At 72.7% G+C, this 56,500-nt stretch carries 52 protein-coding genes and 1 tRNA gene (2 of these 53 only partly in view); 20 read left to right on the top strand and 33 right to left on the bottom strand.

Annotated features, from left to right (window positions below):
- Both pfkB and ACGFZW_RS09870 read left to right on the top strand, forming a co-directional pair.
- Positions 1–899: the 3' portion of a 1-phosphofructokinase gene (gene pfkB / locus ACGFZW_RS09875; RefSeq protein ID WP_393892556.1), read on the top strand. The gene continues 49 nt to the left of window position 1, outside the view; the window shows 899 of its 948 coding nt (coding positions 50–948); its start codon lies beyond the left edge, outside the window; its stop codon occupies positions 897–899.
- Positions 900–1,356: 457 nt separating this feature from the next.
- Positions 1,357–3,507 (top strand): fructose-specific PTS transporter subunit EIIC, encoded by a 2,151-nt coding sequence (locus ACGFZW_RS09870; RefSeq protein WP_393892555.1) that lies wholly within the window; start codon positions 1,357–1,359, stop codon positions 3,505–3,507.
- A 115-nt stretch (positions 3,508–3,622) separates the two neighbouring features.
- Here ACGFZW_RS09870 and ACGFZW_RS09865 read toward each other — a convergent pair whose 3' ends face one another.
- From ACGFZW_RS09865 to ACGFZW_RS09855, 3 genes are all read right to left on the bottom strand, one after another.
- A complete protein-coding gene (locus ACGFZW_RS09865; protein ID WP_393892554.1) occupies positions 3,623–3,883 on the bottom strand; it encodes a DUF397 domain-containing protein in 261 nt (86 codons plus the stop codon).
- Between the two features lie 200 nt (positions 3,884–4,083).
- Positions 4,084–5,427 (bottom strand): Ig-like domain-containing protein, encoded by a 1,344-nt coding sequence (locus tag ACGFZW_RS09860; protein WP_393892553.1) that lies wholly within the window; start codon positions 5,425–5,427, stop codon positions 4,084–4,086.
- 82 nt (positions 5,428–5,509) lie between these two features.
- Positions 5,510–6,751 (bottom strand): CaiB/BaiF CoA transferase family protein, encoded by a 1,242-nt coding sequence (locus ACGFZW_RS09855; RefSeq protein WP_393892552.1) that lies wholly within the window; start codon positions 6,749–6,751, stop codon positions 5,510–5,512.
- A gap of 314 nt (positions 6,752–7,065) precedes the next feature.
- Here ACGFZW_RS09855 and ACGFZW_RS09850 point away from each other — a divergent pair, with 314 nt between their 5' ends.
- The gene (locus ACGFZW_RS09850) at positions 7,066–7,326 is read left to right on the top strand and encodes a hypothetical protein (RefSeq protein ID WP_393892551.1); all 261 of its coding nucleotides are present in this window, start codon (positions 7,066–7,068) and stop codon (positions 7,324–7,326) included.
- A gap of 94 nt (positions 7,327–7,420) precedes the next feature.
- Here ACGFZW_RS09850 and ACGFZW_RS09845 read toward each other — a convergent pair whose 3' ends face one another.
- Positions 7,421–8,023 (bottom strand): YIP1 family protein, encoded by a 603-nt coding sequence (locus ACGFZW_RS09845; protein WP_393892550.1) that lies wholly within the window; start codon positions 8,021–8,023, stop codon positions 7,421–7,423.
- Positions 8,024–8,107: 84 nt separating this feature from the next.
- Here ACGFZW_RS09845 and ACGFZW_RS09840 point away from each other — a divergent pair, with 84 nt between their 5' ends.
- Positions 8,108–8,824, top strand: coding sequence for a VIT family protein (locus ACGFZW_RS09840; RefSeq protein WP_393892549.1), 717 nt, complete (start codon positions 8,108–8,110; stop codon positions 8,822–8,824).
- A 90-nt stretch (positions 8,825–8,914) separates the two neighbouring features.
- On the opposite strand, the gene ACGFZW_RS09835 is transcribed toward ACGFZW_RS09840, so the two are convergent.
- From ACGFZW_RS09835 to ACGFZW_RS09820, 4 genes are all read right to left on the bottom strand, one after another.
- Positions 8,915–10,090: a P1 family peptidase gene (locus ACGFZW_RS09835; protein WP_393892548.1), complete on the bottom strand. Its 1,176-nt coding sequence runs from the start codon at positions 10,088–10,090 to the stop codon at positions 8,915–8,917.
- 40 nt (positions 10,091–10,130) lie between these two features.
- Positions 10,131–10,946 carry a L,D-transpeptidase family protein gene (locus tag ACGFZW_RS09830; protein ID WP_393892547.1) on the bottom strand — a complete coding sequence of 272 codons (816 nt, stop codon included), beginning with the start codon at positions 10,944–10,946 and terminating at the stop codon, positions 10,131–10,133.
- Between the two features lie 460 nt (positions 10,947–11,406).
- Positions 11,407–12,567, bottom strand: coding sequence for a low temperature requirement protein A (locus ACGFZW_RS09825; RefSeq protein ID WP_393892546.1), 1,161 nt, complete (start codon positions 12,565–12,567; stop codon positions 11,407–11,409).
- A 39-nt stretch (positions 12,568–12,606) separates the two neighbouring features.
- Positions 12,607–12,942, bottom strand: coding sequence for a nuclear transport factor 2 family protein (locus ACGFZW_RS09820; RefSeq protein WP_393892545.1), 336 nt, complete (start codon positions 12,940–12,942; stop codon positions 12,607–12,609).
- A 188-nt stretch (positions 12,943–13,130) separates the two neighbouring features.
- Here ACGFZW_RS09820 and ACGFZW_RS09815 point away from each other — a divergent pair, with 188 nt between their 5' ends.
- Together ACGFZW_RS09815 and ACGFZW_RS09810 are read left to right on the top strand one after the other, a co-directional pair.
- Positions 13,131–14,390 carry an amidohydrolase gene (locus tag ACGFZW_RS09815; protein ID WP_393892544.1) on the top strand — a complete coding sequence of 420 codons (1,260 nt, stop codon included), beginning with the start codon at positions 13,131–13,133 and terminating at the stop codon, positions 14,388–14,390.
- 109 nt (positions 14,391–14,499) lie between these two features.
- A complete protein-coding gene (locus tag ACGFZW_RS09810) occupies positions 14,500–15,603 on the top strand; it encodes a MerR family transcriptional regulator (RefSeq protein WP_393892543.1) in 1,104 nt (367 codons plus the stop codon).
- 61 nt (positions 15,604–15,664) lie between these two features.
- Here the strand turns inward: ACGFZW_RS09810 and ACGFZW_RS09805 are convergent, their stop codons facing one another.
- The 3 genes from ACGFZW_RS09805 to ACGFZW_RS09795 are packed head-to-tail and all read right to left on the bottom strand — an operon-like array spanning position 15,665 to position 18,538.
- Positions 15,665–16,879: an FAD-dependent oxidoreductase gene (locus tag ACGFZW_RS09805; RefSeq protein WP_393892542.1), complete on the bottom strand. Its 1,215-nt coding sequence runs from the start codon at positions 16,877–16,879 to the stop codon at positions 15,665–15,667.
- 52 nt (positions 16,880–16,931) lie between these two features.
- On the bottom strand, positions 16,932–17,753 hold the full coding sequence (locus ACGFZW_RS09800; RefSeq protein ID WP_393892541.1) for a sulfite exporter TauE/SafE family protein: 822 nt from the start codon (positions 17,751–17,753) through the stop codon (positions 16,932–16,934).
- Positions 17,738–18,538 carry a GntR family transcriptional regulator gene (locus ACGFZW_RS09795; RefSeq protein WP_393892540.1) on the bottom strand — a complete coding sequence of 267 codons (801 nt, stop codon included), beginning with the start codon at positions 18,536–18,538 and terminating at the stop codon, positions 17,738–17,740. Before ACGFZW_RS09795 ends, ACGFZW_RS09800 begins: the two co-directional genes overlap by 16 nt.
- A gap of 205 nt (positions 18,539–18,743) precedes the next feature.
- Here ACGFZW_RS09795 and ACGFZW_RS09790 point away from each other — a divergent pair, with 205 nt between their 5' ends.
- Both ACGFZW_RS09790 and ACGFZW_RS09785 read left to right on the top strand, forming a co-directional pair.
- Positions 18,744–20,156, top strand: coding sequence for a rhodanese-like domain-containing protein (locus tag ACGFZW_RS09790; RefSeq protein ID WP_393892539.1), 1,413 nt, complete (start codon positions 18,744–18,746; stop codon positions 20,154–20,156).
- Positions 20,157–20,352: 196 nt separating this feature from the next.
- The gene (locus tag ACGFZW_RS09785; protein WP_393892538.1) at positions 20,353–20,865 is read left to right on the top strand and encodes an AMP-binding protein; all 513 of its coding nucleotides are present in this window, start codon (positions 20,353–20,355) and stop codon (positions 20,863–20,865) included.
- Positions 20,866–20,884: 19 nt separating this feature from the next.
- On the opposite strand, the gene ACGFZW_RS09780 is transcribed toward ACGFZW_RS09785, so the two are convergent.
- The 10 genes from ACGFZW_RS09780 to ACGFZW_RS09735 form a co-directional block, all read right to left on the bottom strand.
- Positions 20,885–22,561, bottom strand: a complete 1,677-nt coding sequence (locus tag ACGFZW_RS09780) for an ABC transporter ATP-binding protein (RefSeq protein ID WP_393892537.1) — start codon at positions 22,559–22,561, stop codon at positions 20,885–20,887.
- The gene (locus tag ACGFZW_RS09775) at positions 22,558–23,493 is read right to left on the bottom strand and encodes an ABC transporter permease (RefSeq protein ID WP_393892536.1); all 936 of its coding nucleotides are present in this window, start codon (positions 23,491–23,493) and stop codon (positions 22,558–22,560) included. Before ACGFZW_RS09775 ends, ACGFZW_RS09780 begins: the two co-directional genes overlap by 4 nt.
- Positions 23,490–24,443, bottom strand: a complete 954-nt coding sequence (locus tag ACGFZW_RS09770) for an ABC transporter permease (protein WP_393892535.1) — start codon at positions 24,441–24,443, stop codon at positions 23,490–23,492. Before ACGFZW_RS09770 ends, ACGFZW_RS09775 begins: the two co-directional genes overlap by 4 nt.
- Entirely contained in the window at positions 24,440–26,047 is a 1,608-nt protein-coding gene (locus ACGFZW_RS09765; protein WP_393892832.1) for an ABC transporter substrate-binding protein, read from the bottom strand. Before ACGFZW_RS09765 ends, ACGFZW_RS09770 begins: the two co-directional genes overlap by 4 nt.
- A gap of 177 nt (positions 26,048–26,224) precedes the next feature.
- Complete coding sequence (locus tag ACGFZW_RS09760; RefSeq protein ID WP_393892534.1) at positions 26,225–27,088, bottom strand: class I SAM-dependent DNA methyltransferase; 864 nt, start codon at positions 27,086–27,088, stop codon at positions 26,225–26,227.
- Complete coding sequence (locus tag ACGFZW_RS09755) at positions 27,089–28,411, bottom strand: MFS transporter (RefSeq protein WP_393892533.1); 1,323 nt, start codon at positions 28,409–28,411, stop codon at positions 27,089–27,091. It lies immediately after the preceding gene.
- Positions 28,395–29,492, bottom strand: coding sequence for a dipeptide epimerase (locus ACGFZW_RS09750; RefSeq protein ID WP_393892532.1), 1,098 nt, complete (start codon positions 29,490–29,492; stop codon positions 28,395–28,397). Before ACGFZW_RS09750 ends, ACGFZW_RS09755 begins: the two co-directional genes overlap by 17 nt.
- Positions 29,489–30,733, bottom strand: coding sequence for a PLP-dependent cysteine synthase family protein (locus tag ACGFZW_RS09745; RefSeq protein WP_393892531.1), 1,245 nt, complete (start codon positions 30,731–30,733; stop codon positions 29,489–29,491). The genes ACGFZW_RS09750 and ACGFZW_RS09745 overlap by 4 nt, the downstream gene beginning before the upstream one ends.
- Positions 30,730–31,671, bottom strand: a complete 942-nt coding sequence (locus ACGFZW_RS09740; protein WP_393892530.1) for a hypothetical protein — start codon at positions 31,669–31,671, stop codon at positions 30,730–30,732. Before ACGFZW_RS09740 ends, ACGFZW_RS09745 begins: the two co-directional genes overlap by 4 nt.
- The gene (locus ACGFZW_RS09735) at positions 31,668–33,155 is read right to left on the bottom strand and encodes an ATP-grasp domain-containing protein (protein ID WP_393892529.1); all 1,488 of its coding nucleotides are present in this window, start codon (positions 33,153–33,155) and stop codon (positions 31,668–31,670) included. The genes ACGFZW_RS09740 and ACGFZW_RS09735 overlap by 4 nt, the downstream gene beginning before the upstream one ends.
- A 234-nt stretch (positions 33,156–33,389) precedes the next feature.
- On the opposite strand from ACGFZW_RS09735, the gene ACGFZW_RS09730 reads away from it, so the two are divergent.
- A complete protein-coding gene (locus tag ACGFZW_RS09730) occupies positions 33,390–34,856 on the top strand; it encodes an alpha/beta fold hydrolase (protein ID WP_393892528.1) in 1,467 nt (488 codons plus the stop codon).
- Between the two features lie 455 nt (positions 34,857–35,311).
- On the top strand, positions 35,312–35,620 hold the full coding sequence (locus tag ACGFZW_RS09725; protein WP_393892527.1) for a hypothetical protein: 309 nt from the start codon (positions 35,312–35,314) through the stop codon (positions 35,618–35,620).
- A 40-nt stretch (positions 35,621–35,660) separates the two neighbouring features.
- On the opposite strand, the gene mscL is transcribed toward ACGFZW_RS09725, so the two are convergent.
- From mscL to ACGFZW_RS09700, 5 genes are all read right to left on the bottom strand, one after another.
- On the bottom strand, positions 35,661–36,158 hold the full coding sequence (gene mscL / locus ACGFZW_RS09720; protein ID WP_393892526.1) for a large conductance mechanosensitive channel protein MscL: 498 nt from the start codon (positions 36,156–36,158) through the stop codon (positions 35,661–35,663).
- 893 nt (positions 36,159–37,051) lie between these two features.
- The gene (locus ACGFZW_RS09715; protein ID WP_393892525.1) at positions 37,052–37,885 is read right to left on the bottom strand and encodes an S-methyl-5'-thioadenosine phosphorylase; all 834 of its coding nucleotides are present in this window, start codon (positions 37,883–37,885) and stop codon (positions 37,052–37,054) included.
- Positions 37,886–37,996: 111 nt separating this feature from the next.
- On the bottom strand, positions 37,997–38,359 hold the full coding sequence (locus ACGFZW_RS09710; protein WP_393892524.1) for an FmdB family zinc ribbon protein: 363 nt from the start codon (positions 38,357–38,359) through the stop codon (positions 37,997–37,999).
- Positions 38,360–38,428: 69 nt separating this feature from the next.
- Positions 38,429–39,820, bottom strand: coding sequence for an MFS transporter (locus ACGFZW_RS09705; RefSeq protein WP_393892523.1), 1,392 nt, complete (start codon positions 39,818–39,820; stop codon positions 38,429–38,431).
- A gap of 340 nt (positions 39,821–40,160) precedes the next feature.
- On the bottom strand, positions 40,161–41,780 hold the full coding sequence (locus ACGFZW_RS09700) for a potassium/proton antiporter (RefSeq protein WP_393892831.1): 1,620 nt from the start codon (positions 41,778–41,780) through the stop codon (positions 40,161–40,163).
- A 184-nt stretch (positions 41,781–41,964) separates the two neighbouring features.
- Here ACGFZW_RS09700 and ACGFZW_RS09695 point away from each other — a divergent pair, with 184 nt between their 5' ends.
- On the top strand, positions 41,965–44,682 hold the full coding sequence (locus ACGFZW_RS09695; RefSeq protein ID WP_393892522.1) for a penicillin acylase family protein: 2,718 nt from the start codon (positions 41,965–41,967) through the stop codon (positions 44,680–44,682).
- Between the two features lie 293 nt (positions 44,683–44,975).
- Here the strand turns inward: ACGFZW_RS09695 and ACGFZW_RS09690 are convergent, their stop codons facing one another.
- A complete protein-coding gene (locus ACGFZW_RS09690; RefSeq protein WP_393892830.1) occupies positions 44,976–45,599 on the bottom strand; it encodes a 5-formyltetrahydrofolate cyclo-ligase in 624 nt (207 codons plus the stop codon).
- 132 nt (positions 45,600–45,731) lie between these two features.
- On the opposite strand from ACGFZW_RS09690, the gene galU reads away from it, so the two are divergent.
- The 7 genes from galU to ACGFZW_RS09655 all read left to right on the top strand — a co-directional run bounded on the left by galU (position 45,732) and on the right by ACGFZW_RS09655 (position 50,951).
- A complete protein-coding gene (gene galU, locus ACGFZW_RS09685) occupies positions 45,732–46,634 on the top strand; it encodes a UTP--glucose-1-phosphate uridylyltransferase GalU (RefSeq protein ID WP_393892521.1) in 903 nt (300 codons plus the stop codon).
- A 4-nt stretch (positions 46,635–46,638) separates the two neighbouring features.
- Positions 46,639–47,955, top strand: a complete 1,317-nt coding sequence (glp, locus tag ACGFZW_RS09680; protein ID WP_393892520.1) for a gephyrin-like molybdotransferase Glp — start codon at positions 46,639–46,641, stop codon at positions 47,953–47,955.
- 59 nt (positions 47,956–48,014) lie between these two features.
- Positions 48,015–48,497, top strand: coding sequence for a cyclic pyranopterin monophosphate synthase MoaC (gene moaC / locus ACGFZW_RS09675; RefSeq protein WP_393892519.1), 483 nt, complete (start codon positions 48,015–48,017; stop codon positions 48,495–48,497).
- The gene (locus tag ACGFZW_RS09670) at positions 48,494–48,994 is read left to right on the top strand and encodes a molybdenum cofactor biosynthesis protein B (protein WP_393892518.1); all 501 of its coding nucleotides are present in this window, start codon (positions 48,494–48,496) and stop codon (positions 48,992–48,994) included. The genes moaC and ACGFZW_RS09670 overlap by 4 nt, the downstream gene beginning before the upstream one ends.
- Before the next feature lie 14 nt (positions 48,995–49,008).
- Complete coding sequence (locus ACGFZW_RS09665) at positions 49,009–49,614, top strand: GNAT family N-acetyltransferase (protein ID WP_393892517.1); 606 nt, start codon at positions 49,009–49,011, stop codon at positions 49,612–49,614.
- 151 nt (positions 49,615–49,765) lie between these two features.
- Positions 49,766–50,803 (top strand): hypothetical protein, encoded by a 1,038-nt coding sequence (locus ACGFZW_RS09660; RefSeq protein WP_393892516.1) that lies wholly within the window; start codon positions 49,766–49,768, stop codon positions 50,801–50,803.
- A 75-nt stretch (positions 50,804–50,878) separates the two neighbouring features.
- Positions 50,879–50,951, top strand: a tRNA-Ala gene (locus ACGFZW_RS09655).
- Between the two features lie 102 nt (positions 50,952–51,053).
- On the opposite strand, the gene ACGFZW_RS09650 is transcribed toward ACGFZW_RS09655, so the two are convergent.
- The 5 genes from ACGFZW_RS09650 to ACGFZW_RS09630 form a co-directional block, all read right to left on the bottom strand.
- Positions 51,054–51,239 (bottom strand): hypothetical protein, encoded by a 186-nt coding sequence (locus ACGFZW_RS09650; RefSeq protein ID WP_393892515.1) that lies wholly within the window; start codon positions 51,237–51,239, stop codon positions 51,054–51,056.
- A gap of 151 nt (positions 51,240–51,390) precedes the next feature.
- Positions 51,391–51,786, bottom strand: coding sequence for a GntR family transcriptional regulator (locus tag ACGFZW_RS09645; protein WP_393892514.1), 396 nt, complete (start codon positions 51,784–51,786; stop codon positions 51,391–51,393).
- 112 nt (positions 51,787–51,898) lie between these two features.
- A complete protein-coding gene (locus tag ACGFZW_RS09640) occupies positions 51,899–52,939 on the bottom strand; it encodes an ABC transporter permease subunit (protein WP_393892513.1) in 1,041 nt (346 codons plus the stop codon).
- Positions 52,936–53,862, bottom strand: a complete 927-nt coding sequence (locus ACGFZW_RS09635; protein WP_393892512.1) for an ABC transporter ATP-binding protein — start codon at positions 53,860–53,862, stop codon at positions 52,936–52,938. The genes ACGFZW_RS09640 and ACGFZW_RS09635 overlap by 4 nt, the downstream gene beginning before the upstream one ends.
- Positions 53,863–53,960: 98 nt before the next feature.
- On the bottom strand, positions 53,961–54,440 hold the full coding sequence (locus ACGFZW_RS09630) for a GNAT family N-acetyltransferase (protein ID WP_393892511.1): 480 nt from the start codon (positions 54,438–54,440) through the stop codon (positions 53,961–53,963).
- 67 nt (positions 54,441–54,507) lie between these two features.
- Here ACGFZW_RS09630 and ACGFZW_RS09625 point away from each other — a divergent pair, with 67 nt between their 5' ends.
- On the top strand, positions 54,508–55,311 hold the full coding sequence (locus ACGFZW_RS09625) for an exodeoxyribonuclease III (RefSeq protein WP_393892510.1): 804 nt from the start codon (positions 54,508–54,510) through the stop codon (positions 55,309–55,311).
- A gap of 35 nt (positions 55,312–55,346) precedes the next feature.
- Here ACGFZW_RS09625 and ACGFZW_RS09620 read toward each other — a convergent pair whose 3' ends face one another.
- On the bottom strand, positions 55,347–56,174 hold the full coding sequence (locus ACGFZW_RS09620) for a MerR family transcriptional regulator (protein ID WP_393892829.1): 828 nt from the start codon (positions 56,172–56,174) through the stop codon (positions 55,347–55,349).
- Positions 56,175–56,381: 207 nt separating this feature from the next.
- Here ACGFZW_RS09620 and ACGFZW_RS09615 point away from each other — a divergent pair, with 207 nt between their 5' ends.
- Positions 56,382–56,500: the 5' portion of a flavin-containing monooxygenase gene (locus ACGFZW_RS09615; RefSeq protein ID WP_393892828.1), read on the top strand. Its footprint extends 1,411 nt past the window's final position; 119 of the gene's 1,530 nt are visible here — the first part of the coding sequence; the start codon lies at positions 56,382–56,384; the stop codon falls past the right edge of the window.

Here is a 56,500-nt window from a genome sequence, read left to right as displayed (position 1 = left end):
TCCCGGCGCTGGAGCGTGGAGCCGTGCTCCGGGCCACAGCCGACCGGATCGACCCGGGCGGCAAGGGTGTCAACGTCTCGCGGGCGGTCGCCGCGGCCGGCCACCGCACCCTCGCGGTGCTGCCATTGGGCGGCCCCGCGGGCGCGGCGCTCGCCGGGCTGCTGAGCGCCGAGGGCATCGAGGTGGCCGGTGTGCCGGTGGCGGGCCAGACCCGCTCCAACATCTCCGTCGCCGAACCGGACGGCTCCCTCACGAAGATCAACGCGACCGGACCCGAGCTGACCGCCGAGGAGTCCGAGGCCCTGCTGACGACGGTCGGTGAGCGTTCCGTGGGCGCCGACTGGATCGCCTGCTGCGGCAGCCTGCCGCGCGGACTCGCGCCCGAGTGGTACGCCGACCTGGTCGCGCGGGCCCACCGCGCCGGTGCGCGGATCGCCCTGGACACCTCAGGACCGTCGCTGACCGCCGCGCTGCGCGAGCGCCCCGACATCGTCAAGCCGAACGCCGAGGAGCTCTCCCAGGCCGTCGGCCGCCCGCTCGCCACCATCGGTGACGCGGTCAAGGCCGCGGAGGAGTTGCGCACCTCGGGCGCGCGCGCCGTACTCGCCTCGCTGGGCGCTGACGGTCAGCTGCTGGTCGACGACGACGGCGCCCACTTCGGAAGCGCCCGCGTCGCCGCCGTGCGCAGCAACGTCGGTGCGGGCGACGCCTCACTCGCCGGCTTCCTCGCCGCGGGCGGCACCGGGGTCCGCGCCCTTGCCGCGGCGGTGGCGCACGGCGCGGCCGCCGTCCAGCTCCCCGGCAGCGCGATGCCGACGCCGGTCGATCTGGCTCCGGAGGCCGTCACGACGACCGACGACGTCCCCCTCGACCGCCCGCTCACGGAGCCGGTGTCATGACCCGGCACGGCGCTGGCATCGGGCGCGGGCCACGAAACGCCCGGCGGGACGTTCCGGCGCCGGTCGTCGACGCGCCGCGCATCCTGCCGCCCCCGCCCTCCGCACGGCCCGGCTTGCGGCCGGCCGCCGGCGGATCCGCCCTCGTGGCGACAAACAGACCGGCCGATACCGCTCCGGGCCACCCCCGCCCGGCCCTCGGCCTCGACCCGGTGCTCGGCCGCCACCCGGCCGATCCGGCATCCCGGCGCCGCCCCCGCGGCCACCGAGCGAGCGACCGGCACCACTGCCGGCCTCGCTGCCGGGGCCTCCGCTCCACCCCGCCCGTCCCCATACCACCGCACCGCGCACCGCCCCCATACGAACTCGCGGCGCACCCCCGTCCCCATGTGCACGACCCCTCCCATTCCCCGTCCCGTCCCCACCGCCCCCTCGGCGGATACGCGCAAGGGAGCCCGCGATGAGTGAGCTGATCACCGCGGAACTGGTCGATCTCGACCTGTCCGCCGAAACGAAGGATGCCGCGGCCCGATCGTTGGCCGAGCGGATGGTCGCCTCCGGTCGCGTCACCGACCTGGAGGGCTTCCTGGCGGATGTGGCCGCCCGTGAGGCCCAGATGCCGACCGGCCTCGACGGAGGCATCGGCATCCCGCACTGCCGCAGTGCACACGTCTCGGCGCCGACGCTGGCCTTCGGGCGCTGTCCCGCCGGCATCGACTTCGGCGCGCCGGACGGCCCGGCGGACCTGATCTTCCTGATCGCGGCCCCCGCGGGCGGCGACGCGGATCATCTGTCGATCCTGTCCACCCTCGCCCGCCACCTGATGGACGAGGAGTTCACCGGCGCGCTGCGGTCGGTCACGGATCCGGCGCGAGCGGCCTCTCTCATCCGCGGCGAGGAGCCGGAGGCGGAGACCGGGAAGGCGGGGCCCGAGCAGACCGAGCCCGAGGCCGCCCCGGCGTCCGAAGCGGAGGCCGAAGCCGCGGCCGAAGCGGAGTCCGCCGACGCCTCCACCGATACCCCGGCCCTAGCATCGGCCCAGGCCGCGGCCCCGCGGCCGTCCGCCGGGGAACCCGCCCCGGATGCCCTGGAATCCGAGTCCCCCGCCCCGGACGCCCCGGTGTCCGAGACCCCCTTCCGCATCGTCGCCGTCACCTCCTGCCCCACCGGTATCGCGCACACCTACATGGCGGCCGAGTCGCTGGAGAAGGCCGGTAAGGCCGCCGGCGTCGAGGTGGTCGTCGAGACACAGGGCTCGGCGGGCTTCGAGCGGCTCGACCCGCAGGTCGTCGCGGACGCGGACGGCGTGATCTTCGCGCATGACGTCGAGGTCCGGGACAAGGACAGGTTCGCCGGGAAGCCGACCGTGGACGTCGGGGTGAAGGCGGGCATCAACCGCCCCGCCGAACTCATCGCCGAGGTGCGCGGGAAGGCCGAACGCGGCGAAGCGAGCGCCCCGGCGCGGGACGCCGCGCCCATGGACAAGGGCGGCGACGCGGCCGACGGCTTCGGCACCCGGCTGCGCAAGTGGCTGATGACCGGCGTCAGTTACATGGTGCCGTTCGTCGCGGCGGGCGGCCTGCTCATCGCCCTCGCCTTCGCCATCGGCGGCTACACGATCGACAAGGCGCCTTCCGTCGCCGACCACTTCATCTGGACCGAGGCCACCAGCTGGGCGGCCCTGCTCTTCCAGATCGGCGGGGTCGCCTTCGGCTTCCTCGTGCCGATCCTGGCGGGCTACATCGCCTACGGCATGGCCGACCGGCCGGGCCTCGTCCCGGGCTTCGTCGGCGGTTCCATCGCCCTCACCATCAACGCGGGCTTCCTCGGCGGCCTGATCGCCGGTCTGCTCGCGGGCGGGGTGGTGATGGCGATCCAGCGGGTCAGGATTCCCCCGGTCCTGCGCGGCATCATGCCGGTCGTGGTGATCCCGCTGATCTCCTCGGCGATCGTCGGGTTCCTCATGTTCCTGGTGATCGGCAAGCCGATCGCCGCCCTGCAGAAGGCACTCACCGACTGGCTGTCCGGGCTCTCCGGCGCCAACGCGATCATCCTCGGCGTCATCCTGGGCCTGATGATGTGCTTCGACCTCGGCGGCCCGCTGAACAAGGTCGCTTACGCCTTCGCCGTCGGCGGTCTCGCCAACCCCAACGAGGGCAGCCTGAAGGTCATGGCCGCGGTGATGGCGGCCGGCATGGTCCCGCCGCTGGCGATGGCGCTGGCCACGACCGTCCGCAGCCGGCTCTTCACCAAGACCGAACGAGACAACGGCAAGGCGGCCTGGGTGCTCGGCGCGTCCTTCATCACCGAGGGCGCCATCCCGTTCGCCGCGGCCGACCCGCTGCGGGTCATCCCCTCCGCGATGGCGGGCGGTGCGGTCACCGGCGCCCTGTCGATGGCGTTCGGCTGCACCCTCCGTGCCCCGCACGGCGGCATCTTCGTCGTCCCGCTGATCGGCCAGCCGCTCCTCTATCTGGTCGCCATCGCCGCCGGTACGTGCGTCACCACGGGCCTGGTGATCCTCCTCAAGGGGATGCACAGGTCGCGCGACGCGCGGCAGGAGGCAGCGGCGGACACCGCAGAGGAAGGCAAGGTGACGGTCGCCGCCTGACCGGTCCGCGCACCAAGAGCAGTTCCTGAACGCTGGGGCCCCCACGGAGCGATGACGTGGGGGCCCCGGCGTGTGCGCAGCGTCGGCAGACCGGTCACCGCGCCACGGTGAGCCGTCAGTCGGCGGTGGTGTACGCGATGAAGAGGGACCAGGCGGGAGCGGAGAAGGTGAGCTGCGAGCCGCAGCCGGCCCGTGTGGAGTCCCGGACGTACACCAGGGCGCCGGGCTTCGGCCCGGCTGCCATTTCGAGGCAGGCGCTTTCCCAGTCGTTGCTGTGGCTGGACTTCCGCCACAGCAGGGCCTCTTCGGGACGGCTGCCCTCGCCGCCCGCACCGCGTCCGGACGTATCGCGGGCCGGTATCGCCTTGTCACTCATCGCTCGTCCCCCATCCGTTCGCTCCCCCTGCCCCGTACGGGATGCATTCCCCTCGCCGGGGGCGCGTTACCGTCGCCTGCCCTCTGGGCGCGCGCTGCCATCGAGGCGGCGGGCCGGGGAGGCTCCTGCGGGTACCACGAAGGACGGTGGCCGGCCCCTCCAGGGGACCGGCCACCGTCGTGTCTGTCAGCAGGCGCCGGTCAGGACGCGCTGCCCGCCTGCCAGTCGGCCCAGGAGAGGTTCCAGCCGTTGAGGCCGTTGTCCGGCTTGATGGTCTTGTCCTTCGAGTTCTTCACGATGACGACATCGCCCACCAGCGAGTTCTCGAAGAACCACTTGCCCGGGGTGTTGCCGCCGCCGCCCTTGGCGTCACGCAGGCCGACGCAGCCGTGGCTGGTGCCCGCGCGGCCGAAGATCGACGGGTCGCCCCAGTAGTTGCCGTGGATGAAGGTGCCGGAGGACGACAGGCGCATGGCGTGCGGGACATCCTTGATGTCGTACTCGCCCTTGCCGTCGCCCTTCGTGAACCCGACGGTGGAGCCGTCCATCCGGGTCTGCTCGAACTTCTCCGAGATGACCATCTGGCCGTTGTAGGTGGGGTTCTCGGGGCTGCCGCCGGAGATCGGGATGGACTTGACGGTCTTGCCGTCCCTCTTGACCGTCATGGTCTGGGTGTTCATGTCGACGGTGGAGACCTGCGAGCGCCCGATGGTGAAGGACACCGTCTTGGACTGCACACCGGTGATGCCCTCGCCGCCCTGCACACCGTCCAGGTCGATCTTCATCGTGACCTTGGAGCCGGCCTTCCAGTACTCCTCCGGCCGGAAGTCCAGGCGCTGCGCACCGAACCAGTGGCCGACGACCGGCTGGCCGCTGCTGGACGTCACCTTGATGTGGGACTGGACGTCCTTCTTGTTGGTGATCATCTTGTCGAAGTTGAACGACACCGGCATGCCGACGCCGACGGTCTTGCCGTCGTCGGGGGTGTAGGTGCCGATGAAGCTGTTGGCCGACGAGACGGTGGTGAACGTCGCGTTCTCGGTGGCGGAACGGCCCTTGGCGTCCTTGGCGTTCGCCACCAGCTGGTACTTGGTGCCGCGCTCCAGCTGGGCCGAGGGCTTCCAGGTGGAGCCGTCGGACGATATGGCGCCTTCCACGACGGTGCCGGAGTCGGCCGCGGTGAGCTTCACATCCGTCAACTTGCCGCCGGTGACCTTCACCCGGGTGTCGTTGATGCTGGCGTCCGTGGCGCCGTCCTTCGAGGAGACCTTGATCTTCGCGTCGGAGGCGTCCTTGGCGGCCGCGGCGTCCGCACCCGCCTGGCCGTTCTTGCCGTCGTCGTGACCGCCGGCCTCGGCGTTCCCCCCGCAGGCGGACAGGGCCAGCGCTCCGGCGGCCAGCAGTGCGGTCGCGGCCAGCGTGCGTCGCATCCGGCGGGAGCGCGGCGTGCCCGTCCCCTGCTGCTCGGCAGGCTGGCGCAGCTGGTGCGGGGTGCGGGACCGAGCGGGCACAGGGTTGTCCGGCGATGTCACGAGCTGCTCCATACGAGGGTGTGGTGTTTTCCGTGCTGGTAAACAGCACCTACGGACGATTTTGGTTGCGGGTCGGACTGCGTTGTGACCAACATCACACCCGTGGGGGCAGGGGCTGATCACGCGGCCCGGACAGCCAGGTTCGCAGCGGTGCCCCGTGTTCGTCCAGGCGGGGTGGGGCGGCAGGTTGGGAAATCGGGGTCCCCGAGAGGCGTAGCGGGCTGGTGACTTGGGGAATCCGGCCTTCGCCCACAGGGGTGACAGGGTCGAGTCCGAGCCGCTGCGCCAACTCCAGGGCCTCGGACAGCGTGTTGACCGGGCCGCACGGCACGGACACCGTGGCAAGCCGCTCGGTCCACCCCTGCGGGGTGTCGGCCACCAGCAGGTCCTCCAGGGCATGGATGAGATCCGTGCGGTTTTGTACGCGATCCTGATTGCGGGCGAACCGGGGGTCGTCCGCCAACCGGGGGCTGCCCAGGGCCGTCACGAGCGCCCGGAACTGCCGGTCGTTGCCGGCCGCCACCGCGAGCAGCCCACCGCGGCAGGCCAGCGTCTCGTAGGGGGCGATGCTCGGGTGCCGGTTGCCCATCGGTCCCGGGTCGCGGCCGGTGGCCAGATACCCGGAGGTCTGGTTGACCAGCGAGCCGAGGAGGGAGGAGAGCAGGTTGACCTCGACCAGCTGTCCCTCGCCGGTGCGGTCGCGGTGCCGGAGCGCCGCCAGGATGCCGGTGGTGGCGTCCTTGGCGGTCAGTACGTCCACCAGCGCGACGCCCGCCTTCAGGGGTGTGCCGCCTGGCTCGCCGGTGATGCTCATGAGGCCGCCGACGGCCTGCACGACGAAGTCGTAGCCGGGCAGACGGGCGCCCTCGCCGGAGCCGAACCCGGTGATCGTGCAGTGCACCAGACCTGGGTGGGCGGCGCGGGTACTGGCCTGGTCCAGGCCGTACTTGGCGAGCGACCCGGGGCGGAAGTTCTCGATCAGCACGTCGGCCCGGCGCGCCAACTCGCGGGCCGCGGCCGCGTCGTCCGGGTCACCGAGGTCCAGGGTGAGGCCGCGCTTGGAGCGGTTGGCGGCGTCGAAGTACGCGGCGGTGCCGTCCGCGGCGAACGGCGGTCCCCATGCCCGGGTGTCGTCGCCGGCGCCGGGTCGTTCCACCTTGATCACCTCGGCGCCGAGGTCGGCGAGCGTCGCGGCGGCCAGCGGCCCGGCCAGCACCCGGCTGAAGTCGGCCACGAGGATGCCGTCCAGCGCGCGGGCGGGCGGCCCGGCAGGGGCGGCGTGCCCGGTGCCGGCGCCGGCGGGTGGCAAGGGCTGCGGCTCGGGCGGCTGCGGCACGTGCGTACTCCTCACGTCGCGGACGGTGTGCGGCCATCGTCAAGGGTGATCTTCGCCCGGGGGAAGCCTCCGGGGTGTCCAAGGGGGTGGCAGGCACCCTGCCGCGCCGGAGGGGTGAGGGGCGGATGGGAGTGCGCTCCGGTGCACTCCGGTGTACTTCGGAGCGCGCTTCGTGTGGCATGCCGGGAAAGCGATGAAATGTCATAGGACGTGCGTCACTTCGGGACGTAAGTCCCCTAATCCTCCTGTCGAAAGGCCCGAAGTGTGGTGTCTACTGGGATCTGATCCGTGCCCCGCCCGTCCTGGAGGCCCGTATGCACCCCTCCGTTGCGCTTCTGCAGCAGATCGGCTTCGCCGTCCTGCTCGTCGCCCTCGTCGTCTGGGTCGCCGGCCTGCTCAGACTGATGCGGCGGGAGCGGGACGAGGCGCCGGCCGGGGGTGGCGCCAAGGAGCTGCTGGATTCCGTGCCGCGCCAGACCGGCCCGGCCGGGCCGCCGTCGGAGAGCGTGCAGCTGAGCGAGGCGGAGCGGGAGGCGTTCGCCGGTCTCGTACGGCAGTTGACGAGCCGCAGCTGACGCACGTCCGCTGACGTGCGGCAGGCGAGCGCGCGAATACCGGCGGCACGGTGTGTGCTCGGCCCGGGGCCCGACGGCCGGGCCCCAGCGGGATTCAGCGCACCGGCCCGAGTTTGAGCAGGGCCAGCGCGGCCAGCATCTGCACCGACACCGCGGCCGCCGCCTTCCTGGTCGGCAGATGGTGCTGCCCCCGGATGAGGAGTACGGCGAGGACGTAGCCGAACCCCCAGGTCGTCCAGGTCGCCGCCTGCACGAACGTGGTGCCGGCCGGCAGGAGTGCGGCGAGCGCGAGACGCGGCAGGTCCGTGACCCAGAACAGCACGATGAACAGGCTCGCGGTCGGCGCGAAGCGGCCGTTGCCGCCGAGCGTGCGGGCGATGGCATGGGTCACGGCGCCCAGGGCGAAGCTCGCCGCCAGCACGCCCGCCTCGGCGAGCCCGGCGAGCTGCAACGCCATCGTGCGGTTGGCGGACCACTGTTGACGGAACGCCTCCACCGTCAACACCCCTATGCCGCCGCTGATCAAGCACATCAGCACCGCCGCGCTCCACGCGCTGCGGTCCCGTGCCTCGTCCATGACCTCCACCGGCCGGTACCAGAGCCCGAGGATCAGCCGGTGCCACCACAGGCGGCGGCGCGGAGCGGGCTTGCGGGGGGCGGGCTGGACAAGCGTGGGCGGAGGCGGAGGTACGGACATACGGCCGTTCTACCACCGGCGAATTCAGGACGATGCGGGGGCGTCGGGGCGGGGTACGAAGGCCCTGGGTGAGACGCTCGGCCGGTGACTGTTGAGACACCCGAGCACGACGAGGCGCACGGCGGCGGGCTCGGCAGCCGCCTCAACTGGCTGCGGGCCGCCGTCCTCGGCGCCAATGACGGCGTGGTCTCCACGGCCGGCCTCGTCGTCGGTGTCGCCGGCGCCACCGACGCGCGCAGCGCCCTGCTGACGGCGGGGCTGGCCGGGCTGCTGGCCGGTTCGATGTCGATGGCCGCGGGCGAGTATGTGTCCGTCTCCACCCAGCGCGACTCCGAAAAGGCGGCGCTGGCCCAGGAGAAGCGCGAGCTCGCCCGCGAACCCCAGGCCGAACTCGTGGAGTTGACCGGACTCCTGGAGGACAAGGGGCTGAGCCAGGAGCTGGCCCGCGAAGTCGCGGAGCAGCTCACCGAGAAGGACGCACTGCGTGCGCACGCCGAGGTCGAGCTGGGCATCGACCCCGATGAACTCACCAACCCCTGGCACGCGGCCGGCGCCAGCTTCCTCGCCTTCACCGCAGGTGCGCTGCTGCCGCTGCTGGCCATCGTGCTGCCGCCCGTGGCGCTGCGGCTGCCGGTCACCGTCGCCGCGGTGCTCGCCGCGCTCGCCCTGTGCGGCTGGACCAGCGCCCGGCTGGGCGCGGCGCCGGTGGCCCGGGCCGTGGTGCGCAACGTGGCCGGGGGCGCGCTGGCGATGGCGGTGACGTACGGGGCGGGTGCGCTGCTGGGGGCTGCGGGGGTCTGACGGGGCAGTCATGAGCCCGGAGGCTGCCAGTGGTGCGTCGGCTCACCCGGACACGGCGTCAGCAGCCCGCGCGCGGCGGCGCGCTGCCCGTCAGTCGCCGTAGAGCTCCCGGTAGGAGGGGAACAGCCCGCCGGGACCGTCCACCGTCTCCGCCGCGATGGCGGCCTTGACCACCGCGCGCGTCACCGCGTCCGCCCCCGCGGCCAGGATCTCGTTCAGGGCGCCGGCCTGCGCGTGGACCCCGAACGCCGGATCGGCGAGGACCTCGTCGGGGGCCAGGGGGCGGGTGCCCGTGGACAGGGCGAAGACCGTGTCGCCGTCGGAGAGCAGATGGACCGGGCGGACGGCGCGGGCCAGGCCGTCGTGCGCGGTTCCGGCGAGCTTGTGTGCCTGGGCGCGGGTGAGGGCGGCGTCCGTGGCGACGACCGCGAGCGTGGTGTTGAGGGGCGGCCGGACCGAGGCCGCGGAGCGGTCCTGCGAGATCCGCACGGCCTCGGCCAGCCGGCGCCGGGCGGTGGCGTGCACCGAGGCGGCCGGGAAGGCCGCGGGACCCTCGGCCTGCCGGCCGTAGAGGGCGCCGGTCCGCGGATCGGCGAATGAGCCCGCCGCGTTGACGGCGGCGAGGGCGGCGACGGTGGCACCCGACGGCAGCACCACACTCGCCGTCCCGATACCGCCCTTGAGTCCGCCGGCCACCGCGCCCGTTCCCGCGCCCGTGTTGCCCTGCGCCACCACAGCGCCCGGGGAACTGGCCGCGGCGGCGTCCGCCGCCGCACGGCCCAGCGCGGCGTCCGGGCGGGCCCGCCAGTCGCCGCCGCGCCCCAGGTCGAACAGGGCGGCGGCCGGGACCACCGGCACGACCTGGGCGGGATCCGGCCCGACGCGGAAGCCCCGGCCCTGCTCCTCCAGCCAGCGGGCCACCCCCGAGGCGGCGTCCAGGCCGAAGGCGCTGCCGCCGGTCAGCACGATCGCTTCGACGTGCTGCACGAGATTGCGCGGATCCAGCGCATCTGTCTCGCGGGTTCCGGGGCCGCCCCCGCGGACGTCGACGGCCGCGATCGCACCGCCCTCGGGGGCGAGGACGACGGTGGTGCCGGTCAGGTGTCCGCCGCCGATCCGCTGGGCGTGGCCCACCCGGATGCCGGCGACATCGGTCAAGGCGTCGAGCGGGCCCGGAGGGCGGGGCGCGTCCGCCGTCCGGTCCTCCTGCTCGCTCCGCTCGTCGTGTGCGTTCCGTCCGTCCGGTCCCCGCTCCGCGTCCGCCATGACCCATGCGTACCACGCGGCCGTGCGGCCCGACGGGCGGTCAGTGGCCCGCCGGACCCATCACGATGACCGGGTGCAGGGCCGGGTCGAGGGTGCGCAGGAGTTCCCGCATGGCCCCCGGCTTGAGGGACACACACCCCTGGGTGGGTCCGTCGTGGTCGACGTGCAGCCAGACGCCGCCGCCCTTCCCCGGGCCCTGCGGGCGCTGCTGGTCCAGCGGGGACGTGCCGGCGACACGGTTGTAGTTGATGGCGATGACGTAATCGAACGCGCCGGCCAGCGGCTCGCCCTCCACACCGGTGCCGCTGGCGACGAAGCTCCCATTGCGGTCGTAGGGCAGCTTGGTGCCCTCCGGCGGGGCAAGTCGGCCGCCCGCGTCGGTGAGCGTGTAGACGCCCTCGGGGGAGCGCAGGTCGCCGTAGCGGTGATCGTCGGTCCAGCCGCGGGCCGCGTTGTGCGCGGGCCAGGAGGGGCCCGGCCGCCAGTCGCCGGAACGCTGCGCGCGGGTGTAGAGGACGACACGGGAGTCGTAGGAGTCGTTGCTCTTGCCCGTGACGATCAGTGCCTGACGGGAGTTGGCCGGTATCTGCTTCCGGGTGGCTTCGCTGAGGCCGGGGATCGACCGGGGGGCCGGGGCGGCGTTCGGCGCGGTCCGCGGGGAGGCGGGAGTCTCCGGGCCGGCGGCGCTCTTGGGGGTGCCGTTCCTGGCGTCCGTCAGGCTGTCGTGGTCGTCGCCCGAGGCCGGCCAGGCCCACAGGGCGGTGCCGACGAGTGTGGTGAGGGCGAATGAACTGACGGCTTTGCTGCGCCGGGACAGCCTTCTGCGCGCGCGGGACTGAGCGTGGCGGGCGGCCATGGCGGGCGTCTCCTCAGGTGCGGACGGGTGGACGGCCCGTGTTCCCGTGGGGGACACGCCGGGCATAAAAAGGGCAATATGCACCCTACCGTGTCTCCGTGAAGGCGCACGCGGTGCAGGGGGTCAAGGGTGAGGGGTGAGGGGGTGACGTCCCCGGAAGTGTGGCTTTTTGACGGGTAATTGATGGGTGGACGGGTGATCGGGTGAGGGGATGGCCGCGCTGTCCTGGGGTGGAAAGATGGCCGGGAATGGGGGCAACTGCGTCTGGAATTACAAGAGTTGCAGCCATCGCGGATCGGGTCGGTGGGTGGCCCGGGAGGTGGGGTGTGAAGCGGATGGGGGACCTGTCCGGCGGACGGGTGTATGGCAGCGGCCAGGGGCCGCGGACGGCCGTTCGGCACGCTAACGGGGGAACTCCCACCGGAGGCCGTGACCGACTCGGGTGACCGGGGCCGTGCCGTTACTGCTCCACCAGGGCGGTGCCCTGCCGGGCCGTCAGAGTGGCGCCGACGGCTACGGTGACGGAGGCCACCAGGCCGGCCGCCAGGACCGCCCAGTGCCCGGCGAAGGTGCAGGCGAGGATCAGCACCGAGGACACCGGCAGGACCAGCTGCTGGGCGGTGCCGCGCTTCTGGTGCCGGGAGTGGATCAGCCACACCGTGAACAGGAACAGGGCGGCGGGCACCGTGACGCAGGCGGACGCGGCGAGGACCGACAGATGCGCCGCCCCGCTCGACTCCTCGACCGCGATCTCGATCCCCGCGCCGACCGCGGCCGCCGAGCCGTACACGGCGTAGTGGCCGTAGCCCCACACGAACGCCTGGCGGTTGGAGCGCAGGTGGAGGTGGATGGGCACAGCGAAGTAGATCCAGTACGCGGCGAAGACCAGCAGGAGGCCGCCGCCCGCGATGGGCAGCAGGGTGCCCAGCTCGTCGTTCTCGTCCAGGGCGGTCTGTACGGCGACGGTGGCCGCCGCGATCGTCTCGCCGAGCACGATGATGGTGAACAGGCCGTAGCGCTCGGAGATGTGATGCGGATGCCAGGTCGTCTGGCGCTCCCGCTCGGCCAGGGTCGGCACCGACAGCTCCGCCAGAGCCATGATCAGAAAGGCCCAGGGCGCGGCGGCGGACGGCAGGAACAGCAGCGTCAGCCACCCGACCTGGCAGAGCGACACGCCCAGCGCGTAGCGCAGCGCGGTGCGCCGCTCGGCACCCTCCGCGCCGTACGCGGCCCGCAGCCACTGGGTGACCATCGCCAGCCGCATCACCAGGTAGCCGAGCCAGGTCACCAGGAAGTCGCTGTCGTCGAAGGCGCGCGGCACGCCCGCGGCCAGGATCAGCACGCCCGCCATCTGTACGAGGGTCACCACGCGGTAGAGCGCGTCGTCGGTGTCGTACGCCGAGGAGAACCAGGAGAAGTTCATCCAGGCCCACCAGATGGCGAAGAAGAGCATCAGGTAGGCGGTGATGCCGTGCCCCGGGTGGCCTTCGGCCAGGCCGTGCACCAGCTGCCGGCCGGCCTGGGCGATGGCGACGACGAAGCACAGGTCGAAGAAGAGCTCCAGCGGGGTGGCGGAGCGGTGCGCCTCGTGGCGGCTGCGCGCCCGCATGGAGACCGGCATGTCAGCTCCTGTCGTCCGGTGTCACAACGCCGTCGCCGGTCAGCCCGTGATCCGCATCAGCGCGATCCGGTCGCCCTCGACGGTGAAGGCGAAGTCGGACGGACCGTTGAAGCCCTTCCCGCCGACCTGGGTGCTGACCGTTGTGGTGGGCCCCTGCGACCGTGCGCCGGTCACCTCCAAGGTCACCTGCTTGCCGATGAACTCGGCGTCGCTCCAGCCGCGGATCGCGGCGGGGCCGCGGAACTCCCGCCCCCAGTCGTCCACCGCGCCGTGCTCGGCGAACGCGGCGAGGAAGCCGTCGGTGTCGCCGTCGTTGGCGGCCCGCAGGGCGCGCTCGACGGGGGCCGGGAGGGGCGGGCCGGACGCGCTGGTCATGGCGGCTCCTTGCACTGCTCGTGGTCCTCGGACGGACCGGGCCCCTCAGTACAGCGCGGGTGGGCGACACCTCCTACGAGGGGCGCGGGGGAAGCGGCGTGTCGTGTCGCCGGAAGAGGCCCGGCCGGGTGAAGCCGGTCGCGCGGACCGCCGCCCGGGGGCGGCCCGCTCCGTGGTCGAATGCGCGTATGAGCGACAGCGACCACACTCTCCCCGCTTCCGTCCTGGCCCCGCTCGATGCCCGCCTCGCGGACCTCGTGGCGCTCTACGAAGACCTGCACCGCCATCCGGAGCTCGGCTTCCACGAGACCCGCACCGCCGCCGAGGCGGCCCGCCGGCTGACCGAGTGCGGCTACGAGGTCACCACCGGCATCGGCGGCACGGGTGTCACCGGCGTACTGCGCAACGGCCCGGGACCCGTCGTCCTGCTGCGCGCCGACATGGACGCACTGCCCGTCACCGAGCGCACCGGCCTGCCGTACGCCTCCACGGCCGAGGGCCGGATGCACGCCTGCGGCCACGACGTCCATGTCACCTGCCTGCTGGGTGCCGCCGATCTGCTGGCGGCCGGCCGGGAGCAGTGGTCCGGCACCCTGATCGCGCTCTTCCAGCCGGCCGAGGAGGTCGGCAACGGGGCGCGCGCCATGCTCGACGACGGCCTCTACAGCAAGCAGCTGGTGCCCGTCCCCGACGTGGTGCTCGCCCAGCACGTCGCCCCCTTCGGCGCCGGGTTGATCGCGTACTGCCCCGGTGCCTGCATGGCCGCCGCCGACAGTCTGGAGATCACCTTCCACGGCAGCGGCGGGCACGGCTCGCGGCCGGAGACCACCGTCGACCCGATCGTGATGGCGGCGTCGTTCGTGCAGCGGGTGCAGTCCGTGGTGGCCCGGGAGGTCGCGCCCAAGGACCAGGCCGTGGTCACCGTCGGCTCCTTCCACGCCGGGGACAGCGCGAACGTCATCCCGGACCTGGCCGTCGTCCGGCTCAGTGTGCGCAGCTTCGACGAGACGGTGCGGTCGAGGGTCCTGGCCGCCATCGACCGCATCGCGCGTGCCGAGGCCGCGGCCTCCGGCGCGGAGCGGGCACCGGAGACGGAGATCCTGGACTCCTTCCCCGTCACCGTCAACGACCCGGTCACGCTGCGGAAGGTCAACGAGACCTTCACCGGCCTCTTCGGGGAGCAGCGGCTGTTCGCCTACGACCCGGCGTCCGGCAGCGAGGACGTCGGACTGCTGGCGACGGCCGCCGAGGCGCCCCTCTACTACTGGTGGCTCGGCGGCTGGGACCCGGAGGAGTTCCGCACGGCACTGGCGGCGGGACGCCTGGCCCAGGACATCCCCTCCAACCATTCGCCGCGCTTCGTGCCGGTCGTCCGGCCGACCCTGACCATGGGCGTGCAGGCGCTGACGACGGCGGCGCTCAGCCGGCTGGACCCGGCGCGGGACTGACGAACCGGCACGCCCGAGCGGCGCCGGCGGACGGCTTGACCTTGTCCTTGGGGGAAGCCCCAGCATCGGCCGGGCCGGGCGACGCGCCCGGTACGAGGAGGGCGGACAGGTGGACGGCAACGGGCAGGGCGGCAGCGAACGGCGAGGCGAGCACGCAGGGCTGCTGACCATCGGAGCCTTCGCACGCGCGTCCCGGCTCTCGCCGAAGGCACTGCGCCTCTACGACGAGCTCGGTCTGCTGGCGCCGGCCCGCGTCGACCCGTTCACCGGCTACCGCCACTACGCCCCGGCCCAGCTGGAGCGTGCCCGGCTGGTCGCCTGGCTGCGCCGGCTCGGCATGCCGCTGGCCCGCATTGGCGAGGTGTGCGAGCGGGCACCGGGCCCGGCGGCCGAACTGGTCGCCGCGTACTGGGCGCAGGTCGAGGCCGACACCGCGGCCCGCCGCGACCTGGCCGCCTTCCTCGTCGACCAGCTGTCCAGGAAGGACACCGCCATGACCGAACCTCACACCCCCGTGACGATGCGCAGCGCCGCTCTGACCGACCGGGGCCTGGTCCGTCCGGCCAACCAGGACGCGGCCCACGCGGGACCGCGGCTGCTCGCCGTGGCCGACGGCTACGGCGAGGGCGGGGGCCGGGCCGCGACTGCCGCCCTTCAGGAACTCCGACCCCTGGAAGGACGGGATCTGACGGCCACGGACCTGCTCACCGCCCTGGAGGAAGCGGCCCACCGGGCGCACCGAGCCGCCCCCTCGGAGGACGCGGCGACGGGCAGCACCCTGACGGCGCTGCTGCGCTCCGGCTCCCAACTGGCGCTGCTGCACGTCGGGGACTCCCGTGCGTACGTCCTGCGGGCTTCCGGGCTGGTGCGGCTCAGCCACGACCACAGCCTGGTGCAGTCGCTAATCGACGAGGGCCGGCTCACCCCTGAGGAGGCGCCGTCGCATCCGCAGCGCGCCCTGCTGCTGCGCTCGCTGCACGGCGGCGCGGAGTTCACGCCCGACCTGGAGCTGCTGGACGCCCGGCCGGGCGAGCGCTATCTGCTGTGCACCGACGGGCTGTCGGCGGTGGTACCGGCCGAGGAGATACGGCGGACGCTGAGCGCGGCGGCCGATCCGGAGGAGGCCGTCCGGGACCTCGTCGCGCTCGCCCACGCGGCCGGGGCGCCGGACAACATCGGGTGCGTGGTGGCGGACATCGTCGCGGTGGACTGAGAAGGGGGACCGGGACGCCCCGGGGGCGGAGCCGGGCGACCGGCCCCGGCCCCCGGTGGCCTCAGGCGCGGCCCTTGAGCATGCCGTTGAAGTAGAGCCGCGGCAGCCCGTAGCGCTTGAGGAACCACATGTCGGTACGTTCGCGGGTGGTGTCGAGGAGCGGGATCGACGGAGCGGGCCGCAGGTCGTAGTCGAACTCGGCGAGCAGCATCTTGTGCCGGGCGGTGACCAGGGGGCAGGAGGTGTAGCCGTCGTAGCGGGCGGCCGCCGGGCGTCCGCGGAGTCCGGCGAGCAGGTTGGCGACGACGACCGGGGCCTGCTTGCGGATCGCCGCACCGGTCTTGGAGGTGGGCAGATTGGCGACGTCGCCGAGCACGAACACCTGCGGGAAGTCCGGGTGCTGGAGGGTCTCCCGGTCGGCCTTGACGTATCCGTAGGGGGACTCGGGGTCGGCGAGCGGGCCGTCGGCGAGCCATTCGGGGGCACGCTGGGGTGGTACGGCGTGCAGCAGGTCGTAGCGGAGGGTCTCGGTCGAGCCGTCCGTGTGGTCGGTGATCACCGCCTCGCGGGCCGCGCCGTCGAGGTGGGTCAGCTCCGACCGCAGCCGCACCTCGATGCCGTACCGCCGGGCGGTCTCCTCCAGTGCCCGGGAGAAGACCGGCACCTTGAAAAGGACGGGCTCCGGGATCACCAGGACGGTGCGGATGGCGTCCAGAACGCCGCGCTTGCGCCAGTAATCGGCTGCCAGATAGGCGATCTTCTGCGGGGCGCCACCGCATTTCACCGGCCCGGACGGCATGGTGAACACCGCCGTGCCGCGCCGCATCCGCCGGATCATCTCCCAGGTGAGCGGGGCGAGATCGGCCCGGTAGTTGCTGGTCACGCCGCCGTGCCCGAGGGCTTTCGCCAGGCCGGGCACGCCGTCCCAGTCGAGCTGGAGTCCGGGCGCCAGGACCAGGCGCCCGTAGGACAGGACCCGGCCGGACGCGGTGGTGACGGTGCGGGCGACCGGATCGACGGCGGCGGCACGCTCGCGCAGCCAGCGCACGCCGGGCGGTATGACGTCCGCCTCGGTGCGCAGCGCGGCCCGCAGCGGGGCCTGGCCGCCGCCGACGAGGGTCCACAGCGGCTGGTACCAGTGTGTCTCGGACGGCTCGAGCAGGGTGATCTCCCGGATGCCGGCCCGGCGTAACCGGGCGGCGACCGTGATGCCCGCTGTGCCACCTCCGACGATGAGGACCTGGTGGTGGGGCGGGGTGGCGGTGGCGGGCGTCATGCGAACCTCCTGGGCGGATGGGCGGGTGGGGGATGAGGCGGGTGCGCCGGTGTCAGAGACGTGGGACGGCGGTGGCCGCCAGGGCGACGGCGAGGACGGCGACCAGCGAGGCGAAGGCGGTGCTCAGCACCTGCGACGGCAGACGGGCGGCGAGCCGGTTGCCGGCGTAGCTGCCGATCGCCGTGCAGGCCGCGACGCCGGCCAGCAGCGGCCAGTCCAGGACGCCGCTGCCCGCCCGAGTGGCCAGCGCGGTCGCGGAGTTGACGACGATGACGAGCAGGGACGTGCCGACGGCCAGGGGCATCTCCATGCCCAGCACCAGCGTCAGGGCGGGCACGACGACAAAACCGCCCCCGACGCCGAAGAAGCCGGTGAGCAGGCCGACGGCGGAGGCGGTCGCGGTGACACGCACGGGACGGGAGCGGAGGGAGACTGCGCCCCCGGTGAGCGGCGGGAGAGGCGCCTGGACCACGCCTCCGCGCGCCGCTTGAGCGGCCCGCCGCTCCCGCAGGCCCCGTAACAGCAGAGCCACCGCCACCGCGCACATCAATCCCGCGAACGCCGCCATCAGGACGGCCGGTTGCACCGCCGCGCTCCAGCGCGAGCCGAGGTAGGTGCCGGCGGTGCCCAGCGTGCCGAAGGCCGCGCCGGTCGCCCAGCGGACCCGGCCCGCGGCCGCGTGGCAGGCCAGACCGGTGACCGCGCCGACCGCGACCACCACCAGGGCGCCGGCGGTCGCGGAGTGCGGCGACTGGCCCGCCACATACACCAGGGCTGGCACGGCGAGGATCGAACCGCCCCCGCCGAGGGCCCCCAGCAGCAGACCGATCAACAGTCCGCACGGGAGCGCCGTGACGGCTATGAGGACGGACACGAGGCCCGCGGGGCGAGGGCGACGGACCGGCTGTCACCGGACCACTCGGCGACGAACGTGAACCGGTCCCCGCGCACCACCGTCTCGCGCCACTCCACCGGCCGTTCACCGGCCCGGCCCAGCCGTTCGATGGCGAACGCCGCCTCCCGGTCGGCCAGGCCCAGCAGCCATGCCTGCCGGATGTCGGGCAGGAACGGCTGGATGCGCTCCCGGCCGCCGCTGACCTTCACCCCGCACCGCCGCGACAGTTCGCCGTAGAGCGAGGTGTGCCCGAAGTCGGCGTCCAGCAGCGGCTCGGCGAGGGCGGCGGGCAGATAGGCGGTGTCGTGGGCGAGCGGCTCGCCGTCCGCCAGCCGCAGGCGCTCCAGCACGATCAGGGGTGCGTCGGGGACCAGCCCCAGCTGCTCCGCGATCGTCCCGTCGGCGGTCCGCTCCAGCCGCAGCACCTCGCTGCGCTGGTCCACCCCCTGGCCCTCCAACTCCCGGAAGAGACTGTAGAGCGAGCCCAGGGGCTGCTGGATGCGCCGGGTGTCCAGCCGGCTGGCGCGGCCGCGCTCGGCGATGACCAGACCGTCGTCGCGCAGTTTGCGCAGCGCCTCGCGGACGGTGTGCCTGCTGACCTCGTACTCGTCGGTCAGCCGGTGCTCGGCCGGGAACTCCTCGGTGAACGCGCCGGCATCCATGCGGCGGCGCAGGTCGGCGAAGAGCTGGGCCCACAGGGGCAGCGGTGAGCGGCGGTCCAGTGGCCGGGGGCCGTGGGCGCCCTCCGGCGGCTCGGTCGTCATGTCGTCCTCCGGGAGCAGGTGGCGCTGTCCACTACGAGCAGGCGCCGGGTCGAAGTGGCGTGCACGCACGTGGGTTGGCGCCGAGCGGGCTTGTCGTCGCCCACTCGCCTCCTTAATGTACGTACATCCGTGCATCCGCACAACGCACCGTTTCCGTCGGCGCCCGTAGGACTCGCGCGGGTCGCCGCGTCCCTGGAGGCCGACCGTGTATTTCGCGCAGTACTACCTCGACTGCCTCTCCCAGGCGTCGTATCTGATCGGGGACGAGAGCACCGGACGGGCCGTTCTCGTCGACCCGCGCCGCGACATCGACGACTATCTGAGCGACGCGGAGGCGGCCGGTCTGCGCATCGAACTCGTCATCGAGACGCACATTCACGCCGACTTCCTCTCCGGGCACCTCGAACTGGCCCGCGCGACCGGCGCCACCATCGCCTTCGGGGAGGCCGCGGCGACAGGCTTCCCGATACGGCGGTTACGCGACGGCGAATGCCTCGACCTCGGAACCGGCGCCGTCGGCGCCGCGGTCGCGGGGACGGATCCGGCTGCCGGGGGCGGGGGCGTGACCCTCACCGTGCTGGCGACCCCCGGGCACACCCCGGAGTCCATCTGCCTGGTGGTACGCGAACACGCCGCGGACGAGGTGCCGTTCGGTGTGCTGACCGGTGACACCCTCTTCGTCGGCGACGTCGGCCGCCCCGACCTGCTCTCGGCCGCAGGACACAGCCCGCACGACATGGCCCTCCGGCTCCGCCGTTCCCTGCACACCAAACTCCTCACCCTCCCGGACGCGACCCGGGTCTTTCCCGCGCACGGCTCCGGCTCGGCCTGCGGCCGCAACCTCTCCACCGAGACCAGCTCCACCATCGGCGACCAGCGCCGCCTCAACTACGCGTTGCAGCCGATGCCCGAGGACGAGTTCGTCCGCCTGGTCACCGCGGGCCAGCCCGCCACACCGGGCTACTTCGCCCATGACTCGGCCCTCAACCGTGACGGCCACCCTCTGCTGGAGCCCACGCCGTTGGCCGCCCTCACCCTGGAAGAGGCGCTGACGGCCCGGGACGAGCACGGCGCCGCGCTCCTCGACTGCCGCCCCCTGGACGTCTACACCCGGGCCCATCTCACCGGCTCCCTGCACACGAGCCTGGACACCCGCTTCGCGGAGTACGCCGGCAGCGTCGTGGCACCGGGGACGCCGATCGTGCTGCTCGCCGACGCGGGCACGGAGGACGAAGCACGCCTCCGCCTCGCCCGGATCGGCTACGACCGTGTCCTCGGGTACATCCCCGACCCGGCCGGGGCCCTGGCCCGCGAGCCCGCCCTGACCTCCGTGAGCCACCGCATCGGCATGGACGAACTTCCCGACTCATGCGCTCAGTTGATCGATGTGCGCAACCCGTCCGAGTTCGGCGCGGGAGCCCTTCCCGGTGCGCGCAACCTCCCCCTGGCCACGCTCTGCGACCACCTCACGCAGCTGGACAGGCGCCGCCCCGTCGTCCTGTACTGCCGCAGCGGGAACCGGTCGGTGATCGCGGCGGCGCTGCTGGAGGCCCGTGGGTTCGCCGATGTGTGTGATGTGGCGGGGGGCTACGAGGCGTTGGGGGCGCGCGTGGGGTGACGGGCCACAGGCCGTCGCCGTCCGGCACGCCACCTCCCGCCTCGACCTGTGCAAAAAAGGTGGCGGCCGGGGGAATGGGAGTGCCGGAGGGCGGGCAGGAAGGCGCGGGGCGCCGCGGTATGCGGCACGGGCCCGTACAGCGGACGTTCAGCGATCGTTGATCGCCGCTCTCCATGCTGAGCGCATGTTGCGCAGTGTGATCTCAGAGCACGCAGGAAACGCCCGGGAGGCTCACGACCCGCAGGCGTCGCGGATCGCCCTCACCTGGTCCGGGGAGCCGGGCCGTATGGAGGAGCTGACACACGGCATGCTCCTCGATCAGGCCGAGCGGGCCGCCGCCGCGCTCACCCGGCTCGGGGTGCGGGCCGGCGACCGGGTGGCGGTGCATCTGCCGCTGGTGCCCGAATCGGTGATCGCCACGCTCGCCTGCGGCCGGCTGGACGCGATACGCACCACGCTGCCGGTCTCGCTGACCGTGACCGAACTGGCCGCCCGCACCCGTGACTGCGACGCCCGGGTGGTGATCACCGCGGACGCCGCGTTCTGGGACGGCGCGATACGGCCGGTGAAGCCGCTGCTCGACCATGCGCTGGCCCGTGGCGGGGCCGGCCGGGGGCGGACGGTCCTGGTGGTGAACCGTTGTGCGCGGCCGGTGTCCTGGACTCCCGGCCGCGACCGGTGGTGGCACGAGGCCCTCGCCGCGCAGTGAGCGCCGCGGCGAGGCGCCCTCAGGGGAGCGCCGCGGCAGTGCGCCATCTTGCCGCCGCGACCAGCGAGGCGGTGAAGGGATGCGTGGGCGCCGTCAGTACCCGCGCGGCCGGCCCGGCCTCGACCACCTCGCCGCCGTCGAGCACCGCGATCCGGTCCGCAAGCGCCGCCGCGGTGTCCAGATCGTGCGTGATCAGCACCAGACCGGTCCCGGTGCGCTCCCGCAGCAGCTCGCCGAGCAGCTCGACGATGCCCCGGCGGCTCGCCGCGTCCAGACCCGACGTGATCTCGTCGCACACCAGCACCCGGGGGCGCGCCAGCAACGCCCGGGCAAGTGCCGCACGTTGCAGCTCGCCGCCCGACAGCCGGCCGGGCGGCCGCTCGACCAGCTCCGCCGACAATCCGACCCGCGTGAACGCCGCCCGTGCCTCCTCCCGCGCCCTCGCTCCGGGCACGCCCCGCAGCCGTACCGCCGTCCGCGCGGTCTGTGCCAGCACCGTCCGGTGCTCGTCGAAGGCGGCCCGCGCGTCCTGGAAGACGTACTGCAGCGCGGCGATCCGGTCCGCCGACCGGTCCCGCACACTGTGCGGCAGGGGCTCCCCGTCCAGGGTGACCGCACCGTCCCAGTCGCGGTGCAGCCCGGCGACACAACGACCGAGCGTCGTCTTGCCGCTGCCGGACCGGCCGACGACCGCCAGGCAGGACCCCGGCGCGACGTCGAGCGATACGTCCCGCAGTGCCACCACGGAGCCACGGCGTGCCGACCGGTCCGCCGGGGGCGCGTCCGACCTGCTGCCCGAGCGGCCCCGGTAGCGGGCGGCGGCGATGCGCAGCTGAAGCCCGGGAGCGGGTGCGTCGCCCTTCTCGGTGCCCTGGCCGCCAGGCCCGGGTTCGCCCCGTCCGGGAGCCCGGTGCTCCGGTATCTCCGGCCCGGTGGCGAGGAGTTCGCGGGTCCACGGGTGTTCCGGCGCCAGGAGGATCCGTCCCGCAGGCCCGGACTCCACCACGCGTCCCTGGCGCAGCACCACCACCTCATCGGCCAGGGCGCGGACCACGTCCAGGTCATGGCTGAGGAGCACCAAGGCGATGCCCTGGCGCACCATCCGCTCCAGCTCCGCCACGATGCGGCGTTTGGTCAGCGCGTCCTGGCCCGTCGTCGGCTCGTCCGCGACGATCACCCGGGCGCCCAGCAGCAGCGCCTGTGCGAGCACCACCCGCTGCTGCTGGCCACCGGAGAGCTGGTGCGGAAAGCGGCGCAACAGGGCCTCTCCGGCGTCCCCTTCGGGCAACTGGGCCAGGGCGAGGGACTCCAGTACACGCGCTCGGGCGGCGGAGCGCCGCTGCCGGAGCGGGAGTCCGGGGAGCCCGCTTCGCGCGATGTCGTACAACAGCGCACCGACCCGGCGGGCAGGGTTGAGGACCGCGGCCGGATGCTGGGGTACGTACCCGACCGGCCCGCCACCGGCGACCCGCACCTCGCCGTCCACCCGCGCGCCGGGCGGGTACTCGCCCAGCAGGGCGAGGCCCGTGGTGGTCTTGCCGCTGCCGGATGCGCCGACCAGCGCGGTGACCGTGCCTGCCCGCGCGGTCAGCGACACGCCGTCGACGATCCGCCGTCCTTCGACTTCGATCCGCAGCCCGGACACGGCCGCTGCGGGGTCGTCCGGGCTGTCGCCGGGGTCCGTCTGCGCGGTCACCTGGCCGATCCCTTCGTCGTACGGGGAGAACGGGAAACACGAGAAAAGTGGCGAGCGGGGGCGGCGGCGCCGGAGCGGGGGCCGCCCCGAGGGAGCCGTGGCGCGGAACGCTCCGCGAGGGCGGTGTCGCCTAGGAGGTTGGTGCCCATCGACAGGGCCACGATCAGCAGGGCCGGCACCACCACCGCCCATGGCTGGACGAACAGGCCCGTGCGGTTGCGGTCGACCATCACTGCCCAGTCCGCGGCGTCCGGATCGACGCCGACGCCCAGGAAGGCGGCGGTGGCGACGAGGTAGAGCACCCCGGTCATCCGTACGCCCGCGTCGGCGGCCAGGGTCCGCAGACAGGAACGGGCCACGTAGCCGACGGCGATCCGCCACCAGCTCTCGCCCTGCAGCCGCAGGGCCTCCACCGCCGGGCGGGCGGCGGCCTCCGCCGCCGCGGCCCGCACCAAGCGGGCCGCGTCCGGCACATTGATCAGGGCCACCAGCAATGCCAGCCCCGCAGCGCCCGGTGCGAACACCGTTGCCACCAGCAGCACCATCAGCAGCGACGGCACCGCGAGCAGCACATCCAGCGGCCGCATCAGCAGTTCCTCCAGCCACGCCCGGTGGGTGAGTGCGGCGCTGAAGGCGAGGGGCAGCGCGATCACGTACGCCGCGACGGTCGCCGCGAGCGCGATGACCACCACGGACCGGCCGCCGAGCAGCAGCTGACGCCAGACGTCCTGGCCCGCGAAGTCGGTGCCCAGCGGATGCCCGCCGCCGGTCGTGAACGATGCCCCGCGAGGGCCGGGCAGCCCGGCCGTCACGGGGCCGAGCAGCGCGAGGAGCAGTGGCACCGCCAGCAGGACCGCCCCGAGAGCGAACCGGGCGGGGGAGCGGGAGTGCAGCCTCGAAGGCGAAGCGGCACGAAGGTGACGGCGACTCACGCGGCCACCCCCGTACGCGGCGCCAGGCGGTGCGTGACCAGATCGGCACCGAGGTTGAGGACGACGGTGACCAGGCCGAACACCACCGCGAGGCCCTGCACCACCGGCAGGTCCCGGGCCGATACCGCGTCCAGCAGGACCGTGCCGAGGCCGGGGATGACGAACAGCGCCTCGACGACGATGACGCCGCCCAGCAGCCAGTCGACGGTCCGCGCAAGCTGCTGGGCCGCGGGGGCCACGGCGTTGGGCAGGGCGTGCGCCCAGCGGATCCGGCCGGGACCGATGCCGTACCGGCGTGCCTGGGCCGCGTACGGCGAGGCGAGCGCGTCGACCATGCCGGCCCGGACGAGCCGGCTGATCGAGCACACGGGGCGGGCCAGCAGCACCGCCACCGGGAGCACCAGCGCCGCCGGGTGGGCGAGCAGATCGCCGCCGTAGCCGACGGCCGTCGGCGGCAGCCAGTCGAGCCGCAGCGCGAAGACGAACACCAGCAGCACACCGAAGGCGAACTCGGGGACGGCGTACACCCCGAGGGTCACCGCGCTGATGATTCGGTCGACACGCCCGTCCTCGCGCCGCGCGGCCAGCACGCCGAGGCCGACCCCGACGGGCACCAGCAGGACGACGGTGAGCGTCGCGAGCAGCAGGGTCGGCCCCAGGCCGTCGGCCAGATACCCGGTCACCGGGCGGCCGGTGACAAGGGAATGGCCGAAGTCGCCGCGCAGCAGCGCCCCGGCCCAGTGCGCAAGCCGCTCGGATGCCGGCCGGTCCAGCTGCATCGTCGATCGGATCGCGGCGATACGCTCCGGGTCCGGCTGGTCCCCGGCGAGCGCGACCGCGGCGTCGCCCGGCAGCGCCTCGGTGAGCGCGAAGACCAGCAGGACGACGGCCGCCGTCTGGCCGGCGCCCAGCAGCAGCCGCCGCGCCACGAAGGACCGCAGGCCGCTCATGCCAGCCAGACCTTGTCGAAGCGGGCCCAGTCCAGGGAGTTGGCGGGTGCCTGCCGCGCGACGCCCCGGACGTTGGTGGCCGTCCCGACGAGCCAGTCCGCGAATCCCCACACCAGGAAGCCGCCCTCGGCGTGCAGCCGGCGCTGCATCCGCCCGTACAGCGCGGTCCGCTCCGCGCGGTCGGCGGTGGACTGCGCCTGCCGGTAGAGCGCGTCGAAGTCCTTGTGGTGCCACCGGGTGGCGTTGGTGGTGGAGCCGGTCAGCAGCCGCTGGGAGATGTGCATCTCGATGGGCATGGCTCCGGAGCGGTAGGAGCAGAGCGTGCCGGAGTCGAGGATGTCGCTCCAGTAGCTGTCGGCGTTGCGGTTGCGCACCGTCACCCGCACCCCGGCCTTCGCGGCCTGGTCGCGGAAGATGCCGGCCGCCTCGGTGAATCCGGCCGCGACGTCCGACGTGTCGAAGGTGACCCGCAGGTCCTCCGCGCCGGCCGCCTTGAGGAGGTGGCGGGCGCGGTCCAGGTCCTGCTCGCGCTGCGGCAGCCCGTCCGCGTAGTAGGCGTAGCCCTTGCCGAAGAGGTCGTTGCCGATCTCGCCGGCGCCGGACAGCGCACCGCGCACCAGCTCCGCGCGGTCGGCGATCAGGAAGAACGCCGCACGCACCCGCTTGTCGTCGAACGGCGGCCGGTCGGTCTTCATCGCGAACGCCTGCATCGCGCTGTTCCGCAACCGGATGATCCGCACCTGGCCGCCTCGCTCATGGGCGCGCGCCGTGGCCGGGCTCAGCTCGTGGGCGTACTCGATCTGTCCGCCGAGCAGCGCGTTGATCCGTGCGGACTCCTCGCCCGCGGCCACCAACTCCAGCTCGTCGAGGTGGGGGGCGCCGTCCCAGTAGTCCTCGAAGCGGCGCAGCACGGTACGCCTGCCGGGGGAGAAGGAGACGAAGCGGAACGGCCCGGAGCCGACCGGCTCGGTGAAGGAGTCGCTGCCCTCCGGCACGATGTACGCGCCGAACGCGGCCAGGATGTCCGGGAATTCGGCGGTGGGGCGCTTCAGCCGGAACTCCACGGTGGTCCGGTCGACGGCCCGGCTCGCCGCGAGGTCGATCGGCTCCAGGTCGGCCTTGGAGCGGAACGCCTTCTCGGGGTCGGCGATGCGGCGGTAGCTGAACAGCACATCGGCGGCGGTGACCGGCCGTCCGTCGTGGAACGTGGCCTTGCGCAGGGTCACCGTCCAGCGGTCCAGTGTCTTGTTCGGCTCCCACTTCGTGGCGAGCCGGGGCCGCGGTGCCAGGTCCGCGCCGAAGTCGGCGAGCTTGTCGAAGAGGGCCTTGGCGCGGGCGGCGTCGGAGAACAGACTCGCCAGATGGGGATCGAGGGTCTCGTTGGCGCCACCACCGGCGAACGCGGCCCGCAGCCTGCCACCTCGCCGCGGCGGCCCTTCGTCGCCTCCGGATCCGTCGCCGGAGTCCCCGCCCGAGCCGCAGCCGGCGAGTGCCAGGGCGCCGAAGGCGGCGGCGCCCGACGCCCCGGCCAGGAAACCGCGACGGCGCAGGGCGGCCCACGAGCTCACGGCACGCGCCCCGGCAGGACCGGTGTTGTCAGTCATGTGGGTGGTGTCGGGCCGGGCGTCGGCATCGGGCTTACGGGACGGCGGATCGTTTCTCATGGCGGCAACTCCTGTGAGCGGAAAGGAAGCTGGGGCCGGGCGCCGGGTGTGCGGGCGCTCGGTGGGTGGGGACGGCACGTCGTCGGAGCGAGGTCGTCACGCGGACGTGGGAGGTCGTCAGGGCGCGGTCGTCAGCCGCGCGACGACATGCAGACGGTCCGCGTCGGTCCGGTCGCCGGGCACGTCGCTCTCCTGCCAGCGGGGTGCGGTGCGCGGCCCCGGACCGTCGTGGAGCGAGAGCACCGTGAAGCCGTGCGCGGTCAGAAAGCGCCGCAACTCCAGCGGGAACAGCAGCCGCCAGGCGGAGCGCTGCTCCACGGGCTGCGAGCCGTCGTCGGTGGACCAGATCCGGCTGCGGCGCAGCAGCTGCGCCGTGCGGTCCACGCGCAGGGTGGTCCGTGCCCGGTAGGCCGTGCCGCGCCAGGTGAACGTGTGCTCCGTCGGCGCGTCCAGCAGGTCCGTACGGCCCAGGAAGTACGCGCCGTTGCGCAGCTCGGCGACCAGCAGGCCGCCCGGCTCCAGAGCCCGTCGGCAGGAATCCAGCAGGCCGTCGAGCTCGTCGTTGGTGTGGCAGTACAGCAGCGCGCTGTCCAGGCAGACGACGGCGTCGAAGGCGCGTGCACCGAGGTCGAAGCGACGCAGGTCGGCGCGGGTATAGGCGGGCCCGGGATGATGGCTGCGGGCGTGCGCGAGCATCGCCTCCGAGAGGTCGGCGCCGACCACCTGCCGGCCCGCCGCCTGGAGCCGCGCAGCGTCCCGGCCGGTCCCGCACCCGAGGTCGAGCACCCGTCTCCCGGCTCCGTGGCGGCGCAGCGTGGCCTCCACCCAGCGGGCGGCCAGCCCCTCCGGATCGGGGAACCGGGCCTCGTACAGCTCGGGGTGGTCGGTGAGCAGGTTCTGACCGGGGTCGCTGCCGGAGAAGGCGCCGGAGTGAACACCAACAGATGCGTTGTCATGCGGAGTTGTCTCGCCGTGCGTCATCTACTGCACGCTCCTTTTCTCACATGGCGGTGGCGATGCGGGTGACGGCTGCGGTGACGTCGCGGTACGGGCTCCCGGCGCCGATTCGGACCCGGGCTCCGGCAGCGCCTGCCGCCGCCGCAGCCGGTCGACACCGGCTGCCGACGCCAGGCCGAAGAGCAGGCAGCAGGCCCACGGCAGCCACGGCGCCGCGCGCTCAGCTCCGGCGTCCATCGCCCAGCCGACCAGGGCGTTCCCACCCGCCGCTGCCACCCCCGAAACGACGTAGAAGACGCCGAAGAAGGTCCCCGTCAGCGTCGATCGCCCGAAGCCCGGTATCAGCTCCATGACGAACGGCTGGGCGATCATCACGCCGAGCGAGAGCAGCAACGCACCCGCCAGCACCGGCAGCAGACCGAGCACCGCCTGCGCGGCGCCTTCCGGGCGGCCCGCGCCCGCCACCGTCATCGGGGGCACGAACGCCAGCGCCATCAGCACCAGCCCGAGGGTGATCCACCGGCCCCTGCTGCCGCGCTGTCGCAATGCCCGTGTCAGGCGCATTTGCAGCGTCAGACTGGCGAGCGTCCCGGTCAGGAAGACCAGCGCGGCCGCTCCCGCCCAGCCGGTCGCCTGCCGCGCCCCTTGGGGCAGCAGCAGATACAGCTGGTTCTCCAGGGTGAACATGCCGACCATGCCCAGCGCGAACGCCACGAACGCGCGGTTGCCCACCACCTCGCGCCAGTCCCCGAGCACCCCGGACGTCGCCGGCGGCACCTCGCGGGCCGGCAGTACGAGCGCCTGCGCGACGGTCAGCAGCGCGAAGATCGCCGCAGCGGTGAGCGCCGAGGCCCGGAAGTCGACGAGCAGCAGTGCGCTGCCCAGCAGCGGCCCGATCAGCGCACCCGTCGTCGCGAAGACATTGAACAGCGCGAACGCCTCCGCGGTGCGGCCACCCGCCTCCTGGGCCAGGTAGGCGCGGACCGCCGGGTTGAACAGGGCCCCGGCGAGCCCGCTGAGCACGGAAGCGGCGAGCAGCACCAAAAGACCGTCGCCGAGCGCGAACAGGGCGAAGCCCACGGCCCGCAGCCCGCACCCGGCGATGATCACGCCGCGTGCGCCCAGCCGGTCGGCGGCCGACCCGCCCACGAGGAACATCCCCTGCTGGCTCAGATTGCGGACGCCCAGCACGATCCCGACGACCGCCGCCGACATCCCCAGGTCCTCGCCCAGATGAGTGGCGAGATAGGGGATCAGCAGATAGAAGCCGGTGTTCACACCCAGCTGGTTGACCAGCAGCAGACGTATCGCGAGCGGGAACTCGCGTATCTCATGCCAGGTCCGCACGACGCCGCCCTCCTTCCGGGCCGGCCACCGCGGAGCGCCCCGGCGCGCGGGGCCTGATGCCGAGGCCGACCCCTTCGCCGGCACCCACGGTGCCGTCACCGCCCCCGATACCGGTCCACGGGTCGCGGGCGAGCAGCAGATGGCCGTCCAGGTCGACCCAGCGGGCCCGGTCGGCGAGATGGACCGCGGGCGCGATGCCGAGTGTGCTCGCGGTCAGACAGCCCAGCATCAGATCCGTACCGCTGCCTGCCAGCAACTCCGCGATGCGCAGCGCCGCATGGACCCCGCCGCACTTGGCGAGCTTGACGTTGACGCCCTGGACGCGGCCGGCCAGCCGCCGTGCGTCCTCGTAGCAGACGGCGTCCTCGTCGGCGATGAGCGGCAGCGGCGAGCGGGCCGCGAGCCGGGCCAGCGCCTCAGGATCGCCAGGTGCGATCGGCTGCTCGACCGCCTCGACGCCGAGCGCGGCGTAGCGCGGCAGCAGTTCCGCCGCCTGCGGAACGCTCCAGGCGCCGTTCGGATCGAGCAACAGGCGTGCACACGGGGCGTGTTCACGGATGGTGCGGACGCGTGCCAGGTCCTCCTCGGGATCGGCGGACCCCGCCTTGACCTTGAGGAGGGTGAAGCCGCTCGATGCAAGGCAGGCGGCCAGTGCCGCGGCCCGCTCCGTGGTGGTGATCCCGATGGTGCGGGCGGTCGCGGCGACCGGCGGGGTCAGCGACCCCAGGAGCTGGTGGACGGGAGCGCCGGCGCGCTTGCCGACGAGATCGAGCAGCGCGGACTCCACCGCGGCGATCACCGCTGGCGACGTATCGGGGCCCGGCAGCTCACCGCCGCGTACGGCGCCCAGCGCGGTCTCCGGGTCGCCGCAACGCTCGATGCCGGCGGCCGCGTCGCGCAGCAGCCGCACCAGGGCCTGGGCGTCGAGCCCGTAGTAGGCGCTGGCCACCACCTCTCCGTGGCCACGCAGCCCGCCCCGCTCGACGGTGAGCCAGACGGCGTCGCGGGCCGCCATCGTGCCGCGCGAGATGCGCAGCGGCTCGGCGAGTTCGAGGCGCGTGACGCGCACGGTGGTCTTCATGCGGGGGCCTCCTGCGGGGGATGCGGCCGACCCGGGGCGGCCGGCGCGGGCACGGATGCGGGGTGGATCGACCCGGTGGCGGCTCGGGTCGCTTCCGGGGCCGGGGACTCGCCCCCGTCCCGGCGGGCCTCGCACGGGTCGACCACCGTCGTGCACCGCGTCCAGCCGGTGGCCTCCGCCGCGGCCGGGTGGGCGATCTCGACGGGGCGCCGGTGTGCCGTCGTACAGTCCACGCCGTGTGCCGAGGTGAAGTCCTCGTCGTAGACGGTGGACAGGTAGCGGTGCGGCCCGTCCGGGAAGACAGTGGCGACGACCGCCCCCGGCTGCATCCGCGCGGCCCATGCGGCCACCAGGGCGGCGGCGCCGGTACTCCAGCCGCCGCTGACGAAGCACGTACGGGCGAGCCGCCGGCAGGCGTCCGCGGATTCCGCGGGACCGACCCAGTGCACCTCGTCGAACGCCTCGTAGGCCACATTGCGCGGATGGATGCTGCTGCCAAGACCTCGCATCAGCCGGGGTCTGGCGGGCTGGCCGAAGATCGTGGAACCCGTGGCGTCCACGCCGATCAGCCGCAGCGACGGCCAGCGGCGGCGCAACGGAGCGACCAGCCCCGCACTGTGTCCGCCGGTGCCCACGCTGCACACCAGCACGTCCAGATGCGGCAGCTCGGCGACCAGCTCCGCGGCGAGGGAGCCGTAACCTGCGGTGTTGTCGGGGTTGTTGTACTGGTCGGGCCAGTACGCGCCGGGCAGCTCGGCGAGCAGAGCACGCAGCCGGCCCAGCCGGGCGGCCTGCCAGCCACCGGGCTCGGCAGGCCGGTCGACGAGTTCCAGACGCGCCCCGTACGCCCGCAGCAGCCGCCGCATCGACGGCTCCAGCTCGGTGTCACCGACCAGCACCACGGGATGGCCCAGGGCCTGCCCGGCGAAGGCCAGACCGATGCCCAGGGTGCCGGACGTGGACTCCACCACCGGCGCACCGGGCCGCAGCTCACCGCGGTCGCGGGCACCCCGCAGCATGGACACCGCGGCGCGGGCCTTCATCCCGCCGACACCGTGCCCTTCGAGCTTCGCCCAGAACCCCGGCTGCGGGGACGGCAGATCCCCACTGATCCTGGCCAGTGGCGTACGGCCGAGCAGCCCCAGCAGCCCGGGGTCACCGAGCCCGGCAGCGCCGCAGGGGTGCGGCGCCCCCGTACACAGGACGGACTCCAAAGTGGCGTCGGGTGCGGACGTGGTCATGGCATTCCCCCATAGCGATGGATGACTCCGGGACCGCCGTCGAGCCAGAAGAACGGATAGGGCTCGGCGCACACGGCATGCACGCCCGCACCCACGAACCGGGGCAGCACGGCGCTGCCGGTCTGCGCGAACAGGACCAGCGGCAGACCGTGCGCGGCGGTCCTGGCACGCAGCGGTTCGAACGTCCCGTTGCCGAGCGTCATACCGGAGGCCAGCACCGCGTCACAGCCGCCGGCCGCGTCGAGCGCGTCGGTCACCACCGGCTCGCCCCACTCCGTCCTGCCGCCCTTGAGATCACACGGCAGATACCGCAGGCCCTTCGAACGCAGCGCCTCAAGAAGCGAGTTGACGACGCCGACGACCAGTACGCGGCCCCCGGGAGGCAGCGCCCCGGAATCCAGCAGCTCCACCACGGCCCGTGCCCTGGCCCGGGACTTCGAGAGCGACGACCCTGCGGGCAAGGCGACGGGCCGGGCGCCGTTCTCCGGTGTGTGCGGCGCGATGTGCATCAGATACGCGTCCAGGGCCGCGGTCCGCACCACCCGGAGCGGATGCGACAGCAGCGACGCCACATCGGCGCCGACCGCGTCCTCCACGGCCGTGGCGGGCAACGCACCCGGCTCCGCCGCACAGGACCCGACGGCGGCGCCGAGCCGCAGACTGAGCACCTCGTTGCGGTATCCGCTGCCCCGCCCCTCGTGGCGTACGGCTTGACTGGTGGCGAAGGCTGTGGAGACCCGCACCCCCTTCGGGTCCGGCCCCAAACGGCCTGCCGACACGGCCTCTTGCAGAGCTTCGAGGCTGTCCCATCCGGTCAACACGCCGTGAGGTGCACCCGGCCGCCGGGGAGTGTCCGCAGATGCGCCCCACTCCGTGGACGCACAGCTGCCCTCATGCATCTCCAGGGCCGCTCCAGGACCGTCCGCACGCACGCTCATCGGGCCGCCACCCGCGGCCGCACCGTGGCCAGCAACTCGGCGACACGGTGGCGTGCCCCGCCGCCTTCGGTGTCGGCAGCCATGATGTGGCCCAAGTAGCCGTTGTTGTCCCCGGCCGCCCGCACCCGCACGCCGGGCTCGGCAAGCCGCACCTCCAGCACCCCGGGCAGGGCCTCCAGGCCCGCGACGCCGGAGCGCACTCCAGAGGCGGCGCCCTCAGTCGGCGTGGCCGGGGCTGCACCAACGGCCGTGCCTTCGCGCGCGCTCCAGGGAGCCGCGTCAGGCGCGTCGCCCTGCCCGACCTCACGGACCTCGCCGGGCACGGCGACACCCTTGCCCTTGCCGTCAGACACATCACCCGGCACGGCGACACTCTCCTCCTCACGCGACTCACCGAGCCCGTCCGGACCTCCCCGCCCCACGTCATAGCCCTCCAGGACGCCGTCCTCGCGGGGCAGCAGGAAGCCGATCGCCGCGCTGCGTACGCCCGTCGAGCGGGTGGACAGGTCCGGTTCGCGCCCCAGGGCGAGGTCCACGCACGCGCCGGCGAGGTCGATGCCGGTGACATGCCGGACGAGTTCGGTGATCCGATTGCCCGCCGGACGCGGGTTGACCTCCACGACCCGGGGGCCGGCCGCGGTCAGCTTGATCTCCGTATGGGCGACGACCTGGTCCAGGCCCAGCCCCGAGACCGCCGCGACCGCCGTCTCCACCGCGGCCGCCGTCCCCTCGGAGTCCAGCCCGGCGGGGAACATATGGCCCGTCTCGATGAAGGCGGGCGCACCGCCCACACTCTTGTCGGTCACGCCGACCGCTCGCGTCACACCTCCGTACGACACCGTCTCGACGCTGACTTCGGGCCCGTCGAGCAGCTCCTCCAGCAGCACGGCGGGGGAGCGCAGCTGGCCACGGGCATTGACCGGGAAGGCGTCCAGGGCGCGGTGCGCCTCGGCCAGCTGGGCCTCGTCGTCGACCCGGCGTACGAACATCCCGGCGCACAGGTCCACCGGCTTGAACACCAGCGGATAGCCGACCTCCTGCGCCGCGACCGCCGCTGCCGCGAAGCCGTCGCAGACCGCGAAGCGGGGACCGGGCAGGCCGGCAGCCTCCAGGGCGCGGCGGGTGCGGTCCTTGCGGCAGGCGGTGGTCACCGCACGCGCGCTCGGACCCGGCAGGCCGAGGTGCTCGGCGATCCCGGCCACCGCGGGCAGGTAGTAGTCGCACGAACTCAGCACCCCGTCGAAGCCCAACGCGGCGTGCAGGTCGGCGACATGAGGCAGCAGTGCGGGCAGGTCGTTGGTGTCGGCGGTGAGGACGTGACGGGCGCCGAGCAGCGGGTGCTCCACCCCCTCGGGCGCGGAGCGCAGGTAGTGCTGGAGGTCACGGGTCAGGAAGGTGAAGGTGTGCCCGGCCTCGGTGATCGCACGTGGCAGCAGCCGGCCCATCGCCCCGACCCAGCTCTCGACCATCAACAGATGCCCCATGACTCTCCGTCCGCGCTGAGGGATCCGGGCAGGCAGGGCGAGCCCCGGGCCGTGGATCCGGTTGACCGAGCCCACACGATATCGATAATCATTTTCATTGTCATGTCTGATCCCGCCCCTTCCCCGATGGAGCGCCGTATGCCCTCCCCACTCCTCCCGCCGCGACTTCGCCCACGCCTCCGACCCTCGCCGCGCCCGATATCCCGACGCCGCCACGCGGCCCCCACAACCGCCGTGCTCTCCCTGGCCGTTACCGTCACCCTCACCGCGGTCTCGCCCCTCCCTGCCGCCCCCCGCCCCGCCCCCGCCCCGCCCCCGCCCCTCGCCTTCGGGCCGTGCCCCAGCTCCGTACCGGAGCCCGCCCCACCCGCCCGGGTCACCTGTGGCCGGCTCGCCGTACCGCTCGACCACCACGACCCGCACGGCCCGCAGATACACATCGCCGTCTCGCGGGTCCGCGCCACCGGCACCCCTGCGGAACGCCGCGGCGTCCTCCTGGTCAACCCGGGCGGACCCGGCGGCTCCGGCCTCCCGTACGCCGTCACCAAACGCGCCAAACTCCCGCAGTCCGTACAGCGCGCCTACGACGTCATCGGCTTCGACCCCCGCGGCACCGGCCTCAGCACCCCCGCCGACTGCGGCCCCATGGGCGGCCTCTTCGACGCCCCCGGCGCCGACCCTCTCCCCCGCGACGGCCACGAGGAAAAGGACCACCTCGACAGGCTCCGGCGCCTGGCCGCCGACTGCGCCCACACCGTCGGCCCCGCGCTGCCGCACCTGTCCACCGAACAGACCGCCCACGACATGGACGCACTACGCGCCGCCCTGGGCGAACCCACCATCGGCTTCCTCGGCGTCAGCTACGGCAGCTACCTCGGCGCCGCCTACGCCGCGGCCCACCCCCACCGCGTCGGCCGGATGGTCCTCGACAGCGTCGTCGGCCCCTGGTCCTGGCACGACTTCGACGTCCGCCAGGCCCGCGCACTGCTCCGCCAACGCGCCACCCTCTTCCGCTGGCTGGCACGCGACCCCGACCGCTACGGCCTCGGCAACACCCCTCGCGCCGTCCGCCTCGCCTACACCCGCGTACGCGCCGGCCTCGCGCGTCATCCCGTCGACGGCTTCGGCCCCGCCGCGTTCGACCGCGCCGTCTACCGAGCTCTCGGTCGCACCGAGCGCTGGGCCGCCCTCGGTGACGGCCTGCACCGCTACCTGCGCGACGGCACGGTCACCGGGCTACGCCCCGCCGAGGACTTCGCCGGGCCCGCGTCCCGTACCTACGAAGCAGCCAACCGCGTCGTGAAGTGCGCGGACGGCCCCGGACCTGCCCCCGCGGACGTGCTTGCCGACATCCGGCGCCTACGTCGCCTCGACCCCCTTCCGATCCTCACCGGCCTCGAAGCCTCCGCCTGTGCCTACTGGCATCGCGGGCCCGCTCACCGCACCCCGCTCGGCAGCCCCCACGCGCCGCCGGCCCTCCTCGTAGCCTCGGCCCACGACCCGGTCACCCCCCTCGAAGGCGCCTACGCCCTGCGCCGCACCCTCCCCGGCGCGCGGCTGATCACGCTGGAAGACGACTACTCCCACGGCGTCTTCGCCAGTCGCGGCAACGCCTGCGTCGACGACACGGTCGCCAACTACCTCCTCGACGGCACTCAGCCCCCGACCGACGTCCACTGCACGGGCCCGGGCCTGCCCTAGCGTCCCGTCGCGCGATGCCCCGGCGGCCCCTGCCCATCTCCCCGCCTCGCCGTCTCCCCGGAACCGGCGGCTGAGGCGCGGTCATGCTCTTCAGGGGCCGCCGACGCATCCGCACGACCAATACCGCCCGCCCCATCGCGTCCCCACCCATGACAAGGACCGATGGACAGCGGCAGCCCGCCCAGCAGAGGCGGCCACGCCGCAAGCACCGCGGCCGCAGCCCGCACGGAGGCGACAGAAGCCGCGGGCGAACCGGGGGAGAAGGGCCGGGCACGCTGACTCGGGTGTCACCGTCGGCGGCCATGGCGGGCACCCCGAGGCGCAGGTGAGGGCCTGCCGGTAGATGTGTCGGAGGGGGGCGGGGCGGGGTCGGTACGGCGGTGGTACGGCCGTATCCGGGCTGTCCAGGTTGCGGGCGGGCCCCTGCGCGGGCCGCGCGCCCGTACCCTGAAGAGGTGAGCACCACCCCCGAACCCGAATCGGCCGAGTCCTCCCCGGCGCCCGAGAGCCAGCAGCGCGCCGCCGCGCAGGATGCCTCGGAGCAGCCCGCCGCGGAGACCGCCGAGCCTGCGACGCCTCCCGCGCCCGCCTCGCCCCCCGCGCGTCCGGCCCCCCGGCCCGCGGCGCTGATCTTCGACGACCCGCTGAGCCGGCAGTCCTCGGACGACACCGACCGCGGCTGGGGCGAGCGGCCCTCAGCCGGCTCCGACAGCGCCGCCGACCTGGCCCGTTTCCTCGACGAAAAGCCGCCCCACCACCTCTGAGCGAGGCGATGGGGCGGCGTGTGCCGGTCCGCGGTGCCCGCTAGTACTGCCGCTTCTGCGCGATGACGGTGGCCGAGGTGGAGGAGTGCGGAGCCGAGGAACCCTCGCGCTGCGCGACCAGCGCGTCGCGGATCTCGGTGAGCAGCTCGATCTCGGTCGGGTCCGCCGGAGCGATCGCCTTCTTGGCGTCCTGGCGGGCCTTCCACTTGGTCATCGGAAGGATCATGAGGAAGTAGACGACCGCGGCGGTGATCAGGAAGGTCAGGGCGGAGCTGAGCACCGAGCCCCACAGGATGTAGATCCCGTCGGTGTACTCGCTGGTCTTCTTGCCGATGTGGCAGGTGGTGAGGCACGTCTTGTAGTTGTCGAGGTTCTGCGAACCGAGCGCGCCGATGATCGGGTTGATGACGCCTTTGACCACGGCATTGACGATGTTCGTGAACGCCGCACCGACGACGACCGCGACAGCGAGCTCGATGACGTTGCCGCGCATCAGAAATTCCTTGAACCCCTGCAGGACGCCCTGGTTCTCGCTCACCTTGCAGCCTCTTTCCTTGCTCACTACGGACGGTGCACCAATGGTCAGCACCGCAACTTACGGCAGGGCAGGGCGGAGATGTCCAATCGCGCCACTCGAACCGGCGATCGGCCGGCGCGTCGCTGCGGACCCGGCGGAAGTCGGGTAACGCACGGCCCCGGACGGCGATACCGGTGCGGGGCTGCCCCCAGCGGCATGCGGCAGGTGCCCAGCCACCCGGAGCAGTTTTCCGTGCGATTCGGACAGATGCCACTCGATCTTGCCGCACGGCTACCGCCCTCCGTCGGCCGCGGGAGTCGGACAGAGCGGCCCGGATGACGTGTCTGCCACACCCTGCGCGAGCCCGCAGGCCAGTGCTGCGGCCGCCATCGCCAGGCCCGCGGCCATCACCCGCAGCCGGGTTGTCGGCCGCCACCGGCGCCGACCGCCGCCCGCCCGCACCGGAGGGAAGTGCGGCACTTCACACGACGGGGGCGCGGGGAGCGGGAGCGGACAGAGGTGTGGGTCGGTGGTGGAGGAACGGAGCATGGTGATCACCGCCTGCGGTGGGGGATTCGGTCTCGGTGATCACCACCGTGCCGGAATCCGCCGCGGCCCGCGCAGGGCTGTGTACAACCACGTCGCTGTGGACAACTCGGCCACCCGTCAGAGGGAGGCAGGGCTCCTCGGAGGGCGGCAGAAGCCTCCCCGGAGGCCGCGGCCTCCCCGCGGACCGGGGCATTCAGAGCGGCCGGGGTCGTAGGAGGAAGCCGGGGTCGTCAGCGGAGGACCCTGGTTACAAGCGATGACCGGGGCCGTATGAACAAGGCCCGGGACCCGATGAGAACGCCCGGGATCGCATGAGAAAGCCCCGGGGCCGTGAGCGAAAGCTCCGGCCCCGGAAGCGCCGGCCCTCAGGGCAGCTCGATGCCCAGGTTCCAGCCGTCGTGGGCGCCCACGCACAGGCACTCGCGCTCGGCGTTGCCCGGCAGGGCGGCCACCGCGTCGAAGAGCACCTCGCGCAGGCGGCCGACGTTCTGGCCGAACACCTCCAGCACTTCGCCGTGGGAGACGCCGTCGCCCGCCTCCGCGCCCGCGTCCAGGTCGGTGACCAGCGTCAATGAGGTGTAGCAAAGGCCGAGTTCACGAGCCAGGACGGCCTCGGGTTGGCCCGTCATGCCGACCACGGACCAACCCTGGGCCGCGTGCCAACGGGACTCCGCGCGGGTCGAGAAGCGGGGGCCCTCGATGACGACGAGGGTGCCGCCGTCGACCGGCTCCCAGTCGCGGCCCCGGGCGGCGGCCACCGCGGCCCGGCGCCCGGCGGCGCAGTACGGGTCGGCGAAGGTCAGGTGGACGACGTTGGGGACGCTGCCGTCGGGCAGCGGGACGCCGTCGAAATAGGTCTGCGTACGGGCCTTCGTGCGGTCGACGAGCTGGTCCGGTACGAGGAGCGTGCCGGGGCCGAATTCGGGGCGCAGCCCGCCCACGGCGCACGGGCCGAGTACCTGCCGGACGCCGACCGAGCGCAGGGCCCAGAGATTGGCGCGGTAGTTGATGCGGTGCGGCGGGAGGTGGTGTCCGCGGCCGTGCCGTGGCAGGAACGCGACCTGGCGGCCCGCCACCTCGCCCAGGAACAGCGAGTCGCTGGGGCTCCCGTAGGGAGTGTCCACCGTGATCTCGGTCACGTCGTCGAGGAAGGAGTAGAACCCCGAGCCGCCGATGACACCAATTTCCGCGTCAGCCATGCCGGTCACACTATCGGGGAGGGGCAGCCGGCTGACAGCGGATGCCGGCGAAGGGGACCGGAACGCGGCGGACCCCGCCGTCGGCGACGGCGGGGTGCGGGAGAAAGCGTGTCAGGCGGCCGAGCTGCTGCTCGTGGAGCCCGCCTTGCTGCCGGACGACGGCGAGGACGAAGCGCTCGACGACGACGAGGACGAAGGCGACGACGAAGACGACGTCGACTTGCTGTCGGAGCTGCTGGACGAGGAGCTCGACGCATCCGAGGAGGCGGTCTTCGCGGGGGTGCTGCTGGACGACGAGCCGCGGCTGTCGTTGCGGTAGAACCCGGATCCCTTGAAGACGATGCCGACCGCGGAGAACACCTTCTTGAGGCGTCCGTTGCAGCTCGGGCAGTCGGTGAGCGCGTCGTCGGTGAACTTCTGCACCGCCTCGAGGCCCTCGCCGCACTCCTTGCACTGGTACTGGTAGGTCGGCACTGTGACTTCCTCCTGGCACTCTCAGTCGTTGAGTGCTAACGACGATCCATAGTGCAGTATTCCTGCCCGTCAGTCCACTGCGACCGGCGTACGGTGACCGACTCCACGTCCACCGCCGTGCTCCCGCGGCCCCTGCGCCCAGGCGTCGGTGGCCGATTCCGAGGCGTCGAGAGGGCCGGCTTTGGTGTCGTGCGAGGACTGTCCGCCGGTGGCGGCGGAGCCCGCAGCGGCAGAACCGACGATCAAGGTCGAGGAGCGCGGCAGCAGGTGGGCGCGCAGCGCCAACAGCACCGTCAGGGCCAGCGCCGTACCGGCCAGCGGCACCAGGAATCCGGCGCTCGGGCCGAAACCGTCGGCCAGCCGGCCGGACGCCGTGGCGGCACCGGCCTGTCCCAGCGCGACCGCACCGGTCAGCCAGGTGAACGCCTCGGTGCGGGCAGTGGCAGGCACCAGCGACTCGACGAGCGTGTAGCCGGTGATCAGGGCCGGGGCGATGCACAGGCCGACGAGCAGGCCGACGGCGCCGAGCAGCGGAACCGCGGTCACCGCCCACAGGGGGGTGGTGGCCAGGGCCAGCAGCCCGTAGGCGACCAGCAGGCGGCGCCGCGGGCCGACCTTCCACGCGATCGCGCCGCAGGCGATGCCGGCCAGCATGTTGCCGCCCGCGAAGATCCCGTAGAGCACGCCGTTGATACCGGGCTGCCCGATGTCCTGGGTGAAGGCCGTCAGCGAGACCTGCATGCCGCCGAAGACGGAGCCGATGCCGAAGAAGGCCACGATCAGGACGCGTACGCCGGGGAGCGAGAGCGCCGAGACGCGCGGCCGGTCACCGTCCGCGGGCCGGTGCACGGGCGGCTGGCTGCGGCGCTGGGAGGCGAACAGCAGCCCGCCGGCCAGGGTCAGCGCGGCCTCGGCGACCAGGCCGGCCGCCGGGTGGATGCCGGTGCACAGCGCGGTGGCCAGCACCGGGCCCACGACGAAGGTGAACTCGTCGGTCACCGACTCGAAGGCGGCCGCCGTCGGCATCAGCGGCGAACCGCCCAGCCGGGAAGCCCAGCGGGCCCGCACCATCGGACCGACCTGCGGGGTGGAGGCTCCGGTGGGCACGGCCACCGTGAGCAGTGCCCACAGGGGGGCGTGGGCAAGGGCCAGGGTGATCAGCGCGGCGACGCCCGCGACGTGCACCAGCACACCGGGGAGCAGCACGGCGCGCTGGCCGAAGCGGTCGGCGAGCTTGCCGCCCTGGGGGGCGAACAGCGCCATCGCGACGCCGGTGGCGGCGGACACGGTGCCGGCGGTGCCGTAGGAGCCGGTGGTGCTCTCCACCAGCAGCACGATGCCGATCGTGAGCATCGCGAAGGGCTGCCGGGCCAGAAAGCCGGGCAGCAGGAACGTCCATGCACCGGGGGTGCGCAGCAGTTTTCCGTATCCGGGACGGGATTCCTTGACCGCGGATGCCACGGCCGGGCCTTTCTGCTGCCTGGTAGCGCGCAGCCGCGAGGTCGTCACGGGAACGCGCCGAGAGCTGTCCTCTCGCGCAGGACCGAGTGATACCGCGTGGTCCGCACCGTTGAGGTGATGGCTGCGTGTGGCAGGGGACCGCGGCCGCCGAGCGGTCGCGCCAGCTCTGCGTCAGGCAGAGGTGGTTCGTTGATTTGCCTCTTCATACTACAGGCCGAAGCGCGTGAAGCCCTGGGATTAACCAGGGCTTCACGCGGATTTCCTTGGGATCCGTGGAGATCTACAGCACATTCGGGCGGCCGACGAACGTCGGTGGCCGTGGGCGTCGGCCCGGCGCCGGTCAGCGCCGGCCGCGGCCCTTGGGGGGCCGGTCCCGTGGGGCCCCGGGGCGGCGGAGGACCGTGCCGCTCTGCCGCTTGGGTCCTTGGCCGCCGGCGGGCGGGGAGGGGCGCGCGCCCCCGGCGCCCCCGGTGCCCAGCCAGCCGGCCAGCTTGCCGCCCTGCGAGACCGCCTGCAGCCGGTTCTCGGCCGCGTCCCGCACCGGGTCGGTGGCCACCACCAGCAGCTCGTCCCCGCGCCGCAGCACCGTCGTGGGCGCCGGTACGAAGCTGGTGCCGTCCCGGACGATCAGGGTGACCGCCGCACCCGCGGGCATCCGCAGCTCGCCGACCTCGACGCCGTGCATCCGGGAGCCGGGTCCGATGGACGTGGACAGCAGATGGCCGCGCAGCCGCTCCAGCGGTGCCGACTCGATGCCCAGGTCGGCGGTCTCTCCCGCGGCCCCGGACGCCCCGATCCGCAGCCGCCTGGCGAGCCACGGCAGGGTCGGCCCCTGGATGAGGGTGTAGACGACGACGAGGACGAAGACGATGTTGAAGACCCGCTCGCTGTCGGGGACGTCGCTCACCATCGGGATGGTGGCCAGCACAATCGGCACAGCACCCCGCAGTCCCGCCCAGGACAGCAGGGCTTTCTCCCGCCAGGGCATCCGGAACGGCAGCAGGCTCGCGAACACCGACGTCGGCCGGGCCACGATCGTCAGGATCAGACCGATGACGAGCGCGGGCGCGACGTCGTCGAGCATCTTGTGCGGGGTGACCAGCAGACCGAGCAGGACGAACATGCCGATCTGGCCGATCCAGCCCAGCCCTTCGGCGAATCCGCGGGTGGCCGGTGCGTGCGGCAGCTTGGCGTTGCCGAGGATCATCGCGGCCAGGTAGACGGCGAGGAAGCCCGAGCCGTGCGCGAGGGCGCCGGCCGCGTAGGCGGAGACGGCGATGGCCATGACGGCGATCGGGTAGAGGCCGGACGCGGGCAGCGCCACATGCCGCATGCCGTACGCGCCGAGCCAGCCGATGGCGATGCCGATGGCGGCGCCGATCGCCAGCTCCAGGGCGATGTGCCAGAGCAGGACGTACCAGTGCTCGAAGGGTCCGGCCGCGGAGAAGGCCACGACGAGAATGACCACGGGGGCGTCGTTGAAGCCGGATTCGGCTTCCAGGATGCCTGTCAGGCGGGCGGGCAGCGGGACGCTGCGCAGCACGGAGAAGACCGCGGCGGCGTCCGTCGAGGACACCACCGCGCCGATCAGCAGCGCCTGACGCCATTCCAGGCCGGCCAGGTAATGCGCTCCGGCCGCGGTGACCCCCACGCTCACCGCGACACCGAGGGTCGAGAGCAGCGCCGCCCGTGGCAGCGCCGGCTTGATCTCTTTCCACTTCGTGCCCAGGCCGCCCTCGGCGAGAATCACGACCAGGGCGGCATAGCCCAGGAGTTGGGTCAGCTCCGCGTTGTCGAAGACGACGCCGCCGATCCCGTCCTGTCCGATGGCGATGCCGATCCCCAGGTAGATGAGCAGGCTGGGGAGCCCGCTGCGCGAGGAAAGCCGTACCGCAGCAACCGCGATGAGCAGTACGAGCGAGCAGATCAGCAGGAGTTCGTTGAGGTGGTCGACAGTCAGGAGCTGGTCCCTCCTTGCACGGGTTGCGGGCGCGGGCGTTCCTTACCGTATCTAGTTACTGAGACTAACAATTTACCATTACTTGAAAGTTGGACGTGCTGGCGGTGACTCCGCGTAGGGGTCGCCGAACCCGTGCGCCTATGGTTGCCTCCAGCACTCCCACCCTGCCCCTCGAAGGACAGAGATGCCCGCCAACAAGTCCGGCCCAGCCCCCAAAAAGAAGAAGGGGCGGCGCGGCCGCCTCGTACTGATCACGGTCGTGCTTCTGCTCGTGGCGGGCATCGGCTTCGGTGCGTTCTGGGGCGTCAGCACGGTGCGCGCCTCGTTCCCCGAGACCACCGGCTCGCTCAAACTCCCGGGCCTGACCAACCCGGTCGACGTATCGCGCGACTCCCGCGGTGTCCCGCAGATCTACGCAGACACCGACGAGGACCTCTTCCGCGCCCAGGGGTTCGTCCAGGCCCAGGACCGTTTCTGGGAGATGGACGTACGCCGCCACATGACGTCGGGCCGGCTGTCGGAGATGTTCGGCAAGGACCAGGTCGAGACCGACTCCTTCCTGCGCACCCTCGGATGGCGCGACGTGGCGCAGAAGGAGTACGACACCAAGCTGTCGCCCAGCACCAAGAAGTACCTCCAGGCGTACTCCGACGGCGTCAACGCCTACCTCAAGGACCACGAGGGTTCGGCGCTGTCCCTGGAGTACGCGGCACTGGACTTCCAGAACGACTACAAGCCCGAGAAGTGGACCCCCGTCGACTCGGTGGCCTGGCTCAAGGCGATGGCCTGGGACCTGCGCGGCAACATGCAGGAAGAGATCGACCGGTCCCTGATGACCAGTCGCTTCAGCGCGGCGCAGATCGATCAGCTCTACCCGAAGTACCCGTACAAGCGGAACAAACCGATCGTCGAAGGCGGCGCGGTCGACCCGGCCACCAAGCAGTTCCGGCCCAAGAGCACGGCCAACGCCACCCCGGCGGGCACCGGTGCGGGAGCGGCCGTCGGGCTGCAGTCGCAGCTCTCCTCGCTGTCCAAGTCCCTCGACAAGATCCCGGCACTGCTCGGCCCCAACGGCAACGGCATCGGCTCCAACTCCTGGGTCGTCTCCGGTGACCACACCACCACCGGCAAACCGCTGCTCGCCAACGACCCGCACCTCGCGCCGCAGATGCCCTCGCTCTGGTACCAAATGGGCCTGCACTGCCGCACCACCGGCCCCCGCTGCAACTACGACGCCTCCGGCTTCACCTTCGCCGGCATGCCCGGCGTCGTCATCGGCCACAACCAGGACATCTCCTGGGGCATGACCAACCTCGGCGCGGACGTCTCCGACCTGTACCTGGAGAAGATCAACTCCGAGGGCTACCTCTACGACAACATGCAGCAGCCGTTCACGACCCGCAAGGAGACCATCAAGGTCGCCGGCGGAGCCAGCCGCGAGATCACCGTCCGCTCGACCAACAACGGCCCGATCGTCTCCGACCGCGACGACGAGATGTCCACCGTCGGCAAGAGCGCTCCGGTCGGCAACGCGGCACCGGACCGCGGCGACGGCTACGCCATATCGCTGCGCTGGACGGCCCTGAACCCCGGCCGGTCCATGGACGCCGTCTTCGAGCTCAACCGGGCGAGGGACTTCACCGGCTTCCGCAAGGCCGCCGCGCACTTCGAGGTGCCCTCGCAGAACCTGATCTACGCCGACACCAAGGGCAACATCGGCTACCAGGCCCCGGGCACCGTCCCGGTCCGCGGCAAGGGCGACGGCACCTACCCGGCGCCGGGCTGGGACCCGAAGTACCGCTGGACCGGCTACATCCCGCAAAAGGCCCTGCCCTACGAGTACAACCCGCGGCGCGGCTACATCGTCACCGCCAACCAGGCCGTCGTCGACGAGGACAAATACCCTTACCTGCTCACCAAGGACTGGGGCTACGGCGCCCGCAGCCAGCGGATCAACGACCTCATCGAGTCGAAGATCAAGGACGGCGGCAAGGTCTCCACGGACGACATGCAGACCTTCCAGATGGACAACAGCAGTGAGATCGCCCGGCTGCTGACGCCCTACCTGACGAAGATCGACATCAAGGATCCGTACGTCCGCGAGGCCCAGCAGCTGCTGGAGGGCTGGGACTTCACCCAGGAGCCCGACTCCGCCGCGGCCGCCTACTTCAACGCCGTCTGGCGCAACACCCTCAAGCTCGCCTTCGGCAACAAGATGCCCAAGGAACTGCGGGTCGACGGCCAGTGCCTCAACGTCCGCCCCGCCAACGAGACCGGCCCTGCCGACGACCTCGACAAGCTCGTCCGCGAATGCGGCGAGCGGGCCGCGGACTCCGCGCAGCCCGACGGCGGCGACCGCTGGTACGAGGTCGTCCGCCCGCTCCTGGACGACCCGGGCAACGCCTGGTGGAAGACCGAGGACCGGGCCGGGCGCCCCGGCGACGCCAACCGCGACCAGCTCCTCGCGCACGCCATGCAGGAAGCCCGCTTCGAGCTGACCAGCAAGCTCGGCAAGAACATCGACAACTGGAGCTGGGGCCGGCTGCACCAGATGTTCCTGAAGAACCAGACCCTGGGCACCGACGGACCCGGCTTCCTGCAGGGCCTGTTCAACCGCGGCCCGTGGAATCTCGGCGGCGGCGAGGCCGCGGTCGACGCCACCGGCTGGAACGCCGCGGGCGGCTACAAGGTCACCTGGGTCCCGTCGATGCGCATGGTCGTCAACCTCGCAGACCTCGACAAGTCCCGCTGGATCAACCTCACCGGCGCCTCCGGGCACGCCTACAGCGCCCACTACTACGACCAGACCGACAAGTGGGCCAAGGGCGAGCTGCTGCCCTGGGCCTTCAGCGAGCAGGCCGTCAAGAAGGCCGCCAAGGACACGCTGACGCTGTCACCGTAGGGGCGCGGTGGCACCGCCGCCGTACAGGACGCCGTGGGGGGGGGGGGGGCCACCCGCCCCCCCCCCCCCGCGGGGGGGGGGGGGGCCGGGGCCCGCCCCCCCCCCCCCCCCCCCCCCCCCCCGCCCCGCCCCCCCCCCCCCCCCCCCCCCCCCCCCCCCCCCCCCCCCCCCCCCCCCCACCACCCCCCCCCCCCCCCCGGGGGGGCGGGGGGGGGGCGCCCCCCCCCCCCCCCCCCCCCCCCACGGCGTTCGGGGAAGCGCCCGGGCACGCAGAGCCCGCGCCGCGCCCGGCCTCAGGGCCCCAGGCCCTCCGCCCGCGCGAAGCGGTGCACCGCCGACGGGGTCACCGCGGCGTGCACGTGCCGGTCGTGCGGCTCGACCGGCACCGACTCCAGGACCTCCGCGTCGTACAGCAGCACCACCAGCGCCGGATCGGCACCGGCCCGCTCCAGGCGCGCCAGCACCCGGTCGTACGAGCCGCCACCGCGCCCCAGTCGCAGCCCCCGGCCGTCCACCGCCAGGCCGGGAAGCAGCACCACATCGGCCCCCGTCACGGCCTCCGGACCCAGCCGCGGCCCGTCCGGCTCCAGCAGCCCGCGGTCGGCCGGCAGCAGATGCGCGGCACCCTCGTAGGCCGCCCAGTCAAGGTCGTTGTCCGGGAGCAGCACCGGCAGCAGCACCCGCACCCCGGCCGCGTGCAGCCGGTCCAACAGGTCATGGGTGGAGGGCTCGTAGCCGATCGAGACGTACGCGGCGACGGTCAGTGCGGCAATGGGGAGTGGCGCGTCGGGGGTCTTTTCACCATCGCGCCGACCGGTCGTCCCCGACACCGCCCGCAATTCTTCCAATTCCAGCGTCCGCCGGGCCAGCGCAATACCCGTTTCCGACACGACACCCGGCAGCAATGCTCTCCTCATCTCCAGGAGATCTCGCCGCAACCTGCGCTTTCTATCGTCGTCAACACTCACTGTGCGCCCTTGCTCCCACTCTCATGCCGTATTAACCAGACCCTCATCATCCTTCCGATAGGGCCGGTTATGGTGGCGCGCATGACTCCATCGCACACGCGGATCAGCAAGGCTGTCATTCCCGCAGCCGGCCTCGGCACCCGGTTTCTCCCTGCCACGAAGGCCACCCCCAAGGAGATGCTCCCGGTCGTCGACAAGCCCGCCATCCAGTACGTGGTGGAGGAGGCGGCCACCGCCGGGCTCTACGACGTCCTGATGGTGACCGGACGCAACAAGCGCCCCCTCGAGGACCACTTCGACCGCAACTACGAACTCGAAGAGGCGCTGCACCGCAAGGGTGACGAATCCCGGCTCTCCAAGGTCCAGGAATCCAGCGACCTGGCCACCATGCACTACGTGCGCCAGGGCAACCCCAAGGGCCTCGGCCACGCCGTCCTGTGCGCCGCGCCGCACGTCGGCGACCAGCCCTTCGCGGTGCTCCTCGGCGACGACCTCATCGACCCCCGCGACCCGCTGCTGCAGCGCATGATCGAGGTGCAGGAGCAGCACGGCGGCTCCGTCATCGCCCTGATGGAGGTCGACCCCGCGCAGATCCACCTCTACGGCTGTGCGGCCGCCATCCCCACCGCGGACCCCGACGTGGTGGGGGTCTCCGACCTGGTGGAGAAGCCCGCCGTGTCCGAGGCCCCCAGCAACCTCGCGATCATCGGCCGCTACGTCCTCGACCCGGCCGTCTTCGAGGTGCTGCGCAAGACCCAGCCCGGCCGCGGCGGCGAGATCCAGCTGACCGACGCCCTCCAGGCACTGGCATCCGACCCGTCCCTGGGCGGCCCGGTGCACGGCGTCGTCTTCAAGGGACGCCGCTATGACACCGGCGACCGTGGCGATTACCTCCGTGCCATTGTCAGACTGGCATGCGAACGTGAGGATCTGGGTCCGGACTTCAGGACCTGGCTGCGCAGTTTCGTCACCGAGGAGATGTAAGACGTTGAACGGCACCACCGGCCAGACCAGCCACCAGGACCGCGTCTGGTCGGTGGCCGAGCATCTCGACGACGTCCTGTCGAAGATCCACCCGCTGGAGCCGATCGAGCTGCAACTCCTCGACGCCCAGGGCTGTGTGCTGGTGGAGGACATCACCGTCCCGGTCGCCCTGCCGCCCTTCGACAACAGCTCCATGGACGGCTATGCCGTCCGTGTCGCGGATGTCGCGGGCGCCACCGAGGAGTTCCCCGCCGCTCTCACCGTCATCGGCGATGTCGCGGCGGGCAACGGCGAACTGCCGCCCGTCGGCCCCGGGGAGGCCGCCCGCATCATGACCGGCGCCCCGGTGCCGCCCGGCGCCGAGGCCGTCGTCCCCGTCGAATGGACCGACGGCGGTACCGGCGAGGGACCGGTCGCCACGATGCGCGCCCACAGCGCCGCACCCGAGGGCGCCGCGGGCGAGGTCCGCGTCCACCGCCCGGTCGCCGAGCGCGCCCACATCCGCGCCCGCGGCAGCGATGTCCGGGCCGGCGAGAGCGCCCTTCGGGCCGGCACGGTCCTGGGGGCCTCACAGATCGGCCTGCTCGCCGCCATCGGCCGCGGCACGGTCAAGGTCCGCCCCCGCCCCCGGGTCGTCGTCATGTCGACCGGCAGTGAACTCGTCCAGCCCGGCGAGGCGTTGGGGTCCGGCCAGATCCACGACTCCAACAGCTTCCAGCTCACCGCGGCGGCCCGCGACGCCGGCGCCATCCCCTACCGCGTCGGCGCCGTCGCCGACGACGCCGAGACGCTGCGCGCCACCCTGGAGGACCAGCTCATCCGGGCCGACATCCTCGTCACCAGCGGCGGCGTCAGCGTCGGCGCGTACGACGTGGTCAAGGAGACCCTGGCCGGCCTGTCCGCCGAGGAGGGCCGGGTGGAGTTCCGCAAGCTCGCCATGCAGCCCGGCAAACCGCAGGGCTTCGGCCTCATCGGCCCCGACCGCACCCCGCTGCTCGCCCTGCCCGGCAACCCCGTCAGCTCCTACGTCTCCTTCGAGCTGTTCGTACGCCCCGCCATCCGCGCCCTGATGGGCCTGCGCGACGTGCACCGCCCCACCGCCCGCGCCGAATGCACCGAAGCGATCGCCTCCTCGCCCCAGGGCAAACGGCAGTTCCTGCGCGGCTCCTACGACTCCGCGGCCGGCCAGGTCACCCCCGTCGGCGGCGCCGGCTCCCACCTGATCAAGGCACTCGCGCACGCCAACGCCCTGATCATCGTCCCCGAGGACGTCACCGAGGTGGCCCGGGGCGACGCGGTGGACGTCCTGCTGCTCGGGTAGCCCGCGGCCGCTGCGGGTACGGTGTCGTCGCACAGGCGGCAGTCCGGACCGGGAGAACGATGAGCAGCGGCCAGCAACACCTCACCCATCTCGACGCGGCGGGCGCGGCCCGCATGGTCGACGTCTCCGACAAGGACGTCACCGCCCGCACCGCCCGTGCCCGCGGCCGCGTCCTGGTCTCGCCGCGTGTCATCGAACTGCTCCGCGGCGAGGGCGTACCCAAGGGCGACGCCCTCGCCACGGCCCGGATCGCCGGGATCATGGGTGCCAAGCGCACCCCCGACCTCATCCCGCTGTGCCACCCCCTGGCCGTCTCCGGGGTGAAGCTGGACCTCTCGGTCGCCGACGACGCCGTGGAGATCACCGCCACGGTCAAGACCACCGACCGCACCGGCGTCGAGATGGAGGCGCTGACCGCCGTCTCGGTGGCCGCCCTCACCGTCGTCGACATGGTCAAGGCCGTCGACAAGGCCGCGGTCATCTCCGACATCCGGGTCGAGGAGAAGACCGGCGGCAAGTCCGGCGACTGGAGCCGGCCGTGACCGCGCCCCGCGCCCTGGTGGTGACCGCCTCCAACCGCGCCGCCGCCGGTGTCTACGCGGACAAGGGCGGCCCCCTGCTGGTCGACGGTCTGGCCGCCATGGGCTTCGAGGTCGAAGGCCCGCAAATCGTCCCGGACGGCGACCCGGTCGAGGCGGCCCTGCGCGCCGCCGTCGCCGCCGCTTACGACGTGGTGCTGACCACCGGCGGCACGGGCATCTCGCCCACCGACCGCACCCCCGAGGCGACCCGCCGCGTCCTGGACCACGAGATCCCCGGCATCCCCGAGGCGATCCGCGCCGCCGGCCGGGAGAAGGTGCCCACAGCGGCGCTCTCGCGCGGGCTGGCCGGCGTCGCCGGTCGCACCGTGATCGTCAACCTGCCCGGCTCGACGGGCGGCGTCCGCGACGGTCTCGCCGTCCTCGCCGACCTCCTGCCGCACGCCGTCGACCAGGTCCGCGGCGGCGACCACCCCAGACCGTCCGGGAGCCCGAGCTGAACGCGCCCTGGCCGGTGGTCCTGACGGACGGAGACGTCTCCCTCCGCCCGATAAAGCTGCGCGACCACCGGCCCTGGCGCGAGGTCAACCGCCGCAACCGCGACTGGCTGCGGCCCTGGGAGGCGACCATCCCGCCGGCGCCGCCCGGCGCCCGCCCACCGCACCGCCCGACATACCGCCAGATGGTCCGTCATCTGCGCGCCGAGGCGCACGCCGGCCGGATGCTGCCCTTCGTCGTCGAGTACCGGGGCCGGCTCGTCGGTCAGCTGACCGTCGCCGGCATCACCTGGGGATCGATGTGCTCGGGGCACGTCGGGTACTGGGTGGACCGCGAGGTGGCCGGCCGCGGTGTCATCCCGACCGCCGTGGCGCTCGCCGTGGACCACTGCTTCCGCTCGGTCGGCCTGCATCGCATCGAGATCTGCATTCGGCCGGAGAACGTCCCCAGCCGCCGCGTGGTGGAGAAACTCGGCTTTCGCGAGGAGGGCATCCGCCCGCGCTACCTCCACATCGACGGGGCCTGGCGTGACCACGCGGTATTCGCCCTGACCGCCGAAGAGGTGCCCGAGGGGCTGCTCCACCGCTGGCGGCACGAGAAGCCCGGCACACCCCACAAATAAAATATGTGTTCGAAATTGTTCACGGGATGACCGGATTCGCGGGCTGCTGATCTCAACAATCACAAAAAAAGTTCGAGATATCAGCCAGATCGTGCGACACACCGGCTCAATTGGCGGATGGCCCCACGCAAACCCCTCTACCGTGTGAGTTGTGAGAAGCAGCGGCCTCATCTACGCAGTCATCGTCGGGGCCTGGGCCGCCTACTTGGTGCCGATGTGGCTCCGTAGGCAGGACGAGCTCAACGAGGCCCGTCCGACCGAGCGCTTCAGCACTGCCATCCGGCTCCTGTCGGGACGTGCGGCCATGCAGCGCCGCTACGCCAAGGGGCTGGAGGAGTGCCCCGCCGACGATGCGGGCGACGAGCAGGACCCGGACGCCGCGGCCGCCGCGGCCGACGTCCGGCCCTTCGGCGACCCCGCAGCCTCCGAGGCCGCCACCCACACTCGCGTCAAGCCCAACCCCTCGCGCCCCACTGCCGCCGAGCGGACCAAGCGCGCCAAGGTCCTCGCCCGACGCCGGCGCTCCATCACGATCCTCTTCCTCACCTTCACCATCGGCGCCATCGTCGCCGCGGTCGGCGGTATCGCCTTCCTCTGGGCGCCGGGCATCCCGGCCCTCCTCCTGAGCGCGTACATCATTTACCTGCGCAGCCAGGAACGGCGCCGCTTCACGTTCACCATGGACCAGCGCCAGGCGGAGGCGGCGGCGCGACGGCTGCGGGAGGGCAGGCCCCGCCCTCAGCCGGCGGCCGACGAGCCGCCCGCCGACGACCACCCGGGCGACGCCCGCACTGACCCCGCCCCGGCCGCCCCCGAGCCGCCGCGCGCCGCGACCCCCGCGCACACCGCGGGCCGCCGCGCCCTGGTCGAGGAGACCGACCACGCCGAGTGGGTCGACCAGCAGCGCGAACGCGAACGTCCGCGCCCCGCGTCCGGCAGCTGGGAGCCCGTCCCGGTCCCCCTCCCGACGTATGTCACCGCGCCGGTCGCCCCGCGCGCCACCAGCCATGTCGACCTCGAAGCCGACGACGCCTGGAGCTCCGCCCGGTCCAGCTCCGCCCCCGACCACCCCCAGCCGGACACCTCGCAGCAGGACCGCCCCACCGGCTCCGGCCGCCGGGCCCGCGGCCGTACTCCCCTCTTCGACCAGTACGAGGACGACGAGCGCCCGCGCGCCGCGAACGAGTGACGGCCCTTCGCTGACCAGCACCGGAAGCGATTTCCGAGCACCGCGATCGAGATGCTAGAGTTTCACTCGTCGCAAGGGCCTGTGGCGCAGCTGGTAGCGCACCTCGTTCGCAACGAGGGGGTCAGGGGTTCGAGTCCCCTCAGGTCCACCGCAGACATCAAAGCCCCCGCCGGAGTGATCCGGTGGGGGCTTTTTTCGCGTCGTGGGGCAGGGGGCGTGCAGCGGCCACCCGCCCAACTGGCCCGTGCACTCAGAGGGTGGAGAGCCAGATCACAAAGGCCACAGGGGTGAGGGCGGCGGTCAGCCCGACGGCCAGGCAGACGTGAGCCAGGAGCTTGAGAGCCTTGTGCCGCTGGGCGCGGCACGCGGCGAAGCAGGTGAAGCTGATGATGGCGAGGCACGGCAGCATGATGAATACGAAGCCGATTCCTGCCACGGTTCCCCTCCGCCAAGCTCGGCCCAGCCCTGTGTACAGCAGGAACGTACAGCAGCCGCCGTGGCGGAAGACGATCAGGTGAACGGCGGAGCGGGAGCCCTCTGTTGAGGCGGCTCCCGCTCGGGGCCGGGCGGCACCCGGACCGCTGGGCTCAGCTGTCCGGGTAGCGGTCCTGCAGTACGGAGTTCAGCAATGCCTGCACGTCCTCGCGGGCCAGGCCCTCCGAGTGGGCCCGGTCCATCCAGGAGCGCAGTTCCTCGCGCAGCAGGGCGTCGGCGGCCGACTCGGGGCGGGCGAGGGTGCGGCTGACGAAGGTGCCGAGACCGGGGCGGGGTTCGACCAGGCCCTCGCGTTCCAGCTCGCGGTAGGCCTTGAGCGTCGTATTCGGATTGACCTTCGTGGTGGCGGCGACCTGCGCGGCCGTCGGCAGGCGGTCGCCCTCCACCAGGATGCCCAACCGCAGTGCCTGCTGGACCTGCTGGACGATCTGGAGGTAGGTGGCGACGCCGCTGCGGCGGTCGATGCGGAACTCGACGACGCTCACCACCTCTCTGGTTCTCGCGCGTGGGGCGGTGCGGGGGCCCACCGCGACCGCTTGATCATCGGGGCGGCCGAGCCGGGTGTCAAAGCGCCACCCGGCTCGCGGCGCGGCTCGCGGTTCAGAGCGGCCGCCTACGGGCGCGCCACACGACCAGTGTGAGCACCGCCGCGGTCAGGGCCAGCAGGATCCCCGCGCCGAGCCACTGCATCCCGGCCATCTGATCGGGAGCGAAGTACTGGGTCACCCGGTCGACGATGCCGAGCTCGGCCCGGCATGCCTCGGTGTTGTCGCCGGCGCAGGTGCTGAAGCCGTACAGCTTGCCGTCGGCGGTGGCCACCCAGTCGTCCATCTGTACGGCGCCCGCCGGCAGGTCCGGGCTCTCGCCGTTGTACGGCCAGACCATGCTGCGCAGTGTGCCGAGCTGTGCGCGCAGGCGCTCGTCCCAGGCCACGGACGTCACCGCGGCGAAGAGGGCGGTGAGCACCATGGCCGGTACGACCCGCTTGACCAGCATGCCGATGGCGATGCCGCAGGAGGTCATGAAGAGCGTCATGGCGATCAGGACCGGGCCGGTGCTCTCGAAGGCGCCGCCCTGCAGCCAGTCGCCGAACAGCGCCACCTTGCGGGACGGCCACCAGAGCCAGGTGAACGCGGCCGTCAGCGCGGCGGTGCACAGCACTGCGACGGCCAGCGGCAGCCCGATGCTTGCGGCGATCCACTTGCCGCGGCCGGTGGACTGGGTGGTGAGCAGCTTGATGGTGCCCCGTTCCTGCTCGCCGGCGATCAGTGGTGCGCCGAAGAAGATGCCGACGACGGCGGGCACGAACTGGAGGAACTGGGTGTCCATGCTGAACTGCGAGCTGAACTTCTCCTGGAACTCCATCAGCAGGTCGTCGTCGGGGGTGGGGTCGCCGCCCTTGGCCTGCAGGAAGTCCATCACCTCGAAACGCTGGTAGGCGAAGAGCGCGCAGGCCAGGAGGGTGACCAGGATGCCGGCGCGCAGTGCGTTGCGGTGCCGGTGCCAGACCACCCAGAGCAGGCCGCGCAGAACCGGGTGCCGCGAGGTGTCGGCGGGTGCCGGGGTGCCGGCCGGGGCGGCGCTCGTCATGTTCCTACCGTCCGTGCCGGTGTTGGTGGTGTGGGTACCGGAGGTGCTCATGCGGCGGCCTCCGGCTGTCCGTCGACGCGCGCCTCGTCCGCGATCAGCGTGGGTGCGCCGGGTGAGCGGAGGTAGGCCAGCAGGACCTCCTCCATGTCGGGTTCCGCGGTTTCCCAGCTGTCGTCGATCGGGCCGCCGGGGCGGATCATGGCGGTGAACTGCCGCCCGGTGACGTGGGATTCGACCACGGTGTGCCGGCTGTTCAGTTCCTCGGGGACCGCGCCGTCGGTGGCGAGGCCGGTCACCAGGACGTGCGCGGGCACCAGTTCCTCCGTCAGGCCGGCCATCCGGATCCGGCCCTCGGCGAGGACGACGAGGTAGTCGCACATGTCCTCCATCTCGGAGAGCATGTGGGACGACATCAGCACGGTGGTGCCGTGCTCGGCGGCCTCGGCCAGCAGCAGCCCGGACATCTCGTGCCGTGCGAGCGGGTCCAGGTCGGACATCGGCTCGTCGAGCAGCAGCAGGTTCGGCCGCTTTCCGAAGGCCAGGGCGAAGGCGACGCGGGTGCGCTGGCCGCCGGAGAGGGTGCCGACGCGGGCCGTGAGGGGCACGTCTCCGGCCCGGACGATGCGCTCGGCGAGGGCCTGGTCCCAGCGCGGGTTCAGCTCGCGGCCCAGACGCAGGGTCTCGGCGACGGTGAAGCGCGGGTAGAGCGGCTTGTCCTGGGCGAGGAAGGCGACCCGCTCCAGGACGGCCGGGTCGGAGACCGGCACGCCGAACAGCTTCAGGGTTCCGGCCGTGGGGTGCACCAGCCGGGTCGCGGTGCTCAGAAAGGTGCTCTTGCCCGCGCCGTTGGGCCCGACGAGGGCGCAGACATGGCCGGCCGGGAGCCGGAAGGAGCAGTCCCGCAGGGCCCAGCCGCGCCGGTACTTCTTCCCCAGGCCGGCGGCCTCGATCGCCCATGGGCTCGTATCGCTCACGGGATCCCCCCTTTAACTAGTTCATTAGTGGAATGAGTATGGGGAGGGGCCCGGAGCGATGTCAACAAGAACGGGGACGGGGAGGGGGCTCCCCGCCGTCAGTCGGTCAGCAGCGACTTCGCCATGCAGCGGCTCTGCTCGTAGGTGCGGTAGTAGCCGAACTTGGTCACCATGCGGTAGCCGCTCGAGGTGTACAGCGCGATCGCCTCCGGCTGCTCGGTGCCCGTCTCCAGCACCATGCGGGTGCGGCCGGCGGCCCGTGCGTCCGCTTCGAGGGCGGCCAGGATCCGCCGGGCGAGGCCGCGCCCGCGGGCCTGCGCGACCACGAACATCCGCTTGATCTCGGCGTCGCCCGCCGCGTACCCCTCCGCCACGTCCTCCTGCCGCCGCCAGCCGCCGGTGGCCAGCGGGCGCCCGTCCTCGTAGGCGAGCAGGTAGGTCCCGTGGGGCGGGGTGAACATCTCCGGGTCCAGCGGTGTCATGTCTCCGTCGCCGTAGCGGCGGACGTACTCCTGCTGGACCAGTTCGTCGAGCGCGACCGCGTCGGGGTGGTCGTAGCGCACAGGGCGGATCTCCATTGTCGGAATCGTACGGGTGTCCGGGTGGGTGGCGCGACGCTCTCCGTGGGATGGGTATCGTGCCGGGATGCTCACCGTGACCTCTGTGAATGTGAACGGGCTGCGCGCCGCCGCCAAGAAGGGCTTCGTGCCGTGGCTGGCGCAGACCGACGCCGACGTGCTGTGCCTTCAGGAGGTACGGGCCGAGACCGACCAGCTGCCCGATGAGGTGCGCGAGCCCGAGGGCTGGCACACCGTGCACGCGCCGGCCGCCGCCAAGGGCCGGGCCGGGGTCTCGCTCTACACGCGGCGCGAGCCGGAGCGCGTCCAGGTGGGATTCGGGTCGGCGGAGTTCGACGGCAGTGGGCGGTACGTCGAGGCGGACCTGCCCGGCGTGACCGTCGCCAGCCTCTATCTGCCCTCCGGTGAGGTCGGCACGGAGCGGCAGGAGGAGAAGGAACGGTTCATGGCCGAGTTCCTGCCGTACCTCGTCGCGCTCCGCGAGCGGGCCGCTGGGGACGGCCGTGAGGTGGTGGTCTGCGGTGACTGGAACATCGCGCACCAGGAGGCCGACCTGAAGAACTGGAAGGCCAACCGGAAGAAGTCCGGCTTCCTCCCGGAGGAGCGCGGCTGGCTCACGGAGGTCCTCGACGCGGACCGGGGCGGCTACGTGGACGTCGTCCGCGCCCTGCACCCGGACACCGAGGGCCCGTACTCCTGGTGGTCCTACCGCGGTCGCGCCTTCGACAACGACGCCGGCTGGCGCATCGACTACGAGATCTCCACGCCGGGCCTCGCCCGGCGTGCGGTGAAGGCGTACGTGGAACGCGCGGCCAGCTACGACCAGCGGTGGAGCGATCACGCGCCGGTGACGGTGGTCTACGACCTGTAGTCGGCGCGAGCGGATTCCCCGCCCGGCGGCGTGCCTCAGTCCCTGTCGCCGGGCGCCGGATCCGAGCCCGGCGCGCCGTTCCCGCCCCCGGCGTCCGGCTTCCCGGTCGTGTCCGTGTGCGTTCCGGCGTCCGCCCCGCCGGGCTCCCGTGTGCCCAGCCAGTGGTCCAGTTCGCGGCGGGTGCGGCGGTCCATGGCCATGGAGAGTTCCGCTTCGAGGACACCCTTGGAGAGCGGGCGGAGCTTCTCCATGGTCTCGGCGATGCGGTCGACCTCGCGCGGGCCCGGGGGCCGGCCGTCCGCGGCGCGATCCAGTACGTCGGACAGGACGTGGGTGCGGATCAGGGTGGTGAAGATGTCGGCGAGGGCGTCGGCGTGGACCCGGACCTGGCGGCCCGCGTCGAGCACCGCGGCGAGCGGGACGCCCGCGGCGACGAGCTCGGTTGAGGCGTCCAGCAGGCGGCGGCTGATGTGGACGAACTCGTCGCCGTCGACGGCGAGATAGCCGATGTCCAGGGAGGTGGCGAGGTTCTCCACGGTGACGTCGCCGCTGAAGTGGTCGGCCAGCTCCTCGGGGGTGAGGCGGACCGGGGTCTCCTCGGACCAGGGCGCGACGATGGTGTCCTCCAGGCCCAGGAGTTCGCCGACGTCCCGGCCGCTCTCGAACGCGGAGAGCAGTTCGGCGATGCCGCCGAGGGTGTGGCCGCGCTCCAACAGGGCGGCGATGGTGTGCAGCCGGGCGAGGTGGTGCTCGTTGTACCAGGCGACGCGGCCCTCGCGGCGCGGCGGCGGGATGAGTTTGCGCTCGCGGTAGAAGCGCAGCGTGCGGACCGTGATGCCGGCTTCCGCCGCCAGCTCGGGCATGCGGAATTCGCGCTGCTCGCGCTCCTCGTTCGCGTTCTTGTTCGCTGCCACCTGCTCACCCTATGCCGGGGGTGTACCTCAGGACCGAGGTGCAACCGTCGGTAACTTCCCTGCGCCAGACCCCTACCGCTCAGTACGGAGCTGGCCTACTCTCCAATCGTGCCAGTGATTGCTGGCGGGATCGATGCGGACTCGGGAGGCGGCGGCATGGCCGAGCGCGAGCACGAGCATGTGCGGGTGGCGGTGATCGGATCGGGATTCGGTGGTCTGGGGGCGGCCGTGCGCCTGCGCCGGGCGGGAATCACCGATTTCGTGGTCCTGGAGCG

Origin of the sequence: Streptomyces sp. NPDC048248 (assembly GCF_043201875.1) — a bacterium.
Classification (GTDB): domain Bacteria; phylum Actinomycetota; class Actinomycetes; order Streptomycetales; family Streptomycetaceae; genus Streptomyces.
The sequence above is the reverse complement of the archived record's forward strand: the minus strand, read 5'-3'. Positions and strand labels throughout refer to the sequence as shown.

Bases quoted from the DNA above. Each gene is read 5' to 3' on its own strand.
- ACGFZW_RS09870 (WP_393892555.1), top strand. From the start codon at position 1,357: ATGAGTGAGCTGATCACCGCGGAACTGGTCGATCTCGACCTGTCCGCC.
- ACGFZW_RS09865 (WP_393892554.1), bottom strand. From the start codon at position 3,883: ATGAGTGACAAGGCGATACCGGCCCGCGATACGTCCGGACGCGGTGCG.
- ACGFZW_RS09860 (WP_393892553.1), bottom strand. From the start codon at position 5,427: ATGGAGCAGCTCGTGACATCGCCGGACAACCCTGTGCCCGCTCGGTCC.
- ACGFZW_RS09850 (WP_393892551.1), top strand. From the start codon at position 7,066: ATGCACCCCTCCGTTGCGCTTCTGCAGCAGATCGGCTTCGCCGTCCTG.
- ACGFZW_RS09845 (WP_393892550.1), bottom strand. From the start codon at position 8,023: ATGTCCGTACCTCCGCCTCCGCCCACGCTTGTCCAGCCCGCCCCCCGC.
- ACGFZW_RS09835 (WP_393892548.1), bottom strand. From the start codon at position 10,090: ATGGCGGACGCGGAGCGGGGACCGGACGGACGGAACGCACACGACGAG.
- ACGFZW_RS09830 (WP_393892547.1), bottom strand. From the start codon at position 10,946: ATGGCCGCCCGCCACGCTCAGTCCCGCGCGCGCAGAAGGCTGTCCCGG.
- ACGFZW_RS09825 (WP_393892546.1), bottom strand. From the start codon at position 12,567: ATGCCGGTCTCCATGCGGGCGCGCAGCCGCCACGAGGCGCACCGCTCC.
- ACGFZW_RS09820 (WP_393892545.1), bottom strand. From the start codon at position 12,942: ATGACCAGCGCGTCCGGCCCGCCCCTCCCGGCCCCCGTCGAGCGCGCC.
- ACGFZW_RS09815 (WP_393892544.1), top strand. From the start codon at position 13,131: ATGAGCGACAGCGACCACACTCTCCCCGCTTCCGTCCTGGCCCCGCTC.
- ACGFZW_RS09805 (WP_393892542.1), bottom strand. From the start codon at position 16,879: ATGACGCCCGCCACCGCCACCCCGCCCCACCACCAGGTCCTCATCGTC.
- ACGFZW_RS09795 (WP_393892540.1), bottom strand. From the start codon at position 18,538: ATGACGACCGAGCCGCCGGAGGGCGCCCACGGCCCCCGGCCACTGGAC.
- ACGFZW_RS09770 (WP_393892535.1), bottom strand. From the start codon at position 24,443: ATGAGCGGCCTGCGGTCCTTCGTGGCGCGGCGGCTGCTGCTGGGCGCC.
- ACGFZW_RS09765 (WP_393892832.1), bottom strand. From the start codon at position 26,047: ATGACTGACAACACCGGTCCTGCCGGGGCGCGTGCCGTGAGCTCGTGG.
- ACGFZW_RS09760 (WP_393892534.1), bottom strand. From the start codon at position 27,088: ATGACGCACGGCGAGACAACTCCGCATGACAACGCATCTGTTGGTGTT.
- ACGFZW_RS09750 (WP_393892532.1), bottom strand. From the start codon at position 29,492: ATGAAGACCACCGTGCGCGTCACGCGCCTCGAACTCGCCGAGCCGCTG.
- ACGFZW_RS09745 (WP_393892531.1), bottom strand. From the start codon at position 30,733: ATGACCACGTCCGCACCCGACGCCACTTTGGAGTCCGTCCTGTGTACG.
- ACGFZW_RS09740 (WP_393892530.1), bottom strand. From the start codon at position 31,671: ATGAGCGTGCGTGCGGACGGTCCTGGAGCGGCCCTGGAGATGCATGAG.
- ACGFZW_RS09735 (WP_393892529.1), bottom strand. From the start codon at position 33,155: ATGGGGCATCTGTTGATGGTCGAGAGCTGGGTCGGGGCGATGGGCCGG.
- ACGFZW_RS09715 (WP_393892525.1), bottom strand. From the start codon at position 37,885: ATGGCTGACGCGGAAATTGGTGTCATCGGCGGCTCGGGGTTCTACTCC.
- ACGFZW_RS09695 (WP_393892522.1), top strand. From the start codon at position 41,965: ATGCCCGCCAACAAGTCCGGCCCAGCCCCCAAAAAGAAGAAGGGGCGG.
- ACGFZW_RS09690 (WP_393892830.1), bottom strand. From the start codon at position 45,599: ATGAGGAGAGCATTGCTGCCGGGTGTCGTGTCGGAAACGGGTATTGCG.
- galU (WP_393892521.1), top strand. From the start codon at position 45,732: ATGACTCCATCGCACACGCGGATCAGCAAGGCTGTCATTCCCGCAGCC.
- moaC (WP_393892519.1), top strand. From the start codon at position 48,015: ATGAGCAGCGGCCAGCAACACCTCACCCATCTCGACGCGGCGGGCGCG.
- ACGFZW_RS09640 (WP_393892513.1), bottom strand. From the start codon at position 52,939: ATGAGCACCTCCGGTACCCACACCACCAACACCGGCACGGACGGTAGG.
- ACGFZW_RS09630 (WP_393892511.1), bottom strand. From the start codon at position 54,440: ATGGAGATCCGCCCTGTGCGCTACGACCACCCCGACGCGGTCGCGCTC.
- ACGFZW_RS09625 (WP_393892510.1), top strand. From the start codon at position 54,508: ATGCTCACCGTGACCTCTGTGAATGTGAACGGGCTGCGCGCCGCCGCC.
- ACGFZW_RS09620 (WP_393892829.1), bottom strand. From the start codon at position 56,174: ATGCCCGAGCTGGCGGCGGAAGCCGGCATCACGGTCCGCACGCTGCGC.